At 72.6% G+C, this 40,737-nt stretch carries 43 protein-coding genes (1 of these 43 cut by a window edge); 20 read left to right on the top strand and 23 right to left on the bottom strand.

Annotated features, from left to right (window positions below; translation table 11 throughout):
* On the top strand, window positions 1-31 hold the final stretch of the coding sequence (locus ACXJKB_RS14950; protein WP_457189654.1) for a hypothetical protein. The gene continues 326 nt to the left of window position 1, outside the view; only the last 31 of its 357 coding nucleotides appear in the window; its start codon lies beyond the left edge, outside the window; it ends in the stop codon at window positions 29-31.
* 6 nt (window positions 32-37) lie between these two features.
* On the opposite strand, the gene ACXJKB_RS14955 is transcribed toward ACXJKB_RS14950, so the two are convergent.
* Genes ACXJKB_RS14955 through ACXJKB_RS14970 form a run of 4 tightly spaced genes read right to left on the bottom strand, consistent with a single transcriptional unit; the run spans window position 38 to window position 2,411 of the window.
* The gene (locus ACXJKB_RS14955; protein ID WP_457189739.1) at window positions 38-475 is read right to left on the bottom strand and encodes an SRPBCC family protein; all 438 of its coding nucleotides are present in this window, start codon (window positions 473-475) and stop codon (window positions 38-40) included.
* Window positions 472-1,365 (bottom strand): phosphoribosylaminoimidazolesuccinocarboxamide synthase, encoded by an 894-nt coding sequence (locus ACXJKB_RS14960; protein ID WP_457189656.1) that lies wholly within the window; start codon window positions 1,363-1,365, stop codon window positions 472-474. The genes ACXJKB_RS14955 and ACXJKB_RS14960 overlap by 4 nt, the downstream gene beginning before the upstream one ends.
* The gene (locus tag ACXJKB_RS14965; protein WP_457189658.1) at window positions 1,353-1,853 is read right to left on the bottom strand and encodes a hypothetical protein; all 501 of its coding nucleotides are present in this window, start codon (window positions 1,851-1,853) and stop codon (window positions 1,353-1,355) included. The genes ACXJKB_RS14960 and ACXJKB_RS14965 overlap by 13 nt, the downstream gene beginning before the upstream one ends.
* Before the next feature lie 9 nt (window positions 1,854-1,862).
* Window positions 1,863-2,411 carry an antibiotic biosynthesis monooxygenase gene (locus tag ACXJKB_RS14970; protein ID WP_457189660.1) on the bottom strand — a complete coding sequence of 183 codons (549 nt, stop codon included), beginning with the start codon at window positions 2,409-2,411 and terminating at the stop codon, window positions 1,863-1,865.
* Window positions 2,412-2,600: 189 nt separating this feature from the next.
* On the opposite strand from ACXJKB_RS14970, the gene ACXJKB_RS14975 reads away from it, so the two are divergent.
* From ACXJKB_RS14975 to ACXJKB_RS14985, 3 genes are all read left to right on the top strand, one after another.
* Entirely contained in the window at window positions 2,601-2,792 is a 192-nt protein-coding gene (locus ACXJKB_RS14975) for a hypothetical protein (RefSeq protein WP_457189662.1), read from the top strand.
* Between the two features lie 65 nt (window positions 2,793-2,857).
* Window positions 2,858-5,686 (top strand): ATP-binding protein, encoded by a 2,829-nt coding sequence (locus ACXJKB_RS14980; protein ID WP_457189664.1) that lies wholly within the window; start codon window positions 2,858-2,860, stop codon window positions 5,684-5,686.
* A gap of 122 nt (window positions 5,687-5,808) precedes the next feature.
* On the top strand, window positions 5,809-6,858 hold the full coding sequence (locus ACXJKB_RS14985) for a sulfotransferase family protein (protein WP_457189666.1): 1,050 nt from the start codon (window positions 5,809-5,811) through the stop codon (window positions 6,856-6,858).
* Here ACXJKB_RS14985 and ACXJKB_RS14990 read toward each other — a convergent pair.
* On the bottom strand, window positions 6,842-7,720 hold the full coding sequence (locus ACXJKB_RS14990) for a hypothetical protein (RefSeq protein WP_457189668.1): 879 nt from the start codon (window positions 7,718-7,720) through the stop codon (window positions 6,842-6,844). The two genes, ACXJKB_RS14985 and ACXJKB_RS14990, sit on opposite strands and share 17 nt — an antisense overlap.
* Before the next feature lie 53 nt (window positions 7,721-7,773).
* The gene (locus ACXJKB_RS14995; RefSeq protein WP_457189670.1) at window positions 7,774-8,043 is read right to left on the bottom strand and encodes an acylphosphatase; all 270 of its coding nucleotides are present in this window, start codon (window positions 8,041-8,043) and stop codon (window positions 7,774-7,776) included.
* Between the two features lie 65 nt (window positions 8,044-8,108).
* Between ACXJKB_RS14995 and ACXJKB_RS15000 the strand changes: the two genes are divergently transcribed.
* Window positions 8,109-9,560, top strand: a complete 1,452-nt coding sequence (locus tag ACXJKB_RS15000; protein ID WP_457189672.1) for an MFS transporter — start codon at window positions 8,109-8,111, stop codon at window positions 9,558-9,560.
* A gap of 20 nt (window positions 9,561-9,580) precedes the next feature.
* Here the strand turns inward: ACXJKB_RS15000 and purB are convergent, their stop codons facing one another.
* The 4 genes from purB to ACXJKB_RS15020 are packed head-to-tail and all read right to left on the bottom strand — an operon-like array spanning window position 9,581 to window position 13,903.
* Window positions 9,581-10,999: an adenylosuccinate lyase gene (gene purB, locus ACXJKB_RS15005; RefSeq protein ID WP_457189674.1), complete on the bottom strand. Its 1,419-nt coding sequence runs from the start codon at window positions 10,997-10,999 to the stop codon at window positions 9,581-9,583.
* Between the two features lie 3 nt (window positions 11,000-11,002).
* Window positions 11,003-11,362, bottom strand: coding sequence for a hypothetical protein (locus ACXJKB_RS15010; protein ID WP_457189676.1), 360 nt, complete (start codon window positions 11,360-11,362; stop codon window positions 11,003-11,005).
* Complete coding sequence (gene purD / locus ACXJKB_RS15015; protein ID WP_457189678.1) at window positions 11,355-12,623, bottom strand: phosphoribosylamine--glycine ligase; 1,269 nt, start codon at window positions 12,621-12,623, stop codon at window positions 11,355-11,357. Before purD ends, ACXJKB_RS15010 begins: the two co-directional genes overlap by 8 nt.
* Window positions 12,620-13,903: an adenylosuccinate synthase gene (locus ACXJKB_RS15020; RefSeq protein ID WP_457189680.1), complete on the bottom strand. Its 1,284-nt coding sequence runs from the start codon at window positions 13,901-13,903 to the stop codon at window positions 12,620-12,622. Before ACXJKB_RS15020 ends, purD begins: the two co-directional genes overlap by 4 nt.
* Window positions 13,904-14,027: 124 nt before the next feature.
* On the opposite strand from ACXJKB_RS15020, the gene ACXJKB_RS15025 reads away from it, so the two are divergent.
* A complete protein-coding gene (locus ACXJKB_RS15025) occupies window positions 14,028-14,942 on the top strand; it encodes a diacylglycerol/lipid kinase family protein (protein ID WP_457189682.1) in 915 nt (304 codons plus the stop codon).
* A 41-nt stretch (window positions 14,943-14,983) separates the two neighbouring features.
* Here the strand turns inward: ACXJKB_RS15025 and ACXJKB_RS15030 are convergent, their stop codons facing one another.
* The gene (locus tag ACXJKB_RS15030; RefSeq protein WP_457189684.1) at window positions 14,984-15,973 is read right to left on the bottom strand and encodes a DNA-binding response regulator; all 990 of its coding nucleotides are present in this window, start codon (window positions 15,971-15,973) and stop codon (window positions 14,984-14,986) included.
* Between the two features lie 175 nt (window positions 15,974-16,148).
* Here ACXJKB_RS15030 and lysS point away from each other — a divergent pair, with 175 nt between their 5' ends.
* Window positions 16,149-17,873: a lysine--tRNA ligase gene (gene lysS / locus ACXJKB_RS15035; protein WP_457189686.1), complete on the top strand. Its 1,725-nt coding sequence runs from the start codon at window positions 16,149-16,151 to the stop codon at window positions 17,871-17,873.
* Window positions 17,874-17,886: 13 nt separating this feature from the next.
* Here the strand turns inward: lysS and ACXJKB_RS15040 are convergent, their stop codons facing one another.
* Complete coding sequence (locus tag ACXJKB_RS15040; RefSeq protein WP_457189688.1) at window positions 17,887-18,351, bottom strand: acyl-CoA thioesterase; 465 nt, start codon at window positions 18,349-18,351, stop codon at window positions 17,887-17,889.
* Window positions 18,352-18,388: 37 nt separating this feature from the next.
* Between ACXJKB_RS15040 and ACXJKB_RS15045 the strand changes: the two genes are divergently transcribed.
* From ACXJKB_RS15045 to ACXJKB_RS15060, 4 genes are all read left to right on the top strand, one after another.
* A complete protein-coding gene (locus ACXJKB_RS15045; protein WP_457189690.1) occupies window positions 18,389-18,814 on the top strand; it encodes a DUF3151 domain-containing protein in 426 nt (141 codons plus the stop codon).
* A gap of 91 nt (window positions 18,815-18,905) precedes the next feature.
* Window positions 18,906-19,190: a DUF3311 domain-containing protein gene (locus tag ACXJKB_RS15050; protein ID WP_457189692.1), complete on the top strand. Its 285-nt coding sequence runs from the start codon at window positions 18,906-18,908 to the stop codon at window positions 19,188-19,190.
* Window positions 19,187-20,917, top strand: a complete 1,731-nt coding sequence (gene mctP, locus ACXJKB_RS15055; protein WP_457189694.1) for a monocarboxylate uptake permease MctP — start codon at window positions 19,187-19,189, stop codon at window positions 20,915-20,917. Before ACXJKB_RS15050 ends, mctP begins: the two co-directional genes overlap by 4 nt.
* Before the next feature lie 234 nt (window positions 20,918-21,151).
* Window positions 21,152-22,141 carry a type IV toxin-antitoxin system AbiEi family antitoxin domain-containing protein gene (locus ACXJKB_RS15060; protein WP_457189695.1) on the top strand — a complete coding sequence of 330 codons (990 nt, stop codon included), beginning with the start codon at window positions 21,152-21,154 and terminating at the stop codon, window positions 22,139-22,141.
* Window positions 22,142-22,275: 134 nt separating this feature from the next.
* Here ACXJKB_RS15060 and fbaA read toward each other — a convergent pair whose 3' ends face one another.
* Complete coding sequence (fbaA, locus tag ACXJKB_RS15065; RefSeq protein WP_457189697.1) at window positions 22,276-23,310, bottom strand: class II fructose-bisphosphate aldolase; 1,035 nt, start codon at window positions 23,308-23,310, stop codon at window positions 22,276-22,278.
* 168 nt (window positions 23,311-23,478) lie between these two features.
* Between fbaA and ACXJKB_RS15070 the strand changes: the two genes are divergently transcribed.
* The 3 genes from ACXJKB_RS15070 (at window position 23,479) to ACXJKB_RS15080 (ending at window position 25,251) form a co-directional block, all read left to right on the top strand.
* Entirely contained in the window at window positions 23,479-24,405 is a 927-nt protein-coding gene (locus tag ACXJKB_RS15070) for a hypothetical protein (protein ID WP_457189699.1), read from the top strand.
* Entirely contained in the window at window positions 24,402-24,893 is a 492-nt protein-coding gene (locus ACXJKB_RS15075) for a SigE family RNA polymerase sigma factor (protein WP_457189701.1), read from the top strand. Before ACXJKB_RS15070 ends, ACXJKB_RS15075 begins: the two co-directional genes overlap by 4 nt.
* 73 nt (window positions 24,894-24,966) lie before the next feature.
* Entirely contained in the window at window positions 24,967-25,251 is a 285-nt protein-coding gene (locus ACXJKB_RS15080) for a hypothetical protein (protein WP_457189703.1), read from the top strand.
* A gap of 76 nt (window positions 25,252-25,327) precedes the next feature.
* Here ACXJKB_RS15080 and ACXJKB_RS15085 read toward each other — a convergent pair whose 3' ends face one another.
* Window positions 25,328-26,017 carry a TrmH family RNA methyltransferase gene (locus ACXJKB_RS15085; protein ID WP_457189705.1) on the bottom strand — a complete coding sequence of 230 codons (690 nt, stop codon included), beginning with the start codon at window positions 26,015-26,017 and terminating at the stop codon, window positions 25,328-25,330.
* 62 nt (window positions 26,018-26,079) lie between these two features.
* Between ACXJKB_RS15085 and ACXJKB_RS15090 the strand changes: the two genes are divergently transcribed.
* Window positions 26,080-26,838 (top strand): DedA family protein, encoded by a 759-nt coding sequence (locus tag ACXJKB_RS15090; protein ID WP_457189707.1) that lies wholly within the window; start codon window positions 26,080-26,082, stop codon window positions 26,836-26,838.
* A 24-nt stretch (window positions 26,839-26,862) separates the two neighbouring features.
* Here the strand turns inward: ACXJKB_RS15090 and pyrE are convergent, their stop codons facing one another.
* Window positions 26,863-27,393, bottom strand: coding sequence for an orotate phosphoribosyltransferase (gene pyrE / locus ACXJKB_RS15095; protein WP_457189709.1), 531 nt, complete (start codon window positions 27,391-27,393; stop codon window positions 26,863-26,865).
* A 54-nt stretch (window positions 27,394-27,447) separates the two neighbouring features.
* Here pyrE and ACXJKB_RS15100 point away from each other — a divergent pair, with 54 nt between their 5' ends.
* Window positions 27,448-28,665 carry a pyridoxal phosphate-dependent aminotransferase gene (locus ACXJKB_RS15100; RefSeq protein ID WP_457189711.1) on the top strand — a complete coding sequence of 406 codons (1,218 nt, stop codon included), beginning with the start codon at window positions 27,448-27,450 and terminating at the stop codon, window positions 28,663-28,665.
* A 44-nt stretch (window positions 28,666-28,709) separates the two neighbouring features.
* Here ACXJKB_RS15100 and ACXJKB_RS15105 read toward each other — a convergent pair whose 3' ends face one another.
* Together ACXJKB_RS15105 and ACXJKB_RS15110 are read right to left on the bottom strand one after the other, a co-directional pair.
* Window positions 28,710-29,447, bottom strand: coding sequence for a hypothetical protein (locus ACXJKB_RS15105; protein WP_457189713.1), 738 nt, complete (start codon window positions 29,445-29,447; stop codon window positions 28,710-28,712).
* A 61-nt stretch (window positions 29,448-29,508) separates the two neighbouring features.
* Window positions 29,509-30,720 carry a hypothetical protein gene (locus ACXJKB_RS15110; protein ID WP_457189715.1) on the bottom strand — a complete coding sequence of 404 codons (1,212 nt, stop codon included), beginning with the start codon at window positions 30,718-30,720 and terminating at the stop codon, window positions 29,509-29,511.
* A 143-nt stretch (window positions 30,721-30,863) separates the two neighbouring features.
* On the opposite strand from ACXJKB_RS15110, the gene ACXJKB_RS15115 reads away from it, so the two are divergent.
* From ACXJKB_RS15115 to ACXJKB_RS15130, 4 genes are all read left to right on the top strand, one after another.
* On the top strand, window positions 30,864-31,769 hold the full coding sequence (locus ACXJKB_RS15115) for an ABC transporter ATP-binding protein (protein WP_457189717.1): 906 nt from the start codon (window positions 30,864-30,866) through the stop codon (window positions 31,767-31,769).
* Window positions 31,766-32,617: an ABC transporter permease gene (locus tag ACXJKB_RS15120; protein ID WP_457189719.1), complete on the top strand. Its 852-nt coding sequence runs from the start codon at window positions 31,766-31,768 to the stop codon at window positions 32,615-32,617. Before ACXJKB_RS15115 ends, ACXJKB_RS15120 begins: the two co-directional genes overlap by 4 nt.
* 185 nt (window positions 32,618-32,802) lie before the next feature.
* A complete protein-coding gene (locus tag ACXJKB_RS15125) occupies window positions 32,803-33,345 on the top strand; it encodes a cysteine hydrolase family protein (RefSeq protein WP_457189721.1) in 543 nt (180 codons plus the stop codon).
* A 5-nt stretch (window positions 33,346-33,350) separates the two neighbouring features.
* Complete coding sequence (locus tag ACXJKB_RS15130; protein WP_457189741.1) at window positions 33,351-34,286, top strand: PfkB family carbohydrate kinase; 936 nt, start codon at window positions 33,351-33,353, stop codon at window positions 34,284-34,286.
* A gap of 1 nt (window position 34,287) precedes the next feature.
* On the opposite strand, the gene ACXJKB_RS15135 is transcribed toward ACXJKB_RS15130, so the two are convergent.
* The 6 genes from ACXJKB_RS15135 to ACXJKB_RS15160 all read right to left on the bottom strand — a co-directional run.
* Window positions 34,288-35,367 (bottom strand): YihY/virulence factor BrkB family protein, encoded by a 1,080-nt coding sequence (locus tag ACXJKB_RS15135; protein ID WP_457189723.1) that lies wholly within the window; start codon window positions 35,365-35,367, stop codon window positions 34,288-34,290.
* Window positions 35,368-35,459: 92 nt separating this feature from the next.
* Window positions 35,460-36,398 carry an alpha/beta hydrolase gene (locus ACXJKB_RS15140; protein ID WP_457189725.1) on the bottom strand — a complete coding sequence of 313 codons (939 nt, stop codon included), beginning with the start codon at window positions 36,396-36,398 and terminating at the stop codon, window positions 35,460-35,462.
* 12 nt (window positions 36,399-36,410) lie between these two features.
* A complete protein-coding gene (locus ACXJKB_RS15145) occupies window positions 36,411-37,742 on the bottom strand; it encodes an enolase C-terminal domain-like protein (protein WP_457189727.1) in 1,332 nt (443 codons plus the stop codon).
* A complete protein-coding gene (locus ACXJKB_RS15150) occupies window positions 37,739-39,238 on the bottom strand; it encodes an aldehyde dehydrogenase (NADP(+)) (RefSeq protein WP_457189729.1) in 1,500 nt (499 codons plus the stop codon). The genes ACXJKB_RS15145 and ACXJKB_RS15150 overlap by 4 nt, the downstream gene beginning before the upstream one ends.
* Before the next feature lie 38 nt (window positions 39,239-39,276).
* On the bottom strand, window positions 39,277-40,203 hold the full coding sequence (gene kdgD, locus ACXJKB_RS15155) for a 5-dehydro-4-deoxyglucarate dehydratase (protein WP_457189731.1): 927 nt from the start codon (window positions 40,201-40,203) through the stop codon (window positions 39,277-39,279).
* Window positions 40,204-40,325: 122 nt separating this feature from the next.
* Window positions 40,326-40,737, bottom strand: a 412-nt coding sequence (locus tag ACXJKB_RS15160; RefSeq protein WP_457189733.1) for a methyltransferase family protein, incomplete at its 5' end; no start/stop codon positions are given.

The following is a 40,737-nucleotide window of genomic DNA, read 5'->3' on the forward strand; positions in this document are numbered from 1 at the left end:
CAACGTGCGCAACAAGACGCGCGCGGGCTGAGGGGACTCAGTCGGCGCGCTGCGCGATCCGGTGGCCGGCGGTGCGGAGGTCGGCGGCGATCGCCCGCTTGGCCAGCAGCCCCGAGCTCCCCGCCGCGACGGCGTACAACCCCGAGCCGGAGACCTCGCCGTCAGCGACCACGCGACAGCCGTCGCGGGTGCCGATGAAGCGCAGCCGCAGCGTCGCCTCGACGCCGCGCCACGCGCCGCGCTCGGCCCACGACCGGAACGGCTGGAACTCGACGACCTCCAGGCGCGGTCGTACGCCGACCACGGTCAGCTCGGTCCAGGTCTGCCCGAGGTGGGGCTCCTCGTCCTCGGGCACGTCGACCGACAGCAGGCTCGACTGCCACTCGGGGCGGCGACGCGGGTCGACGAGGTAGGCGAAGGCCTGCTCCGCCGAGTGCGGCAGCTCGATGGTCGCGGTGAAGCGCCTCGTCGTCAGAACGTCTCCCCGGTCAGCAGCTCGTAGGCCTCGAGGTAGCGCGCGCGGGTGCGGTCGACGACGGCCTCGGGCAGCGGCGGCGGCGCCTCACCGGACGTGCGGTCCCAGCCGGACTCCCCGGTGAGCCAGTCCCGCACGATCTGCTTGTCGTACGACGACTGGGCGCGGCCGGGCTGCCACTCGTCCGCGGGCCAGAAGCGGGAGCTGTCGGGGGTGAGGACCTCGTCGGCGAGGATCGTGGTGCCGTCCGGTCGCCGGCCGAACTCGAGCTTGGTGTCGGCCAGGATGATCCCGCGCTCGCGGGCGATCGCGTGGGCCTTGTCGTAGACCTCCATGGTGAGCATCCGAAGCTCGGCGGCCGAGTCGTCGCCGATCGCCTCGACCACGGCCTCGTAGTCGACGTTCTCGTCGTGGTCGCCGAGGTCGGCCTTGGTGGCGGGCGTGAAGATCGGCTCCGGCAGCCGGCCGCCGTCCTGCAGGCCGGCGGGGAGCGGGATGCCGCAGACCTCGCCGGTGCGGGCGTAGTCGAGGAGGCCGGAGCCGGTGAGGTAGCCGCGGGCCACGCACTCGACGGGGAACATCTCGAGCCGCTCGCACACGACCGCGCGCCCGGCGACGGCTGCGGGCACCTCGGTGGAGACGACGTGGTTGCCGACCAGCCCGGCGAGCTGGTCGAACCACCACAGCGACATCCGGGTGAGGATCTCGCCCTTGTCGGGGATCGTGGTGTCGAGGACGAAGTCGTAGGCGGAGATGCGGTCGCTGGCGACCATCAGCAGCCGGCCCTCGTGCTCCCCCGCGTCGATCCGGTAGAGGTCGCGGACCTTGCCGGAGTGGAGGTGCGTGGTGCCCTCGATCGGAGGGGCTGCGGGGATGTTCAGCTCGGCCACGCGACGAGCCTAGTGGCCGAGCGCTGCATGAGCAGTGCGAGTCCGGCACCCGCGACGCCCGCGACGGCTGCGGGGACGACCATGACGGGGAGCGGGGGGAGGCCCGGCGCGGCGCTCGGGTCCACGACCATGCCGAGGACGACAGCCACCGCCACCACCAGCACGACGCCGACACCGAGGCCGGCGAGGGCGCTGCGCGCCGCCGAGGCCCGACCGGTGCGGGCCATCGCCCGCAGCGCGAGGCCCACGGCGAGGCCGAGGAGCACCCCGACGGGCAGCATCGCGAACACCCCCAGGACCGCGCCGAGGACGGGTCCGATCTCCGGTCGTGCCTCGTGGTCCGGCGTCCGGTCGGACGTGTACGACACCAGCTGGCCGAGCGCCATGCCGGCCAGGACCCCGACCGCGGCACCGCCGATCACGCCGGACCCGACCCAGCCGAGACCGAGCCAGCCCGGATCGCGAGGCTCAGCAGACAGGTCCCCCATGGGCGGACCCTAGCGGTGCAGCCACCAGCTCATCCGACGCGTCATCCACGGCAGGAAGACGTACGTCATGAGCGGGGTCATCACCGACGTCACCAGCACCACGCGCGGCACCAGCGGCCAGGCCGAGATGGTGCGCGAGGCGATGAAGTTGGCGAGCAGGCTGAGCGGCAGGAACACCATGAAGATGACGACCATCTGCTTCCACCGCGGCGGCGCGACCGGAGCAGCGCTGAGCGACTCGACCGAGGCCGGCTCGTCGAACCATCCCTCGATGCCGGTACGACGCTCGCGGCGGCGCTCCTCGACGCTGCCGTGCGCCGCCTCGAGCCACCACTCGCGCTGCGGGGAGGCCTCCCACGAGGCGAGGGAGTCGGTGTCGGAGAAGCGGTAGAGCATGTGCCACTCGGTGGAGTCCTCGCTCGGCCGCACCCACCCGGAGCCGAGGAAGYCGTCGAACTTCTCCGCCAGCGAGGTGCCCGCCTGCACCCACGCCAGCATCTCCGTCGTGCGTGAGGGGTCGACGTGACGGGTGACGGACACGGTCACGGGGGCGCTCATGGTCTCCAGTCTCGGGCGCGGGCGGCCCAGGGGCGAAGCCGACGCCGACGAGATCCCGGCCACGCCGGCGCAGACCTGAGGCACCTAGAGCGCCGCCGGCTGCTGGAGATAAGGCGTCTGCCCGATGTGGGGCAGGGGGCCTTAGCCGGAGCGTGGAGGCATCCACCCGCACCCAGCCAGGAGCCCGCCATGAACAACACCGCCATCGACACCACCGCCCGCATCGCCACCTTCCACCGCGCCGATGTGGCCCGCGGGGTCGCCGCGGCCCGAGCCGCCCGTCGTACCCGTCAGCCGGTCGAGCCGGTCGTCACCGAGGTCCCGTCGCCGCGCCGCAACGGGTGGAGCCGCTGGCTCCCCGCACCGCGTCCCGCGGTCTGATGTCGGCCGCGCGTGCCGACGAAGTCGTCGTGGCCATCGGGCCACTCGCCTGCGACCATCGCTTCATGGTCGGGAGGCTCGTCGGCCGCGAGGCCGAGCTGGACCGGATCGCCGGGGCTGTCGTGACCGCCCGCGGCGGCACCAGCCGGTGCCTGCTCGTCACCGGCGAGGCCGGCATCGGCAAGAGCCGGCTCGTCACCGAGGCCGTGGGGAGCCTCAGCGAGGCGCTCGTGCTCACCGGGCACGCCGCCGACATGACGACGGGCGAGATCCCGTTCGGGGTGGTCGCCGACACGCTGCGCGACCTCGCGCGGGTCGCCGGCGTCGACGTGCTGCTGCCGGCCGAGCGGGAGGCGCTCGCACCGCTGCTCCCCGGCGCAGCCCCGCGGCTGCAGGTCGAGCGGGTGCAGCTGCTCTCGACCTTCCTCGACCTGCTCGAGCGGCTGGCCCGCGAGCAGCTCGTCGTGTGGGTCGTCGAGGACCTGCACTGGGCCGACTCGGCGACGCGGGACCTGGTCGGGCTCGCGGCGCGGACCCTGCCGGCAGGTCTGCTGATCGTGGCCACGGTGCGCACCGACGACCCCGAGCGCACGCCGGCGGCCGAGGCCACCCTGACGTCGTACGTCGCCGGGCTGGCGCGCACTCCCGGGTGCGACGTGCTGCCGCTGTCGCGCCTGGGCACGGACGCGGTCCAGCGCCAGCTCCGGGACCTGCTGGGATCGCACCCGTCGGCCGAGGTCGCCAGCCGCGTCGAGCGGCTCAGTGACGGCATCCCCTTCGTGGTGGAGGAGCTGGTGGCAGCCGCCGGGCGGCCGGAGCTGACGACGGTGGCGGCGGTCGCGGCCGGGCGGTTGGCCGGCCTCGGCCCCGAGACACGGCGGCTGGTCGAGGCCGCGGCGGTCGGTGACGGCCACCTGCGGATCAGCCTGCTCGAGCAGGTCCTCGACGTCACACCGGAGGAGCTCGACGCGGCACTGGTCGAGGCGCTGCGCGCCGGGATCCTGACGACGGACCACGAGCGCGACGGGGTGGCCTTCCGGCACGCGCTCCTGCGCGAGGCGGCGGACCGCGAGACCGGGCCGGGGGCGCGACGCGCGTGGCACCGAAGGTGGGCCGAGGTGCTGGAGGACAACCCGGGCGTGCTCCCGGCCGATCCGGCCCTCCTGGCCGTCGCCGAGCACTGGCACCAGGCGCAGGACACGCGGCGCGCGCTGGCGTCGACGGTCGCAGCGATGACCGCCGCAGGAAGGATCTGCAGGCCGGACGAAGAGCTGGCCCTGTGGGCGCGTGTCATGCGTGGCTACGCGACCGTGGATGACGCTGATCACGTGACCGGCCTCAGCCTCCGCGAGGCGTATGCCCAGTCGGCGCTGACGACGGGCGTGGCGTCCCTCGCCGCCGAGCGGAGGTGGATCGACGCCGTGCCCACCGACCTGCTCACCGAGCCGGTCCGCAGGTTCCACGCGCTGCGCCAGGTCGTCCACGGCAAGGGCGAGGCCAACGCCTATGCCGACGAGGAGCTGCTGGCCATCTCCTCGGCCGTCGACGAGGAGGAGAACGACCTGCTCGCCGTCATGGCTCGGGCGTTCACCGGAAGCAATCTCACCCAGCACACCGAGCGCGGCGATGAGCTCATCGCTCGTGCCTGGACCGACGCCCGCCGGCTCGGCGACACCCGGGTGGCCGCCATGGTCGCCGCCGTCGAGTCCTACCGGGCCCAGGTCCTCGGCGACCCGGAGGGCGCGGCCGCACGCCTGCGCGAGGTGCTCGAGGAGATCGGGGACACCAGGTGGCCAGGCGTCTTCCACCTGTGGGGCAACCTCGCGTGGTGCGAGGTCGTGTGCGGCAACCACGAGCGCGCGGACGCAGCGGTGACCGAGGGGCTGTCCCGGCTCCGCCGCCCCCACCTGTCGGTCAACGTGTGGGAGCACCTGGTCGAGAACGCCACCGCCACCTGGATGCTGAGTGGTCAGTGGGCCCGTGCGCGGGACCTGTTCGAGGCGTCCGGCCCCTGGTGGGAGGACGACGTCCGCACGAGCAACGCGCGCCACGACCTCCTCGACCTCCAGCAACGGGGGACCGCCGACCTCGAGCGGTGGCGTGCGCACCTGGGATCCCCTGCACCGGGTGGTGCCGCTGACTGCCTGGTCCGCGAGCTCCTGGGTGCCGACGCAGCGGCGCGGGGGGATCTCCCGGCGATGCGCGCAGCAATCCGGCCGCTGTGGACCGGCGACCGGATCACCCTCGACGATGACCAGCTCTGGCACACAGCCGTCCTCGCCGCGCGTGTCGAGGCCGACGCCGCCCTTCTCGGTCCCCGCGGCGACGGGCCAGAGGCCCAGGAGCACCTCTCGGAGGTCGAGGCGGCGGCCGCTCGATTCCGCCGCTTCGGCCGGCTCGGTGAGGTCTGGCCCCTCGACCTCGCCGCCCAGATCGACCGTTTCCACGGTCGCGACGCCCGCCCGGCGCTGCGGGCTGCCCTCGGGGGCTGGGAACGGATCGGGCACGTCCCCGACGCGGCTGTCACGCACCTGTCACTGGCGGAGCAGGAGGCGGTCCACGGGGCCCGCGACGCTGCCCGGCGCCACCTCGCGGCCGGACGAGCGGGCGCCGAGCGGCTCGACGGCGCGCCCCTGCTGGCGCGTGCCGACGCACTGGCGGAGAGGTGGGCGATCGGCCCGCGCGAGCGTCGTACGGACGGCGTGCTGACCGGGCGCGAGGTCGAGGTGCTGCGGCTGGTGGCCGAGGGGATGACCAACGGGCAGATCGGCGTGCAGCTCTTCATGTCGCCCAAGACGGCCAGCGTCCACGTCTCGCACATCCTCGCCAAGCTCGGGGCGGCCAACCGCACGGAGGCCGCGGCGACGGCACGCCGGCAGGGGCTGCTCGGCTGACGACGGGCGTGCCGGGTCCGGTGCTGCGCGCTGGTTGTCCAGACACCGCCCAAAGGGTCTGGCGGAGCATTGTCTAGTGACTTAGTCTACTAAGTGACAGCACCTCACCCCCGGGAGGGACCGTGCCCCGAGCACCACGCCCCGACTTCCTCGTGATCGGCGCCCCCAAGGCCGGTACGACGGCGCTCCACGCCGCGCTCGCGCAGCACCCGGACGTCTTCGTGTCGGACCCGAAGGAACCGAAGTACTGGCTGTGCGACGGCGCGCCGCCGCCGGCCTGGCGGGGGCCGGGCGACAAGCACTCGCAGCAGGAGTGGATCTGGCGCGCCGACCGCTACTTCCCGCTCTTCGCCCCGGCCGCCCAGCACCAGGCGCGCGGCGAGAGCACGCCGTTCTACCTGTGGAGCCGCGGCGCCCACCGCCGCATCGCCGAGGACCTTCCGGACGTACGTCTCGTCGCCGTCGTTCGCGACCCGGTGGACCGCGCCTACAGCAACTGGATGCACCTGTGGTCCGACGGCCTCGAGCCGGAGGCGGACTTCGTGTCGGCGTTCGGTCGCGAGGACGAGCGGATCCGCGCCGGCTGGGCGCCCTTCTGGCGCTACCGCGAGCTCGGGCGGTACGGCGAGCAGCTGGCGCACCTGCACCGCTACGTCGACCCGGAGCGCATCCTCGTCATCCGCTACCGCGACCTCGTCGACGCGCCCGGCGCGACGGTCGACCGGGTGAGCCGGTTCCTCGGGATCCGGGAGGGCCAGGTCGACTCCATCCCGCGCGACAACTCACGCAACTTCGTCCCGCCGGGCTGGCGGCCGCGGTTGTTCGGACCGGTCGTGCGCAGTGGCGCGCGGCTGGGGCAGTTCGCGCCGCCGCAGGTGTGGCGGGCGGTCCACCCGCTGTCGCTCGGCCTGCTGGGCGACCACCGGGACGCGCACCGCCCCCGCCTCGACGCGATCAGCCGGCAGCAGCTGATCGAGAGCTACGCCGACGACGTCGGGCTGCTCGGCGAGCTCACCGGGCAGGACTTCAGTGACTGGCTCAACCCGGAGAGCCGCGGCTCGTTCGCCCAGCGCTCCGCGACGGTGACCCGTCTCGTGGAGCGCGACGCCGACCCGGTGCGCCAGGTCGGGACAGCGAACGGGGCGGACCGCGGGGTCAGCGCACGCAGGTGACGAGGTCGTGCGCGCCGTCGGGACGCGCGGCCTCGACGTAGTAGCGCACCCGGCCGTCCGGCAGGGGCACGGCGGTGGCGTAGCGGAAGGCGCCATCGGCGTGCGGGGAGGCGATCGGCGGCTGCGCGGCGCGGGTCAGGGCGGTGCCGTCCCAGGTCGCCACCCCGGTGGTCTCGAACCAGTTGGACTCGGCGTCCGGCCGGCCGTCGTACAGCACCGTGCCGTCGGGCAGCACCGCGCTGACCCGCGCGCCGCGGGCGTCCCACTGGCCCTCGCGGCCGGCGAGCACCTCGCCGTGGTCCTCCCACTCCAGGCCGTCGGCGCTGGTGAGCCGCCGCGTCGTCATCCGGTCCTCGTGACCGGGCTCGTCGAGGGGGTGGCAGCACAGCCACATCTCGTAGCCGTCCTCACCCACCGTGATCACCGGGTCCTTGACGCCGGTGTCGCGGTCGCCCTCGTGCACCCGGCGTCGTACGCCGTCGGACAGCCCCTCGACCGTGTCGGCGGTCAGGCTGTCCACCCACCAGTGCTTGGAGCCGGGGGTGGCGCAGGACAGGTAGAGCCGCCACCCGCCCTCGCGGAGCGGCACGAGCACGGGCCGCTCGAAGGACTCGGCGCCGAACGCCTCGCGCGCCACCTCGGCGACCGGCTCGAAGGTGACGCCGTCCTCGGAGCGGGCGACGACCACCGACACGCCCCGCCCGTCGGTCAGCGGCCGGCGGACCCGCCAGGTCAGCCAGAAGACACCGTCGACGAGGACGGCGCTCGCAGCTCCGGCCCAGTTGCCGGCGCCGGGGCCCGGGGCGGGCACCACGACCTGGACGTCGTCGTAGGTCGGCGGTGCTGATGTCACGGTCGTCATGCCCCCACGATAGTCGACAAGATCACTACAGTTCGAGCACGCGTCCGGCGCGGTCAGCCGGTGACCTGGAAGGAGGAGGCCCCGCTCGGTGCCGCGTCGCGGGCGGCGAGGTCGCGCACCCGCGCCGACGGCGGTCCGTGCCGGCACCACTCCACGAGCGCGTCGACGGCGTCGTCGTCGCCCTCGGCGTGCACCAGCACGCTGCCGTCGACCTCGTTGCGCACCCACCCGACGACGCCGAGCCGCTGGGCCTGCTCCTGGGTGTGCCACCGGAACGCCACGCCCTGCACCTGTCCGGTCACCCGCGCCTGGATCGCCTTCATGGGCCCATCCTGCCCCTCCCGTCGGGCGGTCCTCGGTGCTGGCGCCGGGTGAGAGGCTGGCGCGGATGACCCAGGACGAGCAGGCCGAGCGCACGAGCGGCGACGAGACGGCGTACGAGCCCGACCCCCGTCGCTGGCGGGTGCTCGCGGTGTCCCTCGTCGTGGGCTTCATGTCGCTGCTGGACGTCACGATCGTCAACGTCGCCGTGCCGTCCATCCGGGCCGGGCTCGACACCTCGGCCGCGACCATCCAGTGGGTGGTGTCGGGCTACGCGCTCGCCTTCGGCATGACCCTCGTCGCCGGCGGCCGGCTCGGCGACGCGCACGGCCGGCGCCGGATGATGACCATCGGGCTCATCGGCTTCATCGTCTCCAGCGCCGCCGTGGGGCTGGCGCCCAACGCGGCTGCCATCGTGCTCGCCCGCCTCGTCCAAGGGGCCAGCGCGGGCCTGCTCACCCCGCAGAACTCCGGACTCATCCAACAGCTCTTCCGCGGCGCCGAGCGCGGCCGCGCCTTCGGGATGTTCGGCTTCACCGTGGCCGTCGCGTCCGCCACCGGGCCGCTCATCGGCGGCCTGCTGATCGGCCTGCTCGGCGAGGAGAACGGCTGGCGCTCGCTCTTCCTCATCAACGTGCCCATCGGCCTCGTGGCCCTGGTGCTGATCCGCCGGCTGGTGCCCGACAACCACGTCGGCGCCGGTCCCGAGGGCGCGCCGAAGGACCCCCGCATCGACCTCGTCGGCGCGGTGCTGCTGGGTCTCACCGTGCTGGCGGTGCTGTTCCCGCTGATCAGCCTCGAGGGCGGCGCCGGCCTGCCGCTGGTGGTGCTGGTCGCCTTCCCGCTGCTGGCGTGGGCGTTCGTGCGGTGGGAGGCGCGGACCGTCGAGCGTGGCCACCCCCCTCTGCTCGACGTGTCGCTGCTGCGGGGCCTGCCCGGCTACGCCAACGGCCTGCTCGTCGGCACCCTCTACTTCACCGGCTTCACCGGGATCTTCCTGGTGCTCTCGGTGCACCTGCAGGAGGGCGAGGGGTTCTCGCCGCTGCAGGCCGCCCTGCTGATGACGCCGTTCGCCGTCGGCGCGGCCACCACCTCGCCGCTCGCCGGGCGGCTCGTCGGCACCCTCGGCCGGCGGGTGACCCTGGTCGCGCTCGGCGTGATGATGACCGGCACGGCGCTCGCCGCGTGGCTGGTGACCTCGCCCACCGACACCCTGTGGTGGACGCTCGCGCCCGCGATGTTCCTCGCCGGCGTCGGCGGCGGTGGGGTCATCTCCCCCAACTTCACGCTCACCCTCGCCGAGGTGCCGCCCGACATGGGTGGCGCGGCGGGCGGTGCCCTCCAGACCGGGCAGCGGATCGGCTCCGCCCTCGGCGCCGCGCTGCTGATGACCGTCTACCAGGCCGTCGGCACGGTGACCTCAGCGCCGATGGCCGCCCGCGCGGCCCTGCTCGCGGCGCTCGCGGTCCTGACGCTCGCCTTCGCCGCCGCCGTACGTTCCTGGCGGCTCGGCGACTGACGAGCCCGCTCGCCGCTGGGTCAGAGGATCGCGCCGGGCGAGTACGCCGCTGCGGCAGGGTGGGCGGCCGCGAGGGCCTCGATCCGGGCGACGACCGCGCGGGTCTGGGCCACGGCAGCGCCAGTGAACTCGATCGGGTCGGCGACGAGCGCGTCGATCTGCTCGCGGGTCAGGCCCAGCCGCTCGTCGGCGGCCAGCTTGGCGAAGACGTCGTTGTCGGCCTGGCCGGCGCGCATCGCGAGCGCGGTGCCCACGGCGGCCTCCTTGATCGCCTCGTGGGCGGCCTCGCGGCCGACGCCGTTGCGGACGGCCGCCATCAGCACCTTCGTCGTGGTGAGGAACGGGAGGTAGCGGTCGAGCTCGCGCTGGATGACCGCCGGGAACGCGCCGAACTCGTCGAGCACGGTGAGGAAGGTCTGGAAGAGCCCGTCGGTGGCGAAGAACGCGTCGGGCAGCGCGACGCGGCGTACGACGGAGCAGGAGACGTCGCCCTCGTTCCACTGGTCGCCGGCGAGCTCACTGACCATCGAGAGGTGGCCGCGGACGATGACGGCGAGGCCGTTGACCCGCTCGCACGAGCGGGTGTTCATCTTGTGGGGCATCGCGGACGAGCCGACCTGGCCCTCCTTGAACCCCTCCGTCACCAGCTCGTGTCCGGCCATCAGCCGCACGGTGGTGGCGAGGTTGGACGGGCCGCTGACCAGCTGTACCAGCGCGGAGACGACCTCGAAGTCGAGCGAGCGGGGGTAGACCTGGCCCACGCTCGTCAGTACCTGCTCGAAGCCCAGGTGTCGGGCGACCCGCTCCTCGAGCTCGTCGAGGCGCGAGGCGTCGCCGTCGAGCAGGTCGAGCATGTCCTGGGCGGTGCCCATCGGCCCCTTGATGCCGCGCAGCGGGTAGCGGGCGAGGAGCTCCTCGATCCGCTGGACGGCGATCAGCATCTCGTCGGCGACGGTCGCGAAGCGCTTGCCGAGCGTCGTGGCCTGCGCGGCCACGTTGTGCGAGCGACCGGCCATCACGGTGGCCTCGTGCTCGGCGGCGAGCCGGCCCAGGCGGACCAGGGTGGCGACGGCGCGGTCGCGCACCACCTCGAGCGAGCGGCGCAGCTGCAGCTGCTCGACGTTCTCGGTGAGGTCGCGCGAGGTCATCCCCTTGTGGATGTGCTCGTGCCCGGCAAGAGCGGAGAACTCCTCGATGCGCGCCTTCACGTCGTGGCGGGTGACGCGCTCGCGCGCGGCGATCGAGTCGAGGTCAAGCTTGGCGACGACCGCCTCGTAGGCCTCGACGACGCCGTCGGGAACCGCGATGCCGAGGTCGCGCTGGGCCCTGAGCACAGCGATCCAGAGCTGCCGCTCGAGGACGATCTTGTGCTCGGGCGACCAGATCTCGGCGAGATCGGCACCGGCGTAACGGGTGGCCAGGACGTTGGGGACGCTCACGGCTCAGATCATCCCATCAGCGGGCGCCCAGCCGTCCCACGGTGCCCACCAGCGGTCGCCGCGATCGAGCAGGTCCGCGACCTCGGCGGCGGCGGCGAGCGTCGCCAGCAGCTCGTCGTGGGTGATGCGCCCCGACGCCAGGCTGGGGGCGAGGTCCTGCACGTCCTTCCACAAGGCCTCGAGGTGCCCCCACGGGTGCGGCACCGGGTGCGGCGGGAAGACCATCGGGGTGCCGTCGACCTGGACCGTGGCGAGCACCGTCCCGTCGTCGCCGACGACACGCTCGTCCCACGACGCCCACTCGGCGCCGTGCAGCACCTCGCGGACGCGCACGTCGGAGCCGCCCGCGAAGGGGTCAGCCACGGGACGCGGCGCCCTCGACCACACCGAGCGGCTCGGCCGCGATGTCGCGGCGCCACTGGGCACCCGGGAAGCTGACGCTCGAGATGCCCTCGTACGCCTTGGCGCGGGCGTCGGCGACGTCCGACCCGGTCGCCCGGACGGCGAGCACCCGGCCGCCTGCGGTCACCAGCCCGGCGTCGGTCCGCGCGGTGCCGGCGTGGACCACGTCGACGTCGTCCTCGACGGCAAGCGTCTCGGTGCCGACGATGACGTCGCCCGTGCGGGAGCCCTCGGGGTAGCCGGCGCTGGCCATCACGACCGAGACCGATGCGCCGTCTGCGAACGTCGGCGCCGGGACGGCCGCGAGGTCGCCGTCGGCGGCCGCGCGCAGCAGGTTGCCGAGGGGGGAGGTCAGCAGGGCGAGCACGGGCTGCACGTCGGGGTCGCCGAAGCGGCAGTTGAACTCGATGACCTTCGGGCCGGCCGCGGTCAGCGCGAGCCCGACGTACAGGCAGCCCACGAACGGCGCACCGCGCTGCTGCATCTCCGCCAGGGTCGGCGCGACGACCTCGGCCATCACGGTGTCGACGATGCCGTCGGGCAGCCAGGTCAGCGGGGCGTACGAGCCCATGCCGCCCGTGTTGGGCCCGCGGCCGCCGTCGAAGATGCGCTTGAAGTCCTGCGCCGGCAGCAGCGGTCGCCCGACGGTGCCGTCGCAGACGACGAAGAGGGAGAACTCCGGTCCGTCGAGGAACTCCTCGACCACGACCCGCCCGCACCCGGCCGCATGGGCCAGCGCCTCGTCGCGGTCGGTGGTGACGACGACGCCCTTGCCCGCGGCGAGCGCGTCGTCCTTGACGACGTAGGGGGCCCCGAACGCGTCGAGCGCCGCGGCCACCTCGTCGGGCGTCGCGCACGTGTGGGAGCCGGCGGTCGGCACGCCGGCGGCGGCCATGACCTCCTTGGAGAAGGCCTTGGACCCCTCGAGCCGAGCCGCGTCACCGGAGGGACCGAACACCGCGACCCCGGCCGCGCGCACCGCGTCGGCGACACCGGCGACGAGCGGGGCCTCGGGCCCGATGACCACCAGGTCTGCCCTGATCGAGGTGGCGAGCGCGGCGACGGCCGGGCCGTCCATCGGGTCGACGGGGTGCAGGGTGGCGACCTCGCCGATGCCGGGGTTGCCGGGCGCGGCGTGCACCTCGGTGACCGCCGGGTCGGCGGCGAGGGCGAGCGCGAGGGCGTGCTCGCGGCCGCCGGTCCCGACGACGAGGGTCCTCACCCGTGCACCACCACGGTCTGCTCGCGACCCGGTCCGACCCCGACGCCCCAGATCTTCGCGCCCGACATCTCCTCGAGCGCCTGGACGTAGACCTGGGCGTTCTTGGGGAGCTCGTCGAAGGAGCGGCAGCCGGAGATGTCGCTGTTCCAGCCGTCGAAGTACTCGTAGACCGGCCTGGCGTGGTGGAACTCGGTCTGGGTCATCGGCATCTCCTCGACCCGCTGCCCGTCGATCTCGTACGCCACGCAGACCGGGATCCGGTCCCAGGAGCCGAGGATGTCGAGCTTGGTGAGGAAGAACTCGGTGAGGCCGTTGACCCGGCTCGCGTAGCGCGCGACGACGGCGTCGTACCAGCCGCAGCGGCGGGTGCGCCCGGTGGAGACGCCGATCTCGCCGCCGAGCGTCTGGAGCTGGATCCCGTCCTCGTCGAAGAGCTCGGTCGGGAACGGGCCGGAGCCGACCCGGGTCGTGTAGGCCTTGATCACGCCGATCACCCGGTCGATGCGGGTGGGGCCGATGCCCGCGCCGACGCAGACGCCGCCGGCGACCGGGTTGGAGGACGTGACGAACGGGTACGTGCCGTGGTCGACGTCGAGCATCGTGGCCTGGGCGCCCTCGAACAGCACCGTCTGGCCGGCGTCGAGCGCCTGGTTGAGCAGCAGCGAGGTGTCGCACACCATGGGCTGGAGCCGGTCGGCGTAGGACAGCAGCTCCTCGACGACCGCGTCGACCTCGATGGCGCGCCGGTTGTAGACCTTCGTCAGCAGGTGGTTGCGCACGTCGAGCGCGGCATCGATCTTCTCCCGCAGGATCTTCTCGTCGAAGAGGTCGGCGATCCGGACGCCGACGCGGTTGATCTTGTCGGCGTAGGCCGGGCCGATGCCGCGGCCCGTGGTGCCGATCTGGTTCTTGCCGAGGAAGCGCTCGGTGACCTTGTCGATGGTGGCGTGGTAGCTCGCGATGACGTGGGCGTTGGCGCTCACCTTCAGGTCGGCCACCTCCACCCCGCGGGCGAGGAGCCCGTCGAGCTCGCGGAACAGCGCCTCCGGGGACACCACCACGCCGTTGGCGATCACCGAGGTGGCACCAGGCGTGAGGATGCCGCTCGGCAGCAGGTGGGTGGCGTACTTCTCACCGTCGATCACGATGGTGTGGCCGGCGTTGTGGCCGCCGCTGGTGCGGACCACGAAGTCGATCGGGTCCGTGGTGGCCAGCAGGTCGGTGGCCTTGCCCTTGCCCTCGTCGCCCCACTGGGCTCCGAGCACGACGATCGCGGGCATCTCAGCCCTCCCTCTGTCATTCGGCAGAAACGGTCGGTGCAGGAAAAATGCAGAAGCCCCGGCACAAGGCACCGGGGCTCTTGCGACGCCACGCTATCGCACAGGGGTCGGCTAGGGTCCGGACGTGCGCTCCCTGCTGGTCATCACCAATGCCGACGCCGGCACCTCCGACGAGGAGCGGCTCGCCGAGGCCCTCGTCGTCCTCCGCGAGAAGGCCTCCGTCGAGGTCGCCAAGACCTCCAACCCCGGCGAGCTCGACGGCGTGCTCCACCGCGCCGGCGGTCGTACGGTCGTGGTGGCCGGCGGCGACGGCAGCCTGCACGCGGTCGTGACGGCCCTGCACAAGCGCCGCGAGCTCGACCAGACGACACTTGCCCTCCTGCCGATGGGCACCGGCAACGACTTCGCCCGCGGCAACGACATCCCGCTCGAGATCGAGGAAGCGGCCCGGCTCGTGCTGGCGGGCGAGCCCCGCAAGGTCGACCTCATCGTCGACGAGACCGGCAACGTCGTGGCCAACAACGTGCACGTCGGGGTCGGCGCGCAGGCCAGCCGCAAGGGCGCGAAGTGGAAGACCCGGCTGGGCGCCGTCGGCGTCGGCAAGGTCAACCTGGGCAAGCTCGGCTACCCCATCGGGGCCCTCCTGTCCGCGTTCCACCCGCCCAGCTGGCGCCTGCGCATCGAGCTCGACGGCGAGGTCGTCAACGACGTCGACCGGCCGGTGCTGATGGTCGCCATCGGCAACGGCGGCAACGTCGGCGGCGGCACCGAGCTCAACCCCGACGCCGACACCGAGGACGGGCTGCTCGACGTGATGATCAGCCGTGCCGTGAAGCCGAGCGCCAAGCTCGGCTACGTCATGCGGCTGCGCAAGGGCGAGCACGACCAGCGCGACGACGTCGTCACCCTGCGCGGTACGTCGGTGAAGGTGAGCGGCGACGAGTTCTGGCTGTCGGCCGACGGCGAGATCTCCGGGCCCGAGCGCAGCCGCAGCTGGCGCCTCGAGCGGGCGGCGTACACGATGATCCTGCCGCGCTGACCTCACGCTGACCGGACGCTGCTCCGACGAGCCGCCCGCGGTCAGAGCCAGCCGCGCCGGACCGCCTCGACGCCCGCCTGGAAGCGGGTGTCCACGCCGAGCTCGGTCATCAGGGCCGCGATGCGGCGCCGGACGGTGCGCAGGCCGATGCCCAGCTTGCGGGCGATGACCTCGTCGGTCGTCCCGGCCATCAGCTGCTCGAGGAGGAACCGCCGTCCGTCGGGGCTCACCCGGCCGGCCTCGAGCTCGGGCATCGGCGCGGCCCGGTCCCACAGCGACTCGAACCACATCGTCAGGGCCGCGACGATCGAGCGCTGGCGCACGTGCACCCGCGGCTCGTCGGTGAAGCCGATGGGCTCGGGGATCACGGCGTGGGTGTCACCGAAGATGAACATCCGGGTGCGCACCTCCGAGATGATCCGCACCTGCTCCCCCAGCCCGGCGCGCACGCGCAGCGCCTCCGGTGCCTCGGTCAGCGCGCGGGCGGGGTAGATCGCCCGGGAGCGCCGCCCCGTCGCCATCGCCTCGGCGACCAGCTCGCTGACCTGTGACTCGCGCGGCATCGCCCAGGCGTCGGGGCGCAGCCACAGCATGTCGCCGCGGCTGGTGCGCAGCATCAGCTGCAGGAGCTCCAGCGGGTTGCCGCCCGAGCTCAGCTCGCCGTCGAGGGGATGGACCTCGGTGACATGGCGCGGGTCGGGGCGCGTGGTCGAGGCCACGAGGTGCGGCACCGCGCTCGACAGCTCGGCCAGCATCGCCGCCGACGACGCCGCCGACCGCGCCTGGCGCAGCACGAGCTCGGAGACCGCCTCGGCCAGCGCCGGCACTACGATCCGGTCCTCGGACACCACCACCAGGCCGCGCTCGAGCAGCGGGGCGAGGCTGCGCATCAGCTGGTCGGGCCGCTGCTGCACCAGCTGCGCGACCCCGGTGACGGTGTGCCCGGAGGCGGGGGCCAGGCGGAAGTAGAGCTGTTCGGTCCGCCGGTCGAGGCCGAGGGCCGCGAGGACGGAGGACGGGTCGCCGGACATGGTGGCAGTTTAGTGCCACCGGCACTCAGGATCCGCGTGGCAGCGAACGGCCAGTCGATACTGTCTGCGCCGGTCGCCGCGGGGGTGTGCGGCTGGCCCGCTCCTCGGAGCACGGCGTCGGAGCCGCCACGGGGGTCGGCTCCGGCGCCAATCGGCGTCCCCTAGCCTTGCCCGCATGGCGCGAGGACGGCAGGGGCAGGGCGATCCGGTCGACTGGGTGACGCGTGCGGCGGACGACGCCGTACGCCACGCGGGCGAGGGCAACCTGGTGACGGTCGCGTCCGGTGCCTCCCCGAGCGGCCCCATCCACCTGGGCAACCTGCGCGAGTTCATCACCCCGCACTTCGTGGCCGAGGAGCTGCGACGCCGCGGCGTGCCGGTGCGCCACCTCCACTCGTGGGACGACTTCGACCGGTTCCGCAAGGTGCCGGCCGGCGTGCCCGCCGAGTGGGCCGACCACATCGGGCGCCCGCTCACCGCCGTGCCCGACCCGTGGGAGTGCCACACCAGCTGGGCCGAGCACTTCAAGGCGCCGCTCCAGGACGCGCTGCGCGAGCTCGGCGTCGAGATGGAGGAGATCTCCCAGACGCAGATGTACACCTCCGGCGCCTACCGCGAGCAGGTCCTCGAGTCCGTCGCCCGCCGCGACGAGATCGAGGCGGTGCTCGCCAAGCACCGCACCAAGAAGGTCGCCCCCGCCGAGGACGCATCCGAGCAGGAGGCCGCCGACCTCGCGGACTCGGTCGCCAACGAGGACGACGAGGAGGGAGACCCGTCCGCGACCTCCTCCGCCGACGCGATCGCCCGCTTCCCCTACCGCCCCTACTGCCGCCAGTGCGGGCGCGACACCGTCACCACGACGGCGTACGACGACGCCACCACGACGCTGTCCTACACCTGCTCCTCGTGCGGCTTCGAGGGCACGACCAACCTGTCCACCGACAACGACGGCAAGCTCGTGTGGAAGGTCGACTGGCCGATGCGGTGGGCCTACGAGAAGGTCAACTTCGAGCCCGCCGGTCGCGACCACATGACCCCCGGCTCGTCCTACACCGTCGGCACCGAGATCGTGTCGTCGATCTTCGACTGGCGCGCCCCGGCCCGGGTCATCTACGCGTTCGTCGGGTTCGCCGGCGTGCAGAAGATGTCGTCGTCGGCGGGCGGCGTGCCGACGGCCACCGACGCGCTCCGCATCCTCGAGGCACCGATGCTGCGCTGGCTCTACGTCCGCCGCGCTCCCACGCAGGCCTTCGACATCGACTTCGGCGCCTCCGTCGTGCGGCTGTACGACGAGTGGGACGCGCTCGGTCGCAAGGCCGCCGACCCGGCCAAGTCCGACGTCGCGACGCTGGCCTGGCACCGCGCCTCCGAGACGGCGTCCGCCGGCCGACTCCCCTCACCCGCGGTGCCGGTCCCGTTCCGGACGCTGTCGTCGGTCGCAGACGTGACAGCGGGATCGGCCGACATGATCTCGCGGATCATCGAGTCGTCGGGCTTCCCGCACGACTCGGTCGCCGACCTCGAGCCCCGGCTGTCCAAGGCGATGCAGTGGACGGCCGAGCACGTGCCCGCCGACGAGCGCACCACCGTGCGCGAGACGCCGGACACCGAGCGCCTGTCCTCGCTCAGCGAGGACGAGGAGCTGTGGCTTCGGATCTTCCTCGACCGGCTTCCCGACGACGGCGACCTCGACGCCGTCACGTCGGTCGTCTACGGGGTGCCCAAGGTCGCGCGCGGCCTCGGCCTCGACGACGCCCCCACCGACCAGGTGAAGGCGGACCAGAAGGACTTCTTCCGGCTGCTCTACCACCTGCTGGTCGACGCCGACCGCGGCCCCCGCCTGCCCACCCTGGTGCTGGCGCTCGGCCCGGCGAAGGTGCGGCAGCTGCTCGGCGCCTGACCCGTGTGCCAGTTCAGCGGCGGAAGCCGACAGGCTCGCCGAGGTAGTGCTCGAGGTCGGCGCGCACGGCGTCGCTGATCGTCCACGCGGCCTGGGCACGGTGGTCCCACAGCACGTTGACGCACTCCCAGACCGCGGCCGGGCCAACACCCGTCTCGACCCGGAGCTCGGCGGCCACGGTGAAGGACGAACGGCCGATCCGCGAGACCCACAGCGAGGCCAGGAACGGCTGGTAGGGCACGAACCGCATCTCGGAGTGGTACTCGATCGTCTGCGAGGCGACCAGCTCGGACACGCCCGGGTCGGTGCCGTGCAGCAGCCCGGTGGCACCGGCGGGAAGGCCCGGGAGGAAGGCGAACCGGAGGAACTCGTAGCGCGCCTCGTCGAGCACCCGGACCGCCTCGACGTTGTCCACGTGACCGGCGAGGTTGATGTCGCGGTAGCGCGCCTGGATCTCGGTCGTGAAGGTCTGGCCCATGGGGCAAGTCTGTCCGACACCCGCCTAGGGTTGGCCCATGACCTCCGGTTTCAACGGCGGCGACCTGATGGCCGGTCCCCCGCCCACCCACCTGCCCGCCGACCCCGCYGACGCCGAGCTCGCCGGGGGCGACTCCCCCGCGGCCGTCGTACGCCGTCACCCGGACTCCCCGGCCGCCTGGGCAGCCCTGGCGCAGCAGGCGCAGGATGCTGGCGCCGACGACGTGACCGTCTACGCCTACTCGCGCGTCGGCTACCACCGCTCGCTCGACCGGCTGCGCCGCAACGGCTGGAAGGGCAACGGCCCAGTGCCGTGGGAGCACGAGCCCAACCGTGGCTTCCTGCGCTCGCTCGCGCTCCTCGCCCTCGCCGCCCGGGCGATCGGCGAGACCGACGAGTGGGAGCGCTGCTCGACCTTCCTCCGCGACTCGAGCCCGGCTGCGGCCGACGCGCTGCTGGGCTGACGCCTGACCGCTCGTCGCGTCAGACCGACCGCTGGTCGCGTCACCCCGAAGGAGGGGTGACGGTGGTCACCGCGCGAGTAAGGTCGCGCGGGTGAATTCCGGGAACACACCACCCAAGTCGCGCCCCGAAGAGGGCGTCCCCCCGACCGACAAGGGCAAGATGGCGCTCGCCGCCGTCCTGCTCGTGATCCCCATCATCGCGCTCATGTGGGTGCCGTCCTACAGCAAGGACGCGCCGGAGCTGTGGGGCTTCCCGTTCTTCTTCTGGTACCAGTTCCTCTGGGTCTTCATCTGCTCCGCCCTGACCTTCACGGCCTACCGGCTCACGCTCTCGGCCCGCGGCCTGACCTCCCACAAGGTCGGTGAGAAGCGATGACACCCCACGTCACACCACAGGTCACCCTCATGGCCGCCGACACCGGTGGCGTCAACGGCGTCGCGCTCGCGGTGCTGATCGTCCTGTTCCTGATCGTGACGGTGGCCGGCTTCATGGCCAGCCGCTTCATGCGGTCCGACTCCATGGAGTCCCTCGACGAGTGGGGCCTGGGCGGGCGCAAGTTCGGCACGTGGATCACGTGGTTCCTGCTCGGCGGCGACCTCTACACGGCCTACACCTTCGTCGCGGTGCCTGCGGCGATGTTCACGACCGGCGCGGTGGCGGGCTTCTTCGCGGTGCCCTACACGATCGTGCTCTACCCGATCATCTTCATCTTCATGGCCCGGCTGTGGTCGGTGAGCCACCGGCACGGCTACGTCACGACCGCCGACTTCGTCCGGGGCAGGTACGACGACCGCGGGCTGTCGCTCGCGGTCGCGGTCACCGGCTTCGTGGCCACCATGCCCTACATCGCGCTGCAGCTCGTCGGCATCCAGGCGGTCCTCGAGGTGGCCGGCCTCGGGGGCGGCGACAGCATCATCGCCAAGGACGCGCCCCTCTTCATCGCCTTCGCGCTCCTCGCGGCCTACACCTACTCGAGCGGGCTCCGGGCGCCGGCGGTCATCGCGTTCGTCAAGGACATCCTCATCTACCTCGTCATCATCGTGGCGATCGTCTACCTGCCCGGCCAGGTGGGCGGCTGGGACGCGATCTTCGGCGCCGCGCAGGACAAGATGGCGACCACCAACGAGGTCACCGGCAAGCCGACGGGGGCCTTCATCCCGGGCGCCGGCCAGTACTGGGCGTACGCCACCCTCGCCCTCGGTTCGGCGATGGCGCTGTTCATGTACCCGCACTCCGTGACGGCCTCGCTGTCGTCCAACTCGCGCAACACGATCCGCCGCAACGCCGCCATCCTGCCGGCGTACTCCTTCGTGCTGGGCCTGCTGGCACTGCTCGGCTGGGTCGCGATCGCGGCGGGCACGCAGCCGATCGGGCTCGACGGCGAGCCCAACGCGCAGCTGGTGATCCCGCAGCTGTTCGAGGACATGTTCCCGGCGTGGTTCGCGGGCGTGGCCTTCGCCGCCATCGCGATCGGCGCCCTGGTGCCGGCCGCGATCATGTCGATCGCCGCGGCCAACACGTTCAGCCGCAACATCTACAAGGAGTGGCTGAACAAGGACGCGACGCCGGCGCAGGAGGCCAAGGTCTCCAAGCTGATGTCGCTGCTCGTGAAGGCGTTCGCGCTGATCTTCGTGCTCACGCTCGACAAGCAGAACGCGATCAACTTCCAGCTCCTCGGCGGCATCTGGATCCTGCAGACGTTCCCGGCCGTGGTGTTCAGCCTCTTCACCCGGTGGTTCCACCGCTACGCCCTGCTCGTGGGCTGGGCGGCCGGCATGGTCTACGGCACGATCGAGGCCTACCAGGTGATCAACCCGGTGACCGGCAAGCACTTCGGCGGCTCGCTCGGGATGATGCCGGGCATCGGCGAGATGGGCTACATCGCGATCACGGCGTTCACCATCAACGTCGTGCTCGCGGTCGTCCTCAGCGCCGTGCTCAACGCGGTGAAGGTGTCCAACGGGCGCGACGAGACCATCGCGTTCGACTACTTCGCCGACGCCGACGACCCGCGCGTGCAGAAGGACCTCGCCGAGCACGACACGCACGACGACCCCTACGGCGACCCGGACGACATCCGGGGCAACGCGGGGGCGCGCTAGCGGCGTACGCCACGAGTCCTGCGCTTGCGGACCCCAGTCGCCAGGTAACGGGTCAGCAGCACCACTCCCGCCCCCACCCATGGGGGCGGGAGTGCCCATTTCGGGCCGTTACCGGCATTGTGGCTCGAGCTCGAGCCGGCCGCCGATCGTCCACAGGCCGGCCCGGCGCCCACCCCTCCACAGGCTCTGCTGCCCGCGGTCGTGCCGCGCGAGCATCGGTCCGACGCTCGGTCCATGGACCTCCAGAGCTACCTCCCGGCGCGCTCCCAGCACGGCCTGATCACACACCAACAGGCCCTCGCCGCCGGGCTGCTGGCTCGCGATGTGGCTGCCCTGCTGGCCAGCGGCGATTGGGTGCGACTCCGCAGAGGTGTGTACGCCGACGGCGAGGCGTACGCCGCGGCGGAGCCCTTCCGTGAGGCACCGATGCTGCGGATGAGGGCGGTGGTCCTCGCCGTCGGCGCCGAGCCGGTCTTCACTCACGACTCGGCAGCGATCGTGCATCGGCTCGGGGTTCCCGATGCGCGCACGAGCCCTCCCCACATCGCCAGGGTCGACCACCGGGCGACGCGGACGAGCGGCGGCATCATCACGCACGGCGCTCCTGTCGGCTGCGAGCACGTCATGCGCGTCGACGGGTTCCTCGTCACCCATCCGGCCAGGACGGCGCTGGACATGGCACGCCTGCACGGCGTGTGGCCGGGGATGGCAGCATGCGACGCCGCGCTACGCCAGGGGGTGACGCGCGCTGACCTGGAGCGAACCGCCGAGCTCATGCGGGGCTGGCCTCACAAGCGGCGGATCGATCGCGCGATCGAGCTGGCCGACCCCGGTGCCGAGAGCTACCTGGAATCGCTCGCCCGCGGCCTGGTGATCGAGCTGGGTGTGGGGACGCCCCAGACCCAGTTCGGGATCACGGACGGCAATCGCGAGGCCTGGTGCGACCTCCGCCTCGGTCGCCACCTGTTCGAGGCGGACGGCCTGCTGAAGTACGACGAGGACCCACAGGGCGTTCTGCGGGAGGAGAAGGCGCGGCAGGACTTCCTGTCGGGATTCAAGCTGGGCGCTTCCCGGATCACGGCGTACGACTGCCTGGGCGGCCGCCGCGCCGCGCTGCGACGGCTGGGGAGGGAGTACGACGACACCTGCCGCCGCTTCGGCAGCTCGATCGACGACCTCGCGCCCTACCTCCTGCCGCGTTCGGTGCGCGTGCGGACCGGTTGACGGCGGTCGCGCCCGGACCCCTGCCCTGAGCCGGTCGGTAACGGGCCGAAGACAGCACTCCCGCCCCCACTGGTGGGGGCGGGAGTGTGCGTTTCGACCCGTTACCGGGAGGTCCGGTACGGCTCACGAGAGGATCAGCCTCCCAGCGACGTCCCGGCGGAGCGGAGGTTCTGGCAGGCCTCGACGATGCGCTCGGCCATGCCGGCCTCGCCGGCCTTGCCCCAGGCGCGGGGGTCGTACTGCTTCTTGTTGCCGACCTCGCCGTCGACCTTCAGCACGCCGTCGTAGTTGGCGAACATGTGCGCCGCGACGGGGCGGGTGAAGGCGTACTGGGTGTCGGTGTCGACGTTCATCTTCACCACGCCGAAGTCGACGGCGTCGCTGATCTCCTGCGCGGTCGAGCCCGAGCCGCCGTGGAAGACGAGGTCGAAGGGGCGCGCGTCGGAGCCGAGGCCGAGCTCGGAGGCGGCGGCCTCCTGCGCGGACTTGAGGATCTCGGGGCGCAGCTTGACGTTGCCGGGCTTGTAGACGCCGTGCACGTTGCCGAAGGTCAGGGCGGTCATGTAGCGACCGCGCTCACCGGCGCCGAGCGCCTTGATCGTGGCGATGGCGTCCTCGGGGGTCGTGTAGAGCTGGTCGTTGATCTCGTTGGCGACGCCGTCCTCCTCGCCGCCGACGACACCGACCTCGATCTCGAGGACCACGTTGGCCGCGGCGCACTTGGCGAGCAGCTCCTCGGCGATCTGCAGGTTCTCGTCGAGGGGCACGGCCGAGCCGTCCCACATGTGCGACTGGAACAGCGGCGCCTCGCCGCGGGCCACGCGCTCGGCGGAGATGTCGAGCAGCGGGCGGACGAAGCCGTCGAGCTTGTCCTTGGGGCAGTGGTCGGTGTGGAGCGCGATGTTGACCGGGTAGTTCTTCGCGACCTCGGCGGCGTAGGCCGCGAACGCGACGGAGCCGGTGACCATGTCCTTCACCGACGGACCGGACAGGTACTCCGCGCCGCCGGTCGAGACCTGGATGATGCCGTCGGAACCGGCGTCGGCGAAGCCCTTGAGCGCGGCGTTGAGGGTCTGGGAGGACGACACGTTGATGGCCGGGTAGGCGAAGGACTTCTCCTTCGCGGCGTCCAGCATCTGTGCGTACATCTCGGGAGTGGCGATGGGCATCTGGAGATCTCCTCTGAAGCGGTCAGGCAGGCGCTCACAACCCTAGTGGCTACCCGCGAGTCCGCCCCGGGCCGACCGGTCGTCTCACCACCTGACCGGCGGGTGACAACCGGCACCGCCTCCGCTCCGTCTCCCCGGGTGGAACACTCACCCGCGGGGGGACGCAGCATGAGCACCGACATCGACTGGCAGCACGAGCTCGACAGCTCGTTCGGCACGGGCCACGACGTGCCGCCGGGGCACTACGTCGCAGCGGGACGCACAGCCGTCGTACGCCGACGGCGCGCGACCGCGGTCGTCCTCGCCGCCGCCGTGGTGATCGGCGGGGGCACCGCGTGGGCCTCCGGCCAGGGCTCGGCGGTGCGGGGCGACGCGCCCGTCGTGACCCAGGGCTCGGACAGCCAGCAGGAGGTCACCGAGCCCGACGGCGTCTCGGAACGGCTGGACAAGCGGATGAAGCAGCTCGATCGGATGAGGCGGCAGGCCGAGAAGCCCATTTTCCTCGGCGAGCCCGCGACCCTCGACGCCGACGGCTTGGTGCTCGCCCCCGGAGCCGGGCCGGTGCTCGAGCGTGTCGAGAACCCGATGGGCTACACCGCGGCACAGGGCCAGTCCCTGGGCATCCGGGTGAAGTTCGAGGGGCGGGAGAAGTACTCACTCCTGACCAGGGAACCCGACGGAGGGACCTCGATGGGCACGAACGACGCCACCGGGGACTTCGCCGGGTGGCTCGAGGGCCGGGTCGAGAGCCAGCGCACCCTGGACGTCGCCAACGGGGTCGTCGACGGGCCACCCGCCGCCCCCGAGACCGATCCGAGCAACTGGCTCCGCCTGCAGGGCGACAGCGGTGTGGTCGGGGCCAAGGGCGTGGTGGTGCTCGAGGTCGACGCCGACCCCGACCTGGGCGACTTCGCGCTGGGCGCCGACCGGACCGGCGCCGTGCGCGTGCTGGTGGACGAGCGGGCCAGGTTCGCGGCCTACCGCGTGATCAACGGCGAGCTCGACGTGGTTGCGGCGCCAGGCTCCTTCGACTCCATGACCGCGTTCCTCAGCTGGGCGCGCCAGCAGTACTCCTCCGGCGAGGGCATGCGATGAGGGGCACCGACCGCGACGCGGCCTTCAGCGAGTTCGTCGCCGCCCGGCAGGCCCACCTGCGCCGGATCGCGTACGCCCTGTGCGGCGACTGGCACAAGGCCGACGACTTGCTCCAGACCTCGCTCACCAAGCTCTATGTCGCGTGGCCGCGCATCCGGCAGCAGGGCGGCGAGGAGGCCTACTGCCGGCAGATCATGGTGCGCGCCAACATCGACGAGTCCCGCCGGCCGTGGCGTCGCGAACGGCCCACCGACGACCTGCCCGACCACGGCGCACCCGAGCCGACGCCCGTCGAGGAGCGGTCGGCGCTCTTCGACGCACTCCAGGCGCTGCCGGAGCAGCAGCGCAAGGTGGTCGTGCTGCGCCACTGGCTCGGGTTGTCCGTGCGCGAGACGGCGAACGAGCTCGGCATCAACGAGGGCACCGTCAAGAGCCACAGCAGCCGAGGACTGGCCGCCCTCGAGGCGGTGCTGGCACCCCAGCGCTGAGGAGGTCTGGGGGGTGGTGTCTGCACCCTCCCGGGGCTGGCGTTCCCCCCTCGTCAGGCCTAGGTTGACGTACATGCCACGCCGTCCCGGTCCCAGCGCCGCCGTCCTCGTCGGGATGCTGGCCGCTGCCGTCGGGACGGGCGCCGCGACCGCGCGTGCCGCGACGCCGATCGCGGTGATGGAGCTGCCCGAGGGGCACGGCAGCCGCTACCCGGCACGAAAGGCCCGCGACCGCATCGGCGCCGAACGCTGCCGCAAGGCCGTCTCGACGTTGTCCTACCGCTTCGGCTGGCCGGCGAAGGCCGCCTGGAGGGCCGGGGACCGCACGCTGGTCTGCTATTCGAGGACCACCAGCTAGACCTTGGGAGGAGCCGGGTCCGGGGTGCCGTGGGGACATCCCGGGCCCGGTCGGGGCGCCCGGGTGCGGGCGGGCCTCAGCCGCGCCAGGCGTCGTCGCCGGTCAGGTCGGCGTGCTCGCGCACCCAGCTGTGCATCGCGATCGCCGCGGCCGAGCTGGCGTTGATCGAGCGGGTCGAGCCGAACTGCGCGATCGAGAAGGTGCCGTCGCAGACCTCGCGCGCCGACTCCGACAACCCCGGTCCCTCCTGGCCGAAGAGGAAGCACACCCGTCGCGGCAGCTGCATCGTCTCGAGGTGGAGCGACCCGGGCAGGTTGTCGATGCCGAGCAGCCGCACCGGCCCGCCCTCCGCGGCCGGGACGGCGTGGAGGTACGACGCCAGGCTGGCGGCGTCCGGGTGGTGCCGCACGTGCTGGTAGCGGTCGGTCACCATCGCGCCGCGGCGGTTCCACCGGCGGTTGCCGACGATGTGCACCTCGGCGGCGAGGAAGGCGTTGGCGGTGCGCACGATCGTGCCGATGTTGAAGTCGTGCTGCCAGTTCTCGATCGCGACGTGGAAGCCGTGCCGGCGGGTGTCGAGGTCGGCGACGATCGCCGCCATCGTCCAGTAGCGGTAGCGGTCCACCACGTTGCGGCGGTCACCCTCGCGTAGTAGATCGGGGTCCCACTGCTCGCCCTCGGGCCACGGCCCCTCCCACGGACCCACTCCCACCTCGGGCGGGCCGTGCGGCATCGGGTCGTACGGCGCCCGCTCCTCGTCCTGCATGGCAGCACCCTAGGCAGCCGCGACGAAGCGCGGAGGCGGGGCGTCCGCGGTTAGGGTTGCGTGTGAGCACGTTGTGGGACCTGCAGTCCATCCTGACCTCGGGCGTCCAGCCGATGCTCCTCGGCATCGACTGGATGGACCCCAACTGGCTGCTCGACCGGTTCGGCACGGCGCTGTTCTGGATCAGCCTGCTGATCGTCTTCGTCGAGTGCGGGCTGTTCTTCCCGATCCTGCCCGGCGACACGCTCCTGTTCGCGATCGGCCTCTTCATCGCCACCGGCCAGCTCGACCTGTTCCCCGGTCCTCCCTTCGTCGAGCTGCTCATCGCGATGGCGGCGCTGATCGTCGCCGCGTTCCTCGGCAACGTCGTCGGCTACGAGATCGGGCGCAAGATCGGGCAGCCGCTCTACGAGCGCGACGGCCGCATCATCAAGCGCAAGTACTTCGACCAGACGACCGCGTTCTTCGACCGCCACGGCAACAAGGCGCTCGTCATCGGCCGCTTCGTCCCGTTCGTGCGGACCTACATCACGGTGGTGGCCGGGGTGACCCGGATGGAGCGGCACCGGTTCTTCCTGTGGAGCCTGGTCGGCGCGGTGATGTGGGTGTCGTCGATCTGCCTGCTCGGCTTCTTCCTGGGCGACGCGTTCCCGACGCTCGGCGAGAGCATCGACAAGCTGATCATCGTGATCCTGGCGTTCTCGGTGATCCCGGTCATCATCGAGTGGTTGCGCCACAAGCGCACCCACTCCGCCGGTGCCGAGATCGGCCCGCAGGACGGTGGGCCCGACCGCGACATCATGGGCCGCGACGTCGACTGAGCCTGTCCGACCCGGGAGGCGACCTCAGCCGCGAGCGGCGTCGAGGTCGGCCCGGGTCAGCACCGACCGGACCTCGAGACCGACGTCGGCCAGCGGGTCCTCGCCGTCGGCCGAACGGTCGATCGCGCAGACCACGACCTCGACGGTCGCACCGAGCTCCCGCAGCGCACGCGTGGCGTCGCGGACCGCGCCGCCCGTGGTGATCACGTCCTCGATGATCGTGACGCGCCGACCGGCGACGTCCGAGCCCTCGGCGAGCTTGGCGGTGCCGTACTCCTTGGCCTTCTTGCGCACGAAGAGGGCCGGCAGCCCCGTCTTCGCCGACACCATGGTCGCGATCGGGATGCCGCCGAGCTCGAGGCCGCCGAGCAGCTCGGTCCCCTCCGGGAGCAGGTCGACCATCTGGGCGGCCACGCGGTCGAGCAGGGCCGGCTGCGCCTCGAAGAGGTACTTGTCGAAGTAGGTGTCGGCCACCTGCCCCGAGCGGAGGGTGAACTCCCCCGTGAGGCGGCAGGTCGCGTCGATGTCAGCGGCGAGGGTCGCGTCGGTGGTCACGGCCCCGACCCTAGTGGGGCCCGACCGCCCGGTCGCGCTGGGTAGCGTGGGCCCGTGCCCACCGCGAAGCCTCTCGCCCGACCACTCGCTCTCAGGTTGGCCCACATCCCGCCGACCGTCTTCAGCGAGATGTCGGCGCTGGCCCTGCGGACCGGCGCGATCAACCTCGGTCAGGGCTTCCCCGACGTCGACGGGCCCGCTTCGGTGGTCGCGGCGGCGGAGGCCGCGCTCGAGGCCGGGGCCAACCAGTACGCCCCCGGCATCGGCGTACCCGCCCTGCGCGCCGCCATCTCGCGGCACCAGCACCGCCACTACGGGCTCGAGCCCGACCCCGACCGCGAGGTCGTCGTCACGACCGGGTGCACCGAGGCGGTCGCCGCGGCGCTGCTCGCGCTGGTCGACCCGGGTGACGAGGTCGTCGTGCTCGAGCCCTACTACGACTCCTACGTCGCGATGCTCGACATGTGCGGTGCCCGCCGGCGACCCGTGACGCTGCGGGCGCCCGACTTCCGCCCGGACCTCGACGAGTTGCGAGCCGCGGTCAACGACGACACCCGGCTGATCCTGCTCAACACGCCCCACAACCCCACCGGCACCGTCCTGACCCGCGACGAGCTCCAGGTCGTCGCCGACCTAGCGATCGAGCACGACGTCATCGTGGTGACCGACGAGGTCTACGAGCACCTGGTCTTCGACGACGCCCGCTCGGCCGAGGGCCACGTCCCGATCGCGACCCTGCCGGGGATGTGGGAGCGCACCCTGACGCTGTCGAGCGCCGGCAAGTCCTACAGCTTCACCGGCTGGAAGGTCGGCTGGGCCACCGGCCCGGCGCCGCTCGTCCAGGCCGTCCTCGCGGCCAAGCAGTGGCTCACCTTCACCTCCGGCTCCCCGCTCCAGCCCGCCGTCGCGCACGCGCTGGACCACGAGCCCGACTGGCCCCGCGAGCTCGCCCGCGACCTGCAGGGCCGCCGCGACCTGCTCTGCGACGGGCTCACCGCCGCCGGGCTCGTGCCACGCGTGCCGGAGGGCACCTACTTCGCGACGACCGACATCAGCCACCTCGGCTGGCCCGACGGACGCGCGTTCTGCCTCGCGCTGCCCGAGGTCGCCGGCGTCGTCGCGATCCCCACCCAGGGGTTCTACGACGACCGGGAGGCCGGTCGCCAACTGGTGCGGTGGGCGTTCTGCAAGGAGCGCGACGTGATCAGCGAGGGCGTACGACGACTCGCCGCCGCCGACCTGTCGCGCGGAGGCCGGTGCCGCGCGAACTGAATTGACGTCAGTTCAGTTCGCGCCGGGGCTCCATGGTCTGGGGGTCAGCGCCCCGGGTAGTCCCGCGGCGGGTGCTCGGAGCCGTCCTCGTCGCTCGGCCGCGGCTGGCCGTAGGGGTTGTCCTGGCCGTAGGGCGTGCTGCTCGGCGGCGGCGGGTACTGCGGCGACGGCTGCTGGCCGGGCTGCGCGGCGTACTGGTTGCCGTAGGGGTCACCCGACTGGCCCGGGTAGCCCGGGTAGGCGCCGGTACCGGACGACGACAGGCCCTTGAACCAGTCGCCCGCGCCGCCGACGAAGAGCAGCACGATCACGGCGATCGCGGCGATCAGCGTGACGGCGGAGACACCACTGGTCACGCCGAGCAACGAGAACAGCGCCACGACGGCGCTGGAGATGACGAGCAGGATCCGCGCGACGTTGGAACGCCGCATGACGAGGACCCCCAGCACGATGGCGATGATCGCCCACACGACCAGGGCCAGGATGACGGCGACCAGCACGCCCACGGCGGCGTCGGCGTCGATGTTGGCGTCCTGGAACTCGGGGACGCGCTCCATCTCCGTGATCACCTGGTCGCGGGCGATGAACAGGCCGAGCGCGGTGAACCCGAACAGCGCCGCGGTGATGGCGGAGAAGACGATGGTGATCCAGGCGGCGGCGGTCACGGTGCCGGGACGCCGGTCGCCAGCCGGCTGCTGGCCGTAGGGCTGCTGGCCGTAGGGCGACTGCTGTCCGTAGGGGTCCTGGCCGTAAGGCTGCTGCATCGGTCCTGGATTGCTCATGCGCCTATCTCATCACGTCGGCGGTTGGCGCCGCCGTCGCCGAGCGGGAGGAGGAGGAGGGTCAGCGCGGGTCGAGCTGGAACCAGCGCCGTACCTCGACGCGGCGCAGGCACACGACGGTCGCCACGGCGGCCGCGGCCGGCAGCAGGACGAGCGGGGTGTTGAGCACGAGGGCGAGGCAGGCACCGGCGCTGAAGGCGGCGCTGACCATCAGGCCGCGGCGGGCCCACTCGCGGCGTGCCATCGCGAAGCCGGCCAGCACCAGCGCCATGACGCACCACACGACGAACACGCCCGCGAGCGCGAACACGGTCGTGCGCACCTGCTCGAGGCTCAGGCCGTCGTCGAGCAGCTCGGGCTGCTGCTGCTCCATGACGCTGCGCAGGAAGTCCGGGGAGAAGCCCGCGATCGCCAGCCACAGGAGCGAGAGACCGAGCAGGCCGCCGGCGGTGACGACCGTGATGACGAACGCGGCGACCATCGCGCCCGGCCGGGCCTGGAGCAGCTGACGGCGCTGCCAGTCCGGCGCGGGGTGGGCGGCGTACGGCGCCGGGGCGGACTGGTGCTGGTCGGGTCGGGATGGGTAGGCCTGGCCGTACGGCGACTCGGCGGGCCCGCCGACGGGGTGCTGCTGGGCGGGCGGCCCGGGCTCGCCGAACGGCCGGCTGGCCGGCGGCGGGACGGACGGCGAGGTGTCGGACGGCGAGGTGTCGGACGGGGTCGAGGGAGGAGTGGACGGCGCGTCGTTGCCGGCGGGCGGCCGGCCCCACGGGTCGGCCTGCCCGGACGAGTCGCGGTCGGCGCGCCCGGCGTCCCTGGCCGGGGCCGGGTCGGGCGGGGTCCAGCTACCGGTGGCGAACCACTCGCGGGCGGGCTGCATCCAGAGCATCGCCGCACCGGCGGCGACGAACGAGCCGGCCAGGCCTCCGGCGGGGATGCCGGTGACGAAGACGACGACCGCGAACAGGGTCAGGGCCAGGCGCGAGGACCGGTCGGGCTTCCGGACGTACCAGCCGAGGATCGCGGTCGCGCACGCGCAGGCCGCGGCGACCATGCACGAGACCCGCAGCAGCTCGGTCGTGCTCGACACGGTGAGCCCGAGCGAGGAGAACGGCGCGTCGGCGAGGACGTCGCGGATGGCGTCCTGCGTCTCGAGCGAGCGGAGCGAGGTGACCCGCTCCCACGCGGTCAGGAGCACCACCACCGAGGAGAACATGATGATGCCCGAGGCCAGGCTGACCTGGGGCGGGCGCTGCTTGGTGGGCTGGCTCACCTGGCCATTGTCCCAAGTCGCACCCAACTCCCCCCATCCGCACCCCGGGGCCTCGCTGCGGGGTTTCTCAGGGTCGTCCTCAGGGACCGGCGGGGTGCGGTCCCCGATGTGCCGGATGCCCCTGCGCGGCGAGGGTTGTACCCATGATCAGCGTCGAGAACCTCACCAAGCAGTACGGCCAGTTCACAGCCGTCGACAACGTCTCCTTCACGGCCGCGACCGGTCGGGTGACCGGCTTCCTCGGCCCCAACGGCGCCGGCAAGTCCACCACCATGCGCATCATGGTCGGCCTCACCCGGCCCAGCACCGGTCAGGTCACCATCACCGGCCGCGACTACCGCGAGCTCGTCAACCCCGGCCTCGAGGTCGGCGTCCTGCTGGACGCCTCCGCACAGCACGCCGGGCGCACCGGCCGCGAGATCCTCGCGATCGCCGCGCAGACCATGGGCCTGCCGAAGTCCCGGGTCACCGAGACCCTCGCCCGCGTCGGGCTCACCGCCGACGAGGCCGAGCGCCGGGTCCGCAACTACTCCCTCGGCATGCGCCAGCGCCTCGGCATCGCGACCGCCCTCATCGGCGACCCGCGCGTGCTGATCCTCGACGAGCCCGCCAACGGCCTCGACCCGGCCGGCATCCGCTGGATGCGCGACCTGCTCCGCGGCTTCGCCGACCAGGGCGGCACCGTGCTGCTGTCCTCGCACCTGCTCCACGAGATCGAGGTGATCGCCGACGACATCGTCGTGATCGGCCAGGGCCGCATCGTGGCCCAGGGCAGCAAGGCCGAGCTCCTCGCCGCGGCCGGCACCCTCGTCCGCACCGCGGACCCCTCCCAGCAGGACCACCTCGCCCGTGCCCTGCACGAGGCGTCGGTCGTCACCACCCCCATCGACGGCGGCCTGCGCGCCGACGCCGACCCCGAGCTCGTGGGCGAGACGGCACACCGTGCCGGCGTCGTCCTGCGAGAGCTGCGCGCCGCCGACGGCGCCGGCCTGGAGGAGATGTTCCTCGAGCTCACCGCCGAGACCGCTCGTGAAGGAGCAGCAGCATGACCACCCAGACCCGACCCGCACCCAGGGAGGCCACCACCCCGGTCCCCGCCGTCGCCGCCACGTCCGCACCCGTGGCGACCGCCGCGCCCCGCGTCGTACGCCCCATCCCCATGACCCGCCTGGTCGGCGTCGAGCTGCGCAAGATGTTCGACACCCGCGCCGGCCTGTGGCTCATGGCGAGCGTCGGCATCGTGGCCGTCCTCGCGACCGCAGCGGTGATCCTGTGGGCTCCCGACTCTGCGATCGACCAGGAGACCTTCTCCAGCGCGATCGGCTTCCCCCTGTCGGTGATCCTGCCGATCATCGGTCTGCTGTCGGTGACCAGCGAGTACAGCCAGCGGACCGGCCTGACGACCTACACGCTGGTCCCCTGGCGGGGCCGGGTGATCACGGCCAAGATGATCGTCACCCTCGCCATCGGTGTCGCCTCGATGTTCCTCGCCCTGGCCGTCGGCGCGGTCGGCAACCTCATCGGTTCGGCGATCACCGGGCTCGACCCGGTCTGGAACGTCACCGTCACGGAGTTCGGGCAGATCGTGCTCGCCAACGTCCTGGGCATGCTCATCGGCTTCACCCTCGGAGTCCTGCTGCGCAGCTCGGCCGCAGCGATCGTGGGCTACTTCGTCTACTCGCTGGTGCTGCCCGCCGCCCTCGGAGCGCTTGCCACCTTCCAGGAGTGGTTCCGCGACCTGCAGCCGTGGGTCGACGTCAACTACGCCACCACCCGCCTCTTCGACAGCTCGATGACGACGGAGTACTGGCAGCAGCTGGCCGTCACGACGCTCGTCTGGCTCTGGATCCCGTTGGCCATCGGCCTGCGCGCGATCCTGCGTGCCGAGGTGAAGTAGATCCCCTCTACTCACCTCGTGCCCATCAGCGGCTGCCGGTCGGGGGACCGGCGGCCGCTGATGTCTCTCCGGCTGCGGTGTTGATTTCCCCGGATATCCGGGGAAGTTCCCGCTTGTCGGCCGACATGTGGCCGACCGGCCTCCTCGTCGGCCCTGTGCGCTGCCGGTTCTGACAGGCTGGCCACATGCACCCCGACGCCTGGCTGGTCGTCATCGACCCGCAGCGGATCTTCGCCTCCCCGGACAGCGAGTGGGGGTCGCCGATGTTCCCCGACATCGTGGAGCCCGTACGACGACTCGCCTCCGCCGCGGGCGAGCGCACCGTGGTCACGCGCTGGGTGCCCGACCGTGACCCGCAGGGCAGCTGGCGGGCCTACCTCGATGCCTGGCCCTTCGCCGACGTGCCCCACGACGATCCGCTGCTCGACCTCGTGCCCGAGATGCATGGACTGACGGAGACGGTGGTGTCGCTGCCGACCTTCGGCAAGTGGGGACCCGAGCTCGCGGAGGTCACCGGGCCGCTCCCCCACCTGGTGCTGGCCGGGGTGAGCACCGACTGCTGCGTCGTCTCGACGGCGCTGGCGTCCGCCGACGCCGGAGCGACCATCACCCTCGTCACCGACGCGTGCGCCGGCTCGACACCGGAGAACCACGCGGCGGCGATGAAGGTGATGGCGCTGTACCCGCCACAGATCACGCTGGCCACGACGGAAGAAGTGCTCGGTTGAGCCGGGTGATCCACACCGGCCAGGCCCTGGTCGACGTGGTCGTCGAGGTCCCCGACCTGCCCGATCGCGGGCAGAACGTGATGGCCACGTCGGCCACCGACTACGCCGGAGGCACGGTCACCGTGCTGCTGGCGGCGGCCCGGTTCGGCGCGGAGTGCGTGCAGGCGGGTGCCATCGGCACCGGGCCCCACGGCGACCTGATCCGCGCAGCACTCACCGCCGCCGGGATCGGGATGTCCGCCCCTCCGGTCGAGGGCCTCGACACCGGCATCTGCGTCGTGATGGTCGAGCCCAGCGCCGAGCGCACCTTCGTGACCACGCTGGGGGCCGAGCGGCGGATCAGCGTCGAGTCGCTCGACACCTCCGCGCCGGGCCCGGGTGACCTGGTCTGCGTCACGGGCTTCTCGCTCGCCCTCGACAGCACCCGCGACCCGCTGCTCGCGTGGCTGCCGACGCTGCACCCCGACGTGGTCGTGGTGCTCGACCCCGGCGCCGCCTTCGCGGGCCTCGGGACGGACGTCCGGGCGGCCATGCTCGAGGTGACCGACGTGTGGTCGAGCAACGCCGAGGAGGCCGAGGACCTCCTCCGCGCCGTCGGCCAGGACGCGCCCGACGACCTTGCGGCACTGACCACCACGATCGCCCCGATGCTCCGCGGCGACGCGGTCGCGGTCGTCCGCGACGGGCCGGAGGGCTGTGCCGTCCACGTCGCCGGCACGACCACGTACGTCCCCGGCTTCCCGCAGACGCCCGTCGACACCAACGGTGCCGGCGACACCCACACCGGCGCGCTGCTGGCCGAGGTGGCCGCCGGCACGCCGTGGGTGGAGGGCTGTCGTCGGGCCAACGCGGCCGCCGCCATCAAGGTGACCCGTCGCGGACCGGAGTCCGCGCCGACGGCCGCAGAGGTGGACGCCTTCCTGGCGTCCGTCCCCCGGTGACCTAGGAGCGTCGTCCCCGCGACTCGCGCAGCCTGCGCCCGCGCTCGATGTCCTTCTGCTCCTTGGCGGCAGCCTTGTCGGACTTGCGGGTGTCGCGAGGAGGCAGCTGCAGCTCCTCCTCGGCCGCGATGCCGGCCTGGAGCTGACGACCGCGCTCGAGCTCGGCGTCGAGCTCGGCACCGAAGAGCAGCGCCAGGTTGGTGATCCACAGCCACAGCAGGAACGCGATGACACCTGCCAGCGAGCCGTAGGTCTTGTCGTAGCTGGAGAAGTTCGCCACGTAGAAGCCGAACGCGGCCGACGCGATCACCCACACCACGATGGCGACGATCGCGCCGACGCTGATCCAGCGGAACTTGGGCTGCTTCACGTTGGGGGTGGCGTAGTAGAGGAGGGCGACGATGAGGACCACGACGGCCAGCAGCACGGGCCACTTGGCGATGCTCCACACGGTCACGGCGGTCGACTCCAGCCCGATCGCCCTGCCCACCGCCTCGGCGGCGGGGCCCGTCAGGACGAGTCCGACCGCGACGAGCGCGGCCAGCAGCACCGTCACCAGCGTGATGAGGAGCATGACGGGGCGCAGCTTCCAGATCGGGCGCCCCTCGTCGATCTCGTAGATGCGGTTCATCCCGCGACTGAAGGCGTTGACGTAGCCGGAGGCCGACCACAGGGCGACGAGGAGGCCGATGACGAGCGCGAGCCCGGCGCCCTGGCTCCCCGCCAGCTGGTTGATCGTCGGTTCGAGCGTGTCGGCGGCCGACGAGGCGCCGATGTCGCGCAGGACCTGGAGCAACGTGTCGACCGTCTGCTGCTGCTGGCCGACGAGGCCGACCAGCGAGAGCAGCGCGATGATGCCCGGGAAGAGCGCGAGCACGGAGTAGTAAGTCAGCGCCGCCGCAAGGTCGGTGCACTCGTCGTCCATGAACTCGCGCACGGTCTTGCGGAGCGCGTAGCCCCACGTCGGCTTGGCGATGTCGCTGGGCGAGTCGGGCTTGCCCGGCGCGTCGGGAGCGGGGGCGGTCCGCTCGCGCTCCTCGCTCGTGGACTCGCCGTCGGTGGTGGTGGATCGGTGCGTCATGTCACCCCAGTGCCCGCCCGGGGGCGGCCCATGCGGGGTCGGGCCACTCACGGGTGGGTCGCTCGACCCGGAAGCGTGTGGGTGGTGGCCGCTCACCCGTCCCGGGCGACCTCGTGCAGCAGTCGGGCGAAGCGGCGGTTGACGTCGAGGGTGGCGTCGGCCGCCGCCTGGCTCACGTGGCCCTGGTCCATGAAGCCGTGGATCATCCCGTCGCAGCGGACCGCGTCGACGCGCACGCCCGCGGCGGCGAGCGCGGCGGCGTACGCCTCCCCCTCGTCGCGGAGGAGGTCGCACCCGGCGGTGGCGACCACGGCCGGCGGCAGCCCGGTCAGGTCGCCGTGGAGCGGCGAGTGCCGCCAGTCGCCCGAAGCCGGCGCCTCGCCGGAGAAGTAGAGGGTGTTGATGTAGTCGGTCATCTCCGTCGTCAGGAGGTGGCCGGTGCCGAACTCGTCCTTCGACGGGTGGTGGCCGAGCAGGTCGGTGGCCGGGTAGACCAGCAGCTGCGCCGCGATCTCCACCTCGCCGCGCAGCTCCTGCGTCGCGATGGCCGCGAGGTTGCCGCCGGCCGAGTCGCCCGCGACGGCGAGCACGTCGGAGCCGCCGTACGACTCCAGTCGAGCCGCGACGGCACGCACCGCGCGGACGGCGTCGTGGGTGGCGGCGGGCCACGGGTGCTCGGGCGCGAGGCGGTAGTCGACGCTCACGAACACCGCGCCGGTGTCGCGGACCAGCCGGCGCACGACCTGGTCGTGGGTGTCGATGTCGCCGCGGAACCAGCCGCCTCCGTGGAGGTAGACGACCGTCGCGACCGGGCCGTCGACGGCCGCCGGCCGGTAGACGCGCACCGGCAGCTCGTCGAGGAGCTCGTCGGTCACCGCCCCGATGCGTACGACGTCCTCCGGACGCACGCTGTCGACGCGCAGCGCCCGCATGCCGGCGCGCGCCTCGGGGACGGTCATCTCCGAGACAGGGCGCCCGCGCTTCTTCTCGACCTCGCCGATGAAGACGGCGAGGTCGGGGTCGAGCGGCACCTCAGCGCACCGTCATCGGACGAGGCAGGGACGCTTGGGGTCGAAGGCCCAGTCGTCGACGAGGTACTGCATGGCGACCGCGTCGTCGCGCGCACCGAGGCCGTGCTCGAGGTAGAGCTCGTGCGCCTGCGCCAGCCGGTCGCGGTCGAGCGCGACGCCGAGGCCCGGGGTGTCGGGCACCTCGATCGCGCCGTCGCGGATCTGCAGCGGATCGGTCGTCAGGCCCTGGCCGTCCTGCCAGATCCAGTGCGTGTCGAGCGCGGTGATCTCGCCCGGGGCGGCTGCGCCGACCTGGGTGAACATCGCCAGCGAGACGTCGAAGTGGTTGTTGGAGTGCGAGCCCCACGTCAGGCCGAAGTCGTGGCACAGCTGGGCGACCCGGACGGAGCCCGCCATCGTCCAGAAGTGCGGGTCGGCGAGCGGGATGTCGACGGCGTTGGTGCGCACCGCGTCGGCCATCTGGCGCCAGTCGGTGGCGACCATGTTGGTGGCCGTGCGGAGCCCGGTGCGGCGCTTGAACTGCGCCATCACCTCGCGCCCGGAGTAGCCGCCCTCGGCGCCGCACGGGTCCTCGGCGTAGGCGAGGACGTCGTCCTTGCCCGTCAGCAGGCGGACGGCGTCCTCGAGCAGCCAGCCGCCGTTGGGGTCGAGGGTGATCCGCGCGTCGGGGAAGCGCTCGTGGAGCGCGGTGACGGCCGCGACCTCCTCCTCGCCCGGCAGCACGCCGCCCTTGAGCTTGAAGTCGGTGAAGCCGTAGCGGCCCTGCGCGGCCTCGGCGAGACGGACGACCGCCTCCGGGGTCATCGCCTTCTCGCGGCGGACCTTCTCCCAGTCGTCGGCACCCCCCGAGGACGAGTGCTCGCGGAGGTAGGGCAGGTCGGTCCGGTCGGGGTCGCCGACGTAGAACAGGTAACCGAGCATCGGCACGCTGTCGCGCTGTTGGCCCTCGCCCAGCAGCTCGGCGACCGGCACGCCGAGCGCCTGGCCCGACAGGTCGAGCAGCGCCGACTCGAGCGCCGTGACCGCGTGGATGGTGGTGCGGAGGTCGAAGGTCTGCAGGCCGCGCCCACCGGCGTCGCGGTCGGCGTACGCCGCGGCGACGCGACGCAGCAGGGTGCGGAACATCGCGACGGGCTGGCCGACGAGGATCTCGGCCGCGTCGGCGATCGTCTGCCTGATCGCCTCACCGCCGGGCACCTCGCCGAGGCCCTCGCGTCCCTCGGAGTCGGCCACGATCGCGATGTTGCGGGTGAAGAACGGGCCGTGGGCGCCGCTCAGGTTGAGCAGCATCGAGTCGTGGCCGGCGACCGGGACGACGTCGACCTTTGCGATGGTGGTCGTCATCGTTCGAGGGTTCCGTCCATGCGACGGAGCAGCCCCCACGGGTTGTCGTCGCGCAGCGCCTCGGGCAGCAGCGCGGCCGGCACGTCCTGGTAGGCGACCGGACGCTGGAAGCGCTCGATGGCGAGGCTGCCGACGCTGGTGCTCCGCGAGTCGGACGTGGCCGGGTAGGGACCGCCGTGGACCATCGCGTGGCCGACCTCGACACCGGTCGGCCAGCCGTTGAAGAGCACCCGGCCGGCCTTGAGCTCGAGGACGGGCAGGAGCGCGGTCGCGTCCTCGACGTCGCTGTCGGTGGCGTGGACGGTCGCGGTGAGCTGGCCCTCGAGGGCCTCGAGGCGGGGCAGCAGGGCGGCCACGTCGTCGTACCTCACCACGACGCCGGCGGCGCCGAACACCTCGTCGGTCACGGTGCTGTCGTCGATCGCGAGCAGCTCGGCAGGTGCCTCGTAGACCACCGGCGCGGGGGCGTGCTCGCCGGCGGCGGAGCCCTCGCCGACGACGCGGATGCCGTCGGTGCCGCGCAGGCTGGCGGTGCCGCTGGCGTAGGCGTCGGCGATGCCGGGGGTGAGCATCTGCTGACCGGATGCGCCGCTGACCGCCTCACCGGCGGCACGCAGGAACGCGTCACCGCGCTCGCCGGACGGCAGGAAGAGCAGGCCGGGGTTGGTGCAGAACTGGCCGGAGCCGAGCGTCAGGCTGCCGACGTACGCCTGGGCGAGCGCGGCGACGTCACCCTCGAGCGCGCCGGGCAGCACGACGACGGGGTTGATCGACGACATCTCGGCGTAGACCGGGATCGGCACGTCGCGCTCGGCGGCGGCACGGACGAGGGCGAGGCCCCCGCCACGCGAGCCGGTGAAGCCGACCGCGGCGATGCGCGGGTCGGCCACGAGCTCCTGGCCGGTCTCGATGCCACCGAGGACGAAGGAGAACGTGCCGGCGGGCAGGCCGGACTTCTCGACCGCGCGGGTGATCGCGCGGGCGACGAGGGTGCCGGTGACCGGGTGGGCGGGGTGGCCCTTCACGACGACGGGGCAGCCGGCGGCCAGCGCCGAGGCGGTGTCGCCGCCCGCGGTGGAGAACGCGAGGGGGAAGTTGCTGGCCCCGAAGACCGCGACCGGGCCCAGCGGCACCATCCGCTGCCGGATGTCGGCGCGCGGCAGGGGCGCACGGTCCGGCAGCGCCGGGTCGATGCGCACGCCGAGGTGGTCGCCCTGCCGGACGACGCCGGCGAACATCCGCAGCTGGCCGGTGGTGCGGCCGACCTCGCCGGTGATCCGCCCCTCGGGCAGCCCGCTCTCGCGGACCGCCTCCGGGATGATCGCGTCCTTGTCGGCCTCGATCTCGGCCGCGACCGCCTCGAGGAAGGCGCTCCGCTCCTCGGGGGTGGTGGCGCGGTAGGCGGCGAACGCCTCGACGGCGGCCGCGGTGGCGGCGGCGACGTCGGGCTGCTCGGAGTCGGTGCCGGCGATGATCGAGGTGGCGAGGTCAGACATGGATTCCTTCCGGTGGGTCGAGCGCGGGGATGGTGCGGTCAGGCCGTCGAGCCTGCCACCTTGTCCACGAGGGTCTGCAGCTCGTCGCGCTCGGCGTCGAGCAGGTCGGACAGCGGCGGGCGCACCGGACCGGCGGGGCGACCGACGGCGGCGAGGCCCGCCTTGACGATCGACACCGAGTAGCCGGGCTCGCGGTCGCGGATCTTGGTGTAGGGGATGACGAAGTCGTTGAGCATCGCGTAGACGGCGGTCCGGTCCTGGCGGCGCACAGCGGCGTAGAAGTCGAGCGCGAACTGCGGCACGAAGTTGAAGATCGCGGAGCTGTAGGTGGTCACGCCGAGCTGGAGCAGCGGCAGCGCGAAGACCTCCGCGGTGGGCAGGCCGCCGACGTAGAACAGGCGGTCGCCGAGCTGGGCGTAGGTGCGGGTCATCTGCTCGATCCCACCCACCCCGTCCTTGAAGCCGACGAGGTTGGCGCTGCGCTGGCAGGCCTGCTCGAGCGCGTCGGCGCCGAGCACGGCGTTGGCGCGCGAGTAGAAGATGACGCCGAGGTTGGTCGCGGCGCACACGGCGCTGATGTGCTCGACGAGGCCGCGCTGGCCCGCCTCGGTGAGGTACGGCGGCATGAGCAGGATGCCGTCGGCGCCGGCGGCCTCCGCGGCCTTGACCTGCGCGACGGCGTTGACGGTCGAGCCGGTGGCGGGGGCGAGCACGGGCACCTTGCCGGCGGCGCCGGCGATGGCGGCGCGCACGACGCGGTCGGTCTCCTCGGCGTTGAGGGAGAAGCCCTCACCCGTGCCTCCGGCGGCGAACAGGCCGGCCACGTCGTAGCCGCTCAGCCACTCGAGGTGCGCGCGGTAGGCGGGCTCGTCGAACTGGAGGTCGGCGTCGAAGTGGGTGACCGGGAACGACAGCAGGCCGCTGCCCAGGGTCTCGACGAGCTCGGTCGGGCTGTACTTCGTCACGCTGCGTCCTTCGGTCGGCCGTGGGTCGGTGCCCCACGGATGTGGCGGTGCTCACCAACCTAGGAAGACTTGACGATGCCTGTCCAAGCCCGTTTCTGAATCCAGTGATGCCTTGGGGGTATCTATCCGGAGAACGACCTGGTGCCGAGCMAGCGCGGGACGCTCGAGCGGTACGCGGCGTAGTCGGCACCGAAGCGATCGGCGAGCGCCCGCTCCTCGGCCGCGATCTGGAAGCGGTCGATGACCGCCACGAAGACGGCGACCGGCAGGACGCCCGGCCAGGAACCCCGGCGGAGCGCGTTGGCGACGAGCAGGCCGGCCATCCCGACGTACATCGGGTTGCGGGTGCGCGAGTTGGGCCCCGAGACGACCAGGGACGACGCCTTGGAGGGGTCGAACGGCTCGACGGTCGTGTGCTGCGCCCGGAACCGGCTCGCCGCTCCGCCCGCCAGCGCGAGCGAGGTCGCCGCCGTGACGGCCGCGGCCGCCTGCCTGGGCCCGGAGGACGGCGGCGCCCCGCGGGACAGCCCGCGC

The sequence above is a fragment of the Nocardioides sp. P5_E3 genome, assembly GCF_054049275.1.

Bases quoted from the DNA above. Each gene is read 5' to 3' on its own strand.
- ACXJKB_RS14965 (WP_457189658.1), bottom strand. From the start codon at position 1,853: ATGGGGGACCTGTCTGCTGAGCCTCGCGATCCGGGCTGGCTCGGTCTC.
- ACXJKB_RS14975 (WP_457189662.1), top strand. From the start codon at position 2,601: ATGAACAACACCGCCATCGACACCACCGCCCGCATCGCCACCTTCCAC.
- ACXJKB_RS14980 (WP_457189664.1), top strand. From the start codon at position 2,858: ATGGTCGGGAGGCTCGTCGGCCGCGAGGCCGAGCTGGACCGGATCGCC.
- ACXJKB_RS14990 (WP_457189668.1), bottom strand. From the start codon at position 7,720: ATGACGACCGTGACATCAGCACCGCCGACCTACGACGACGTCCAGGTC.
- ACXJKB_RS14995 (WP_457189670.1), bottom strand. From the start codon at position 8,043: ATGAAGGCGATCCAGGCGCGGGTGACCGGACAGGTGCAGGGCGTGGCG.
- ACXJKB_RS15000 (WP_457189672.1), top strand. From the start codon at position 8,109: ATGACCCAGGACGAGCAGGCCGAGCGCACGAGCGGCGACGAGACGGCG.
- ACXJKB_RS15020 (WP_457189680.1), bottom strand. From the start codon at position 13,903: ATGCCCGCGATCGTCGTGCTCGGAGCCCAGTGGGGCGACGAGGGCAAG.
- ACXJKB_RS15030 (WP_457189684.1), bottom strand. From the start codon at position 15,973: ATGTCCGGCGACCCGTCCTCCGTCCTCGCGGCCCTCGGCCTCGACCGG.
- lysS (WP_457189686.1), top strand. From the start codon at position 16,149: ATGGCGCGAGGACGGCAGGGGCAGGGCGATCCGGTCGACTGGGTGACG.
- ACXJKB_RS15040 (WP_457189688.1), bottom strand. From the start codon at position 18,351: ATGGGCCAGACCTTCACGACCGAGATCCAGGCGCGCTACCGCGACATC.
- mctP (WP_457189694.1), top strand. From the start codon at position 19,187: ATGACACCCCACGTCACACCACAGGTCACCCTCATGGCCGCCGACACC.
- ACXJKB_RS15060 (WP_457189695.1), top strand. From the start codon at position 21,152: ATGGACCTCCAGAGCTACCTCCCGGCGCGCTCCCAGCACGGCCTGATC.
- fbaA (WP_457189697.1), bottom strand. From the start codon at position 23,310: ATGCCCATCGCCACTCCCGAGATGTACGCACAGATGCTGGACGCCGCG.
- ACXJKB_RS15070 (WP_457189699.1), top strand. From the start codon at position 23,479: ATGAGCACCGACATCGACTGGCAGCACGAGCTCGACAGCTCGTTCGGC.
- ACXJKB_RS15075 (WP_457189701.1), top strand. From the start codon at position 24,402: ATGAGGGGCACCGACCGCGACGCGGCCTTCAGCGAGTTCGTCGCCGCC.
- ACXJKB_RS15080 (WP_457189703.1), top strand. From the start codon at position 24,967: ATGCCACGCCGTCCCGGTCCCAGCGCCGCCGTCCTCGTCGGGATGCTG.
- ACXJKB_RS15085 (WP_457189705.1), bottom strand. From the start codon at position 26,017: ATGCAGGACGAGGAGCGGGCGCCGTACGACCCGATGCCGCACGGCCCG.
- ACXJKB_RS15105 (WP_457189713.1), bottom strand. From the start codon at position 29,447: ATGAGCAATCCAGGACCGATGCAGCAGCCTTACGGCCAGGACCCCTAC.
- ACXJKB_RS15115 (WP_457189717.1), top strand. From the start codon at position 30,864: ATGATCAGCGTCGAGAACCTCACCAAGCAGTACGGCCAGTTCACAGCC.
- ACXJKB_RS15120 (WP_457189719.1), top strand. From the start codon at position 31,766: ATGACCACCCAGACCCGACCCGCACCCAGGGAGGCCACCACCCCGGTC.
- ACXJKB_RS15125 (WP_457189721.1), top strand. From the start codon at position 32,803: ATGCACCCCGACGCCTGGCTGGTCGTCATCGACCCGCAGCGGATCTTC.
- ACXJKB_RS15135 (WP_457189723.1), bottom strand. From the start codon at position 35,367: ATGACGCACCGATCCACCACCACCGACGGCGAGTCCACGAGCGAGGAG.
- ACXJKB_RS15145 (WP_457189727.1), bottom strand. From the start codon at position 37,742: ATGACGACCACCATCGCAAAGGTCGACGTCGTCCCGGTCGCCGGCCAC.
- ACXJKB_RS15150 (WP_457189729.1), bottom strand. From the start codon at position 39,238: ATGTCTGACCTCGCCACCTCGATCATCGCCGGCACCGACTCCGAGCAG.